General features: G+C 62.5%; 41 protein-coding genes and 1 tRNA gene (1 of these 42 running past the window's edge). 23 read left to right on the forward strand and 19 right to left on the reverse strand.

The features are described from left to right. Positions 1-759: 759 nt before the first annotated feature. The 9 genes from LBW87_RS04985 to LBW87_RS05025 are packed head-to-tail and all read left to right on the forward strand — an operon-like array spanning position 760 to position 18,066. A complete protein-coding gene (locus tag LBW87_RS04985; RefSeq protein ID WP_225200346.1) occupies positions 760-8,460 on the forward strand; it encodes a cadherin-like domain-containing protein in 7,701 nt (2,566 codons plus the stop codon). 7 nt (positions 8,461-8,467) lie between these two features. Continuing rightward, a complete protein-coding gene (locus LBW87_RS04990) occupies positions 8,468-8,941 on the forward strand; it encodes a GNAT family N-acetyltransferase (protein ID WP_225200347.1) in 474 nt (157 codons plus the stop codon). 53 nt (positions 8,942-8,994) lie between these two features. Beyond that, complete coding sequence (locus LBW87_RS04995; RefSeq protein WP_225200348.1) at positions 8,995-11,232, forward strand: type I secretion system permease/ATPase; 2,238 nt, start codon at positions 8,995-8,997, stop codon at positions 11,230-11,232. After that, the gene (locus tag LBW87_RS05000) at positions 11,225-12,574 is read left to right on the forward strand and encodes an HlyD family type I secretion periplasmic adaptor subunit (RefSeq protein WP_225200349.1); all 1,350 of its coding nucleotides are present in this window, start codon (positions 11,225-11,227) and stop codon (positions 12,572-12,574) included. Before LBW87_RS04995 ends, LBW87_RS05000 begins: the two co-directional genes overlap by 8 nt. Further along, positions 12,564-13,973, forward strand: a complete 1,410-nt coding sequence (locus LBW87_RS05005; RefSeq protein ID WP_225200350.1) for a TolC family outer membrane protein — start codon at positions 12,564-12,566, stop codon at positions 13,971-13,973. Before LBW87_RS05000 ends, LBW87_RS05005 begins: the two co-directional genes overlap by 11 nt. Before the next feature lie 51 nt (positions 13,974-14,024). After that, entirely contained in the window at positions 14,025-14,525 is a 501-nt protein-coding gene (locus LBW87_RS05010; RefSeq protein ID WP_225200351.1) for a toxin-activating lysine-acyltransferase, read from the forward strand. Positions 14,526-14,544: 19 nt separating this feature from the next. Next, on the forward strand, positions 14,545-15,291 hold the full coding sequence (locus LBW87_RS05015) for a hypothetical protein (RefSeq protein WP_225200352.1): 747 nt from the start codon (positions 14,545-14,547) through the stop codon (positions 15,289-15,291). A 14-nt stretch (positions 15,292-15,305) separates the two neighbouring features. Continuing rightward, entirely contained in the window at positions 15,306-15,860 is a 555-nt protein-coding gene (locus LBW87_RS05020) for a hypothetical protein (protein WP_225200353.1), read from the forward strand. A 4-nt stretch (positions 15,861-15,864) separates the two neighbouring features. Further along, on the forward strand, positions 15,865-18,066 hold the full coding sequence (locus tag LBW87_RS05025; protein WP_225200354.1) for a YcaO-like family protein: 2,202 nt from the start codon (positions 15,865-15,867) through the stop codon (positions 18,064-18,066). Positions 18,067-18,091: 25 nt separating this feature from the next. Here the strand turns inward: LBW87_RS05025 and LBW87_RS05030 are convergent, their stop codons facing one another. The 4 genes from LBW87_RS05030 to LBW87_RS05045 all read right to left on the reverse strand — a co-directional run bounded on the left by LBW87_RS05030 (position 18,092) and on the right by LBW87_RS05045 (position 21,282). Further along, positions 18,092-19,045, reverse strand: coding sequence for a hypothetical protein (locus LBW87_RS05030; protein ID WP_225200355.1), 954 nt, complete (start codon positions 19,043-19,045; stop codon positions 18,092-18,094). A 127-nt stretch (positions 19,046-19,172) separates the two neighbouring features. After that, positions 19,173-19,266 (reverse strand) — tRNA-Ser (locus LBW87_RS05035). A gap of 116 nt (positions 19,267-19,382) precedes the next feature. Continuing rightward, the gene (locus LBW87_RS05040) at positions 19,383-20,636 is read right to left on the reverse strand and encodes an aspartate kinase (protein ID WP_225200356.1); all 1,254 of its coding nucleotides are present in this window, start codon (positions 20,634-20,636) and stop codon (positions 19,383-19,385) included. A 364-nt stretch (positions 20,637-21,000) separates the two neighbouring features. Further along, positions 21,001-21,282, reverse strand: a complete 282-nt coding sequence (locus LBW87_RS05045; protein ID WP_225200357.1) for a DUF4148 domain-containing protein — start codon at positions 21,280-21,282, stop codon at positions 21,001-21,003. Between the two features lie 200 nt (positions 21,283-21,482). Here LBW87_RS05045 and LBW87_RS05050 point away from each other — a divergent pair, with 200 nt between their 5' ends. Continuing rightward, a complete protein-coding gene (locus LBW87_RS05050; RefSeq protein ID WP_225200358.1) occupies positions 21,483-22,394 on the forward strand; it encodes a LysR family transcriptional regulator in 912 nt (303 codons plus the stop codon). A 16-nt stretch (positions 22,395-22,410) separates the two neighbouring features. Here the strand turns inward: LBW87_RS05050 and LBW87_RS05055 are convergent, their stop codons facing one another. Next, on the reverse strand, positions 22,411-22,836 hold the full coding sequence (locus LBW87_RS05055) for a thioredoxin family protein (RefSeq protein ID WP_225200359.1): 426 nt from the start codon (positions 22,834-22,836) through the stop codon (positions 22,411-22,413). A 91-nt stretch (positions 22,837-22,927) separates the two neighbouring features. Here LBW87_RS05055 and tsaB point away from each other — a divergent pair, with 91 nt between their 5' ends. Genes tsaB through LBW87_RS05075 form a run of 4 tightly spaced genes read left to right on the forward strand, consistent with a single transcriptional unit; the run spans position 22,928 to position 26,147 of the window. Further along, positions 22,928-23,644, forward strand: a complete 717-nt coding sequence (gene tsaB, locus LBW87_RS05060; RefSeq protein WP_225200360.1) for a tRNA (adenosine(37)-N6)-threonylcarbamoyltransferase complex dimerization subunit type 1 TsaB — start codon at positions 22,928-22,930, stop codon at positions 23,642-23,644. Continuing rightward, positions 23,641-24,141 carry a ribosomal protein S18-alanine N-acetyltransferase gene (gene rimI / locus LBW87_RS05065; RefSeq protein ID WP_225200361.1) on the forward strand — a complete coding sequence of 167 codons (501 nt, stop codon included), beginning with the start codon at positions 23,641-23,643 and terminating at the stop codon, positions 24,139-24,141. Before tsaB ends, rimI begins: the two co-directional genes overlap by 4 nt. Next, a complete protein-coding gene (locus LBW87_RS05070) occupies positions 24,138-25,118 on the forward strand; it encodes a uracil-DNA glycosylase (RefSeq protein WP_225200362.1) in 981 nt (326 codons plus the stop codon). Before rimI ends, LBW87_RS05070 begins: the two co-directional genes overlap by 4 nt. After that, positions 25,119-26,147, forward strand: coding sequence for a DUF1853 family protein (locus LBW87_RS05075; RefSeq protein ID WP_225200363.1), 1,029 nt, complete (start codon positions 25,119-25,121; stop codon positions 26,145-26,147). Between the two features lie 54 nt (positions 26,148-26,201). Here LBW87_RS05075 and lplT read toward each other — a convergent pair whose 3' ends face one another. After that, on the reverse strand, positions 26,202-27,470 hold the full coding sequence (lplT, locus tag LBW87_RS05080; RefSeq protein WP_225200364.1) for a lysophospholipid transporter LplT: 1,269 nt from the start codon (positions 27,468-27,470) through the stop codon (positions 26,202-26,204). Positions 27,471-27,740: 270 nt separating this feature from the next. Here lplT and alr point away from each other — a divergent pair, with 270 nt between their 5' ends. Beyond that, on the forward strand, positions 27,741-28,820 hold the full coding sequence (gene alr / locus LBW87_RS05085; RefSeq protein WP_225200365.1) for an alanine racemase: 1,080 nt from the start codon (positions 27,741-27,743) through the stop codon (positions 28,818-28,820). A 20-nt stretch (positions 28,821-28,840) separates the two neighbouring features. Then, positions 28,841-30,226 carry a DNA repair protein RadA gene (radA, locus tag LBW87_RS05090; RefSeq protein ID WP_225200366.1) on the forward strand — a complete coding sequence of 462 codons (1,386 nt, stop codon included), beginning with the start codon at positions 28,841-28,843 and terminating at the stop codon, positions 30,224-30,226. 29 nt (positions 30,227-30,255) lie between these two features. Here the strand turns inward: radA and LBW87_RS05095 are convergent, their stop codons facing one another. The 3 genes from LBW87_RS05095 to ompR are packed head-to-tail and all read right to left on the reverse strand — an operon-like array spanning position 30,256 to position 32,954. Then, complete coding sequence (locus tag LBW87_RS05095) at positions 30,256-30,804, reverse strand: flagellar protein FlhE (protein ID WP_225200367.1); 549 nt, start codon at positions 30,802-30,804, stop codon at positions 30,256-30,258. Next, positions 30,797-32,158, reverse strand: coding sequence for a sensor histidine kinase (locus LBW87_RS05100; protein WP_225200368.1), 1,362 nt, complete (start codon positions 32,156-32,158; stop codon positions 30,797-30,799). The genes LBW87_RS05095 and LBW87_RS05100 overlap by 8 nt, the downstream gene beginning before the upstream one ends. A gap of 34 nt (positions 32,159-32,192) precedes the next feature. After that, positions 32,193-32,954, reverse strand: a complete 762-nt coding sequence (gene ompR / locus LBW87_RS05105) for a two-component system response regulator OmpR (protein WP_225200369.1) — start codon at positions 32,952-32,954, stop codon at positions 32,193-32,195. 170 nt (positions 32,955-33,124) lie between these two features. On the opposite strand from ompR, the gene LBW87_RS05110 reads away from it, so the two are divergent. Further along, the gene (locus tag LBW87_RS05110; RefSeq protein WP_225200370.1) at positions 33,125-33,406 is read left to right on the forward strand and encodes a hypothetical protein; all 282 of its coding nucleotides are present in this window, start codon (positions 33,125-33,127) and stop codon (positions 33,404-33,406) included. Between the two features lie 170 nt (positions 33,407-33,576). On the opposite strand, the gene LBW87_RS05115 is transcribed toward LBW87_RS05110, so the two are convergent. The 8 genes from LBW87_RS05115 to dapC all read right to left on the reverse strand — a co-directional run bounded on the left by LBW87_RS05115 (position 33,577) and on the right by dapC (position 41,950). Then, positions 33,577-34,236 (reverse strand): amino acid ABC transporter permease, encoded by a 660-nt coding sequence (locus LBW87_RS05115; RefSeq protein WP_225200371.1) that lies wholly within the window; start codon positions 34,234-34,236, stop codon positions 33,577-33,579. 111 nt (positions 34,237-34,347) lie between these two features. Then, complete coding sequence (locus LBW87_RS05120; protein WP_225200372.1) at positions 34,348-35,151, reverse strand: cystine ABC transporter substrate-binding protein; 804 nt, start codon at positions 35,149-35,151, stop codon at positions 34,348-34,350. Between the two features lie 144 nt (positions 35,152-35,295). Further along, positions 35,296-37,290, reverse strand: a complete 1,995-nt coding sequence (locus tag LBW87_RS05125; protein ID WP_225200373.1) for an ATP-binding cassette domain-containing protein — start codon at positions 37,288-37,290, stop codon at positions 35,296-35,298. A gap of 24 nt (positions 37,291-37,314) precedes the next feature. Further along, complete coding sequence (gene prmB / locus LBW87_RS05130) at positions 37,315-38,205, reverse strand: 50S ribosomal protein L3 N(5)-glutamine methyltransferase (RefSeq protein WP_225200374.1); 891 nt, start codon at positions 38,203-38,205, stop codon at positions 37,315-37,317. Between the two features lie 74 nt (positions 38,206-38,279). Further along, positions 38,280-39,407, reverse strand: a complete 1,128-nt coding sequence (dapE, locus tag LBW87_RS05135) for a succinyl-diaminopimelate desuccinylase (RefSeq protein ID WP_225200375.1) — start codon at positions 39,405-39,407, stop codon at positions 38,280-38,282. Positions 39,408-39,410: 3 nt separating this feature from the next. Continuing rightward, positions 39,411-39,764 carry an ArsC family reductase gene (locus tag LBW87_RS05140; RefSeq protein WP_225200376.1) on the reverse strand — a complete coding sequence of 118 codons (354 nt, stop codon included), beginning with the start codon at positions 39,762-39,764 and terminating at the stop codon, positions 39,411-39,413. Between the two features lie 96 nt (positions 39,765-39,860). Beyond that, the gene (gene dapD / locus LBW87_RS05145; RefSeq protein ID WP_225200377.1) at positions 39,861-40,694 is read right to left on the reverse strand and encodes a 2,3,4,5-tetrahydropyridine-2,6-dicarboxylate N-succinyltransferase; all 834 of its coding nucleotides are present in this window, start codon (positions 40,692-40,694) and stop codon (positions 39,861-39,863) included. Positions 40,695-40,738: 44 nt separating this feature from the next. Further along, positions 40,739-41,950 carry a succinyldiaminopimelate transaminase gene (dapC, locus tag LBW87_RS05150; RefSeq protein WP_225200378.1) on the reverse strand — a complete coding sequence of 404 codons (1,212 nt, stop codon included), beginning with the start codon at positions 41,948-41,950 and terminating at the stop codon, positions 40,739-40,741. Positions 41,951-42,311: 361 nt separating this feature from the next. On the opposite strand from dapC, the gene LBW87_RS05155 reads away from it, so the two are divergent. The 6 genes from LBW87_RS05155 to def all read left to right on the forward strand — a co-directional run bounded on the left by LBW87_RS05155 (position 42,312) and on the right by def (position 53,292). Then, positions 42,312-44,093, forward strand: a complete 1,782-nt coding sequence (locus tag LBW87_RS05155) for a methyl-accepting chemotaxis protein (RefSeq protein WP_225200379.1) — start codon at positions 42,312-42,314, stop codon at positions 44,091-44,093. A 202-nt stretch (positions 44,094-44,295) separates the two neighbouring features. After that, positions 44,296-47,823, forward strand: a complete 3,528-nt coding sequence (gene smc, locus LBW87_RS05160) for a chromosome segregation protein SMC (protein WP_225200380.1) — start codon at positions 44,296-44,298, stop codon at positions 47,821-47,823. 430 nt (positions 47,824-48,253) lie between these two features. Then, complete coding sequence (locus LBW87_RS05165) at positions 48,254-49,567, forward strand: cell division protein ZipA C-terminal FtsZ-binding domain-containing protein (protein ID WP_225200381.1); 1,314 nt, start codon at positions 48,254-48,256, stop codon at positions 49,565-49,567. Between the two features lie 30 nt (positions 49,568-49,597). Then, positions 49,598-51,658: an NAD-dependent DNA ligase LigA gene (ligA, locus tag LBW87_RS05170; protein WP_225200382.1), complete on the forward strand. Its 2,061-nt coding sequence runs from the start codon at positions 49,598-49,600 to the stop codon at positions 51,656-51,658. Between the two features lie 111 nt (positions 51,659-51,769). Then, the gene (galU, locus tag LBW87_RS05175; RefSeq protein WP_225200383.1) at positions 51,770-52,660 is read left to right on the forward strand and encodes a UTP--glucose-1-phosphate uridylyltransferase GalU; all 891 of its coding nucleotides are present in this window, start codon (positions 51,770-51,772) and stop codon (positions 52,658-52,660) included. A 95-nt stretch (positions 52,661-52,755) separates the two neighbouring features. Further along, positions 52,756-53,292 carry a peptide deformylase gene (gene def, locus LBW87_RS05180; protein ID WP_225200384.1) on the forward strand — a complete coding sequence of 179 codons (537 nt, stop codon included), beginning with the start codon at positions 52,756-52,758 and terminating at the stop codon, positions 53,290-53,292. Between the two features lie 167 nt (positions 53,293-53,459). Here def and cphA (LBW87_RS05185) read toward each other — a convergent pair whose 3' ends face one another. Together cphA (LBW87_RS05185) and cphA (LBW87_RS05190) are read right to left on the reverse strand one after the other, a co-directional pair. After that, complete coding sequence (cphA, locus tag LBW87_RS05185) at positions 53,460-56,033, reverse strand: cyanophycin synthetase (protein WP_225200385.1); 2,574 nt, start codon at positions 56,031-56,033, stop codon at positions 53,460-53,462. A gap of 45 nt (positions 56,034-56,078) precedes the next feature. Further along, positions 56,079-57,671 carry the 3' portion of a cyanophycin synthetase gene (cphA, locus tag LBW87_RS05190; protein ID WP_225200386.1) on the reverse strand. 606 nt of this gene lie beyond the right edge of the window, so 1,593 of the gene's 2,199 nt are visible here — the last part of the coding sequence; its start codon lies beyond the right edge, outside the window; its stop codon occupies positions 56,079-56,081.

Consider the following 57,671-nt stretch of genomic DNA (forward strand, 5'->3'; position numbering starts at 1 on the left):
TGCTAATGAGAGCAACCTCAATAAGGCAATTTCCAAATTTCCTTACGTCATCGAGATCCCTGAGTGGTATTCGGACAAGATAGCGGAGATTGATCGCAATAAAGGCTTCAATGCTTCGCAGACGGTCAGGGAAGCATTTGGCGTCGATGAGAAAAAATAAGAAATAGAAGATAGAACATGCCAATCACTAGCCCAAGTGAAGTTCTTAAATATATCCCCTATGCTATTGGAACCTATGGGAAGGATGCGGGAGCGCCACCTTTTCAGGTAGGTGCCGCGGTTCCTACTGGAGTTACAAGTTTTGTTCAAACGTCTCCATTTTTTCAGGCGACGTTGTACAAAGATCCCACAACAGGAAAGTATACGATAGCAATTGCAGGGAGTAATCAAGCCGGAGACTGGCCGAACGCCAACGCGGCGCTAGCCACCCAAGATTTTTTAAAGGCCGTGGGATCCGATACTTGGGATCCTCAGCTAAGCGATGCGGCCAATTTCGCATTTGAGGCATTCAAGCAGATCCGAAAGGAGACGTTTCTAGAAACTGGGCAAGAGCCTACTCTTGATCAGATCCGTGGAATGGTGAGTGTTGCTGGGCATTCACTTGGGGGCGCTTTAGCTGAGTTGATCGGAGTCATGTTCGGGTTGCCAGGAGCGAACATCGATGGGCCCGGAATTCAAGGTTTTGTCGGCACGCCTATATACACTGAACTGCAAACTAGGTTTCGGCAGGATTTTCCGGACTTGGCCAGTGCATATTCTATGGCTGATTCGGGTTTTGGGGCTTACGCATATACCTTGGTGGGGGTGGCGGGCACCCACGCGGCGGGGGTTGATTATCAACAATCACCAGCTGCGGCGTTTGCTGACCTAGCGCAGAAAGCGGCCTTAGTCGGGGCAATAACAGGCAACTTGCCTGAAGCGGCCATTAGTGCTATCGCTGCAGCAGCAACAGCAATCGGTCATGGGTCTGCGACGATTCTCGGTGACGCGGAGAATGTGGCCGGTCTTAACGCGTCTCCGGTAAAGCTTGAGAGCATCTACGATGCTCCCGGGATGCCTCGCAATAATTTTGAATCTCTTGTTACATTGCTGGAGCAAAAGGCGCCGAATTCTGCAGCGCTTTCTTATTTCAAAGCAGTTCAACTGCAATTAGATGAAGATGTAGTAAAAGCCTATACGGCCAAAGGACTTTCTCCATCGGGGATTCCGCTTGATGGAAATGAATATGCCCTCGAAAAATCCGTTTATACAGTATCTGCATTCAAGGATCCTGAAACCGGACGCATAAGTGAAAAGTACACTTCGATCTCGGGGGAGCCGCGAGAGGTATTCACCAAAGAGTATGTCGTAGATGCAAAAGGTATTGTGGGTGTCTACGACCCCGTTGGGAAAACTACGACGTTTCCAGTCCACCAATTTGACGATGCCGGCAACCCTAGTGGTAGCTTGGTGGGTAATGTAATTATCAATGACAGTGGTGCGTTGACGTTGCAGAAGCTCGACGGAACAGCACAGCCTTTCGCTGGACTGTCGCCGGACGTAGTAGACGCAATCTTACAAGGTAAGGCTGATATCTCATCCGAGTTAGTTAAGCTGGTTGAGAAGATAAGCGAGACCATTACGGGGGGGGAGGGAGACAGTAATGAGAATAATCAGAATTCAACAGAAGCACCTGTTCGTCAGCCTATATCTGATGAAATAAAAGTTATTGATGGTCGCACGTATCGTCTGGACGAAAAGGGTGACTATGTTATTCGACTGGGCGACGGCCAATGGGACGTTGTCGATAAAGAGACTGGTGAGCGCTATCTCGAAGATAGCCATGGAAAGAGAACACCTATTGCCGACGATGCGATAGTGTCCATTTCGGCAGATACCGGGTTGGCCACTGTTGTCCCCAAGAGCAGCGTTGCGCTGCCATTAGAGGATCCGGTCGAGCCGACACTTCCAAGCGGGATGGATGTCGCAGGTGATCAATATGCTGTTATTCATCAGTCAATTGTTGAGCAACTACAAAATACATCTTTAGCTCTCGCAGGAAACCAGCAGACCACGCTAACCCAACAGCTAGGGCAGCTCGGGCTGAGCGATGTCGACTTCCACGAGATGTCTGATGGCACGATCACCATCGCCAATAGCGAGGGCACTGCTATCGGTCATCTGGAGAAGAATCAAGATGGCTCCGTTCGCTACGTCGACAGCAATGACAACGGGTTCGAAATTGACGCTCAGGGCAGATCACAGATCGTCGTCAAAGGCTACAGCGAGGCCGAGCGTCAACAAGCCCAGCAAGTTCAAGCCGGCTTCGGCGCAGTCCAAAGCGCTCTATCCTTGATCCAGGCGCTGGAAAACGGCAATACCTTTGCCGCGTCCGTTGCTGGCGTGTCGATGATCAACCAGATGTTCGCGGCCAGTGGTTCGGTTCCGCCTGAACTGGCTTCATTTGCCGAGACGTTAGGCAAGGTCGGTGCTGGTCTGGGCGCAATTTCGTCGGCGATAAACCTTGCGGACGCACTTAAGTCAGGCGATGCCTTGGCGATTTTGCAGTCGTCGGCGACCTTGGGTGCACAGGGCATCAACCTGTATGCCTCCATGGAGGGCCTCAAACTCTTCGACACGGCTGGCAATGCGACCGGTACCCTCGGAACCGTTGCTCAAGACCTGGGCGCAGTGGGCGCTGGCATAGGTCTTGTCATGGCGATCCAGTCCGGCAATCCTTTGTCGATGGCGACATCGATGATGAGCCTGATGTCCACACTGGGCGTTATCGGCCCATGGGGCGCGGTAGCGGCAGTGGTCATCTCCATCATCAGCAGCATGTTCGAGTCCGACGAACCAATGCTGGAAGGGCAGGCCCAGGCCGTCTGGGATGCAGAGGGGCATACCCATGTCGTCACGACCCAGGATGCGGAAGGTGGCGGCGCCACGGCCACCCGCTGGATGCAAAATCTGGTGGACGGTCTGCAATCGCAGCTCAATGGCATGGTCGATGCCAGCGGCCAGCCGCTGTATGGGTTGATTGCATCCAGGCTGCCATCGATCGGCTATCAGTACGATCCGGATGGGTTCAATCTCGCCAACGGCGCCCAGGGCCACCTGTACCTCAAATGGACCGATGACAACGGCCAGGTCCAGACGCGCTATTACGATGGTGCGGGCAGCCGCGGCGACGGCACGGGCGATACGCTGCTCACCGACTTCATGCAGCATGCGATGGATGCTGTCGTTCCCGCATGGGAAGCCGAGACCGTCCGTCAGCACTATCTCCAGGAAGGTGTCGCCGCCACTGCGAAGCCAGGCGAGCGCGCCGGCATGCCGGTGGAAGATGCACAGCATCTGACGCAAAGTTTCACGGCGCTGACTTTTCCAGCCGCCGCGGCGGTCGCCGGCGCAACCAACGATCCGGTTTATGCCGACATCGACGGCGACGGCTACCTGGAAAAGGTAGACTGGATTTCGGCCAACCAGGGCATCCTGTCCATCGACCTGAACGGCGACGGCAAGATCACCGCAGGCGAACTGCTGAACCTTGATCCGGCCGCTTCGCTGGAACGCAACAGCGTGCGCTGGCTCGACGCCAACGGCGACGGCATTCTCGATGCACGCGACCCTGCGTTCTCGGTGCTGAAGGTGTGGATCGACGCCAATCACGATGGCGTTTCGCAAACGGCGACGTCGACTTCCCCGGGCGAATTGCAGTCTTTATCTTCGGCAGGGATCGCGGCGATCGATTTCTCGAAGAATCCTCCTTTACTGCTCAAGGCAGACGGCAGCACGGTCGCGATCAACGCCGAGCAACTTACCGGCGATGTCAAGGGCGTGGCCTATCTGATGACGCCAGGCGGACTGCTGGAGTCGCAGGAAGGTGGCGAGACTGTCCTGCACGCCGTCAACACCCGTGAGTTCGATGGCCAGGCAGCGCATACGCATGGCGGCGATGCCGATACCGATGGTGGTGAGGTGCTGGTCGATGCCGGCAACCCGGGCCTGACGTCGACCACCAGCAAGACCGTTGCCAATACCAGTCAGCGCACCGATACGACGATTGGCGCCAATGATGCTCGCCTCGGCTCGGGTGCGGCGGGAACGGCCATTACAGGCCAGGGCACCGGCGCACAGGCCGTCAACAACATGGCCGCTAACCAGGTGCGTTCCAATCCGTTGGCCTTCGTGCCTAATGGCGCGGCCACGGCCGGCCAGGAATTGCGGCAAGTCACCGACGACATGATCCGCAATGCCGACAACAGCCTGTTTGGCCTCAGCAGTGCAGGTACGCCGCTGGTCGCCGTAGGCGTGGCGGCAGCGGCCGTGCAGTGGCCGACCGTTGCCGCCGCCGCCAATCTGGATGCGGGCGCCATGGGCGGTTCGCGCACACAGCAGGGTGGCGCGGCGCAGGCCAGCGAATTCATCGCCTCCGATCTCGGCTCGACCTTGACCGCCAGCACCTCGACGGCTTCCGGCACGCAGCAGTCCGCCGTCAACGTGCCGTTGGAGCAGTTGCACCAGCCGACCTCGGTGAGCAGCTCGGGACCGGGGATCGTAGGCACCTTGCTGCCACCTGGTGCCGCCGCGGTCGTCGACCCCGCGTTTCTATTGCAGGGATCGGGCACTGGTCAGCAGGGAGCCGGCGGGCAGGTCCGCACCGGCGCGCCGGCAGCCGTGGTGTCGCCAGACGATGTTGCCGACGCAGCAAATGGGCAGGGTTTCGTGCTGCCTGCGGCAGCCGAAGTCGTGTTGGACTATCCGACCGTAACCGGCGAATTCATCACGGGCATCGAAGACATCGGCCTGCGGCTGCCGGAGTCGATGCTCCTTGCCAACGATTCGACCATCAACTTTCCGGCTTTCCCGGACCAGCAGATGCTGCGCATCACGGCCGTCTTCAGTCCGACGCACGGACAGGTGGCACTGCGAACCAATGATGAAGGCAAGACCGAGGTCGTCTTCATTCCCGAGGCTAATTATCACGGCCAGGCCAGCTTCAGCTATTCGGTGACCGACCAGTACGGATTGTCGAGCGTGGCCTCGGCGACCATCGAACTGGCGCCGGTCAATGACGCGCCGTTGGTACGCGACGATGCCGCCGCGGGCGACGAAGACAATGTCTTGATGTTCCACGCCGCCGACCTGCTGGCCAACGATGTCGATGTGGACACCGCGGTTGATGGCGATGTCATGCGCATCACCCGTGTCGGTCAGGCGCAGCATGGCCAGGTCTTCCTGGATAGCGATGGCACCATCCGCTTCGTACCCGACCAGGATTACAACGGCCCGGCGCAATTCACGTATTGGGTGGCCGATCGCGACAATGCGGAGCTGGCCGTGAATGGCGGCGTGGGGTACGAGATTGCCGGAACGATGCACCTCACGGTGATTCCGGTCAACGACCTGCCGGTGGTCACGGGCGAGCAGATCGATAGCGACGAAGACATCGTTCTGGATATACCGCAGTCCTTCCTCCTGGCCAATGACACCGACGTCGATATCGCTACCAACGGCCAGGTGCTGTCCATCACGGCAGTGAGCAATGCCCAGCATGGCACTGTCCAGTTGCTGGCCGATGGCACGATCAGATTCACCCCGGAGCTGAATTACTTCGGTCCGGCGGCGTTCTCTTATACCGTTGACGATGGCAATGGCGGCCAGGTCATCGGCACTACGGTGGTCAACCTGGCTCCCGTCAATGACGCACCGGATGTGGTGGGCGAGACGCTGACGTTTGATGAGGACAATATCCAGACGATCGACCAGGCACTGCTCCTGGCCAACGATTCCGATGTCGATAATCCTCATAGCGACCTGAAGATCATCGCCGTCGATAACGCCAGCCATGGCGTGGTGAGCCTGAATCAGGACGGCTCGATTCGGTTTGTGCCCGATCCGGATTACTTCGGCGCAGCCAGCTTCACCTATACCGTTTCCGACGGCGTGGGTGGCTTCACCGTCGGCACCGCCAGCCTGGACATCCTTCCGGTCAACGATGCGCCGCGTCTGCAGGGAGAAACGGCGAGCACAGACGAAGACCAGATCATTCATTTCTCCGTCGACGGCCTGTTGTCCAACGATGTCGACGTGGACAACGACCACAGCGAGTTGCGCCTGACATCGGTGGGCAACGCTACCCATGGCACGGTGCGCCTGGAGAATGGCGAGATCATCTTCACTCCCGATCTCAATTATTTCGGCGCAGCCAGCTTCACCTATGTCGTCGACGATGGCGTCGGCGGGCAAAGCCAGGCGCGGGTGGACATCAACTTCAATTCGGTCAACGACATTCCGGTCGTGAACGACGAGCTGTTCAACGGCAAGCGCAACGTCACTTACACGCTGACCCAGGCGGCACTGCTGGCCAACGACACCGACGTCGAGGATCCGAACGCGCTGACCATCGTGGCGGTGCGCAATGCCGATCACGGCACGGTGGTGTTGAACGCCAATGGCACCATCACCTTCGTGCCGGAATCAGGATACGGCGGCGTCGGCAGTTTTGAGTACGTGGTGCGTGATACCGATGGCGCGGAGGTGGTGGGCACGACCCAGATCGACTTCTCGCGCGTGAACGTCAATCCGATAGCGGTCGATGACAGCTTTGTGGGGTTTGAGGATACTGCCTTCATTATTTCGGCGGCACAGCTCACGGTCAACGATACGGATCCTGACCCTTCGTCGCTGTCGCATCTGAGTATTTCCGCCGTGGGCAACGCTTCTCACGGCACGGTGACCCTGCAAGCGGACGGCAGCGTGAGGTTCATGCCCGTGCAGGACTTCAACGGCGCGGCTAGCTTCCAGTATCAGGTTTCGGATGGCGAAGGCGGTAGCACATGGGCGACGGCATACCTGAACGTTCAATCCGTCAATGATGCACCGGTTATTGAAGATATCTGGTATGGCAGGCCTATCTATGGATATCGCTGGCAGGCAATGGATACCGTAGAAGAGAGCGGATGGACGCATACGACCGGTTGGGCCCTGGTCCCGGTGACCAGCGAGTCGGCAGCGATCGCATTGGCCGCTAATCCAAGCGATCGCACCTACGGCGCCACCGACTCTCGCTCCAACGATTTGGTGGATGCGAACGGCAATGTGATGGGACTAAGCTACTACCGTAGCGGTCAGTTGAGGCCTATCGGTTTTGATTATCAGGATGCCACCGATACGTATGGGGAAAACGGGACCATCTCGGTGGATGACGGCTATCGCCAGAACGGCAAGGTCATTGCCTATGACGTCGATGGCAGTGTGGCCGATCTTACCTTCTCCGTGGGCACGGGGCCTCAGCACGGACATGCCTGGGCCGACCAATACACCACTGCGTCGGCGCCGTCGGGGCTGGACCATACGCAGGCGTCGTATTATGCCGTCTATGAAAAGGGCGCCTGGCAGTACTACAGCCATCAGGGAGACCCCTATTCAGGCTCCGACCCGTTTGCGATTCGCGTAACCGATGCGCAAGGCGCTAGCGTCGACGCAATGATCTACACGGCGCACAAGGGAAGCAGCGCCGGCGGTGGCGGCAAGTGTCCGATCGTCGTGGATCTGGACGGTGATGGTATTGAACTTGTAAAGCCTCAAGACTCGCATATCTTCGCGGACTTGAATGGAAATGGATGGCGCGAGCATATCGGCTGGGCATCCACGGACGACGGTATCCTGGCATTCGACGTCGATCACGACGGGCGCATCACGGACAACAACGAAATCTCCTTCGTTGGTTACAAGGAGGGCGCCAAGACGGATATGGACGGACTGGCCGCGTTCGATACCGACGGTGACGGCAAGCTGACCGCCCAAGATGCTCAATGGGCATCGTTCGGTATCTTGCGGGACATGAACAAGAATGGTGTGCAGGACGCGGGCGAGTTCATCTCGCTGGATCAGATGGGCATCACTTCCATCAGCCTCCAGCGAGAGGGTAGCCCCGAACTGAACAACGGTAACGTCGTGTTCGGCACCAGTGAGGTGACATTCACGGATGGGCATACGTCGCGCGCGGGCGACGTCATGTTCGGAGGCGAAATATCGCCGCTGCCAGATGCCGCCAAGGCTGCGCTGGAAGCCGCCAGCGCCAGTTCTGCGGCAGATCCCGGCGCGCATGCCCAGAGCGCATCCACCACCGATTCCAGCGCCCGATCCACGCCGGCTTCTAACGATGGCGCCGCTGCCGCGCCTGTCGCTGCCAACGATATCGCATCGGCGCCAGTCGATGCCGCCGTAGCGGCACTTCAGAATCCGTCTCCGGCAGCAGCCGCGTCAATGGATGACCTGGCCGCTATCAGACAGATGGCGCTCTTGTTCAATCAAGTCGTGGCGACCAGCCAGAGTCCTCCCGATGATCCCTTGGCCTTCATTCCCGCGCCGGACTACTCCGTAGCGATTCTGGGTGGGGATTTGCTTGCGTCCCCTGATGCAAGTGCAACAGACCATTCTAAATATGCAGCCGCCAACGCGGGCACAGGTTAGGACGTAAATGAAGATCTACTTGTCGGAATTGAAGGATGTCGATGATTTGATGGCGCTCGGGATACGAATGCATGCGGAATCGCGTTTCAGTGTATATCCGATGAATGCCGCAAAAACCCGGGCGTCCATGGAGAAATTGATCAGCAATCCGCTGGCCGGTTGCATCCTGCTGGCCAGGAACGAGGGAGGCGAAGCGGTGGGCATGCTGGCGGGGTATGTCGTCGATTATTTTTTCAGCGACGCATTGGTGGCCCAGGATAGTTACTTTTTTGTTGCGCCGGAGCATCGTGGGAGCTCTGCGGCATTAAAGCTGTTGATCGCTTTTCGCCGCTGGGCGGAAAACCGGAACGCGTCCGAGCTGTGCATCAACATGAGTGTCGATGTGGACCAGGAGCGGTTCAATCGTTTCATGGCGCATTTGGGATTCAAGAATTGCGGTTCCAACTTCATGACGCCATTGGCTGCGCGTCAATCGGCTTGAATTACTGAGAAAGTCTTTACCCCGGGGGCGGGGCAACGAGGAATAAGAAAAGAATGAACACCGTCAATGATGGGCTCAACAGCCCGGCTGCGGCATTGGACGACAGGCAGCGTAACCCTGCCGATACGGCCAATCTGGATTTGATCCGGCTGTATGCCCAGCTCAATGGAATGAGCCTGGATGCGCAACAGCTGGCGCACTATTTCTCGGTGCCGGGAAAGATCCTTGGCATGGCCGACATGATCCAGGCGCTCCAGGGACTGGAGTTCGATGCCTCGCTGCAGAGCGGTCGCATCGAGCAATTGAGCGCGGGGCTGCTGCCCTTGCTGGCGGAAGGCCACGATGGCCGCTTCATGCTGCTGGGGCGCATCGAAGCGGACACCGTTGTGGTACAGGTTGCCGGTGAGCGTCAGCCGCGTCAGCTGGCACTTTCGCAGTTTGGCGAGCTGTGGACTGGCCGCTGGATCAAGGCGGCGCGCCGCGTCGGCATTCACGAACAGAACCGCACGGAGGTGCACAAGTTTGGCGTCAGCTGGTTCTGGCAAGCCCTGCGCAAGTATCGCGGTTTGATGGGCGAGGTGCTGCTGGCGTCGTTCTTCGTCCAGGTATTCGCCCTGATCACGCCGCTGTTCTTCCAGGTCGTGATCGACAAGGTGCTGACGCACCGTTCGCTGTCGACGCTGGATGTGATGGTGGTCGCCATGGTCGGGGTCGCCATCTTCGAGGTGGTGCTCTCGGGCATGCGCCATTATCTGTTCTCCCATACCACCAACCGCATCGATGTCGAACTGGGCTCGAAGCTCTTCAGGCATCTGATGCACTTGCCGCTGTCCTTCTTCGAGTCGCGTCGCAGCGGCGATACCGTGGCGCGCATGCGCGAGCTGGAGAATGCGCGCAATTTCCTGACCGGCCAGGCGCTCACGAGTTGGCTGGATCTGTTCTTCGCGATCGTTTTCCTGGGCGTCATGTTCTACTACAGCGCCACGTTGACCTTCATCGTGCTGGCAGCCTTGCCGATCTTCTTCGGTGCTTCGTGGCTCATCACGCCGCTGCTGCGCAAGAAGCTGGAAGACAAGTTCGCCCTGGGCGCGGAAAACCAGACCTTCCTGGTCGAGACGATCACTGCCATGGAAACCCTGAAGGGCCAGGCGGTCGAACCACAATGGCAGCGCGAATGGGATCGCCGCCTGGGAGACTATGTCAATGTGGCATTCCAAAGTGGTCATCTCGGTAGCGCGACCAACCAGTTCATTTCGCTCACCAGCAAGTTGCTGACGGTCCTGCTGCTCTGGTTCGGTGCGCGCCTGGTGATCGACGGCGACCTGACCGTCGGCGGGCTGATCGCCTTCAACATGCTGTCTGGACGCGTGAATGCACCCATCCTGAAACTTGCTTCGCTGTGGCAGGACTTCACGCAGATGAAGGTGTCGATCAAGCGCCTGGCCGACATCATGGATGCTCCGGCCGAACCCGCATTCCAGCCGGCGCGCGCGACGCCGCCGAGCATCCAGGGCAATGTGAGCTTTCGCGACGTCTGTTTCCGCTATCGCCAGGACGGGCCGGATGTGCTGGACGAGGTCTCGTTCGATGTCACCGCTGGTGAAATCATCGGCTTGGTGGGTGTCTCCGGCGCTGGCAAGACCACGCTGGTGCGCTTGATACAGCGCCTATATACGCCGCAACGCGGACGCATCCTGGTGGACGGGATTGACCTGAATCTGGTCGATACCAGCTGGCTGCGCAGACAGATCGGGGTGGTCGGCCAGGACAATATCCTGTTCAACCGCTCGGTACGGGACAACATTGCGTTGGCCAATTCGCAACTGTCGATGGAAGAAATCATGAACGCTGCCAAGCTGGCGGGCGCCCATGAATTCATCCTGGAACTGCCGGAGGGCTACGACACCGTGATCGGTGAGCGCGGCAGCAAGCTTTCCGGTGGGCAGCGCGCGCGCATTTCCATCGCCCGGGCGCTGGCCACCAATCCGCGGCTATTGCTGCTGGACGAGGCCACTGCGGCGCTCGACTACGAATCTGAACGTGTCATCCACGACAACATGGCGGAGATCTGCCGTGGGCGAACGGTATTCATCGTGGCCCACCGGCTGTCGACGTTGCGCCTGGCCAACCGGATTCTTGTGCTGGAGCGCGGCAAGGTGATCGAAACCGGACACCATCAGGAACTGGTTTCTCGGCGTGGTCGCTATTTCGACCTGTACAACGCGCATCAGGTGCTGGAGTCCAGCGCACAGGCGGTGACGCTCAAGCAAGTGGAGGTAGTCCATGTCTGATCTGCAACTGGCGTCTGCCAATCCGGTGGAGAAGGAATTCGGCCACGCGTTCTCGTCGGCTGCCATCAGTATCCAGGCTCGGCCGCCAGCCTATATCGCGCGCATGGTGACGCTGGCCATTTGCGCCATGGCCTTCATGGCAGCAATCTACGCCTTCTTGGCAAATATCGATATCGTGGTGTCGGCACAGGGACGTGTCATCCCTTCAGGCAAAAGCAAGGTGATTCAATCGCTGGAGAGCGGGGTGGTCAAGGAAATATTCGTCAAGGATGGCCAGAAGGTCGCTGCCGGCACGATCCTGTTGACGCTTGACCAGACCACGACCGACGCCGACCGTCGCCGTCTGCAATACGAATACTGGGAAAGCGAGGCAGATGTTGCGCGTCTGAATGCGCTATTGCAGGGAAAATCGACCTTCAGTACGCCCGGCGATGCGCCCAAGGAGATCGTGGTGAACCAGCAGGCGATCCTGACCAGTCGCCTGCTCGAACAACAGTCGAAGATGGCGTCGCTGGATGCCGATGTCGCTCGTCGCCAGGCCGATTACGATGCGGTCGCCTCCAATGTGCAGCAGATCCGGGTCAGCCTGCCGCTGGTCGGGAAGAAGCATCAGATGCGCGAGGAGCTGGCCAAGACCGGGCATATTGCGGAAACCGGCCTGATCGAGACCAAGCTGGAACTGATCAACCTGCAGAAGGAAGAAGCTATCCAGCAGAATCGATTGAAGGAGTCAGGCGCCGGCATGCGTGCCGCCGTTCAGCAGAAGGCGCAGGCGCTGGCGGAATTTCGTGCCCGGGCATCGTCGGAGCTGGTCGAAGCCATCAAGAAGGGCAACGTAGCGAAGCAGGAATTGGTCAAGGCCACGCAGCGTCGCGACCTGCAGGTGCTGAAGGCGCCCATTGATGGCGTTGTCCAGCAATTGGCCGTTACTACCGTAGGTGGCGTGGTGACGCCGGCGCAGCCGCTGATGAGCATCGTCCCTGAAAATTCACCGCTAGAGGTCGAAGCGCAGGTCAACAATCGCGATATCGGCCACGTCCATGTCGGGCAGCGGGTGATCGCGAAGATCGAAACGTTCGACTTCACGCGCTATGGTTATATCGAGGGGACGGTCCAGTGGCTGGGAACCGACGCAGTAATGGACCAGAAGCTGGGGCCTATCTATCCGGTGCGCATCCAGCTCAAGGATACGCATACGCCCAACACGGTGCATGGCAACCAGGGACGAATCGTCGCGGGGATGAACGTGACCGCCGACATCAAGACCGACGAACGCCGCATGATCGAGTACTTCCTCGCCCCAATGCTGCGCTACAAAGAGGAGTCTCTGCGTGAGCGCTGATCGTTGGAAGAAACGCCAGTCGGCTAAGGTTCTCCGCAATACTGCGACGCGGTGTCATGTGATTGGGTTGGTTGGAGTTGCGCTGGTGGCGGCGTTCCTCCCGTCGCATGCAGAGACCCTGGGTGAGGCCTATCGGCGCGCGTTGAAACAAGACCCGGTGTTCGACGCGGCGCGTTATGCATTGGAGGCAGCCCAGGAGAAGTTGCCGCAAGCCAGGGCCGGATTGCTGCCCAATCTCAATGCGGGGTTCAATGCCAGCTCGCAAAAGGGCGACGCTTCATTCAGTGACGCGCCCTATATGGCGAGAGACGCGCGCACACGGGGATGGTCATTGCAGTTGAATCAGCCGCTATTCAGGTTGGCGAACTGGATTGCCTACGATCAGGCAGATGCACAAATCCGGCAAGCGGATGCCCAGTTTTCGCAAGCACAACAGGATGCGGTGCTGCGGGTGGCCCAGGTGTACTTCGATGTCCTGGTGGCCGAGGAAAGCCTGTCGGTTGCACAGACGCAGCTAAATGCAGTCGAGCAGCAGCTTGGTTTGGCCAAACGTAATTTTGATGTCGGCGTATCGACGATTACAGACACCTACGAAGCCAAATCACGCTTTGATCTGGCCACCTCCCAGCGGATTGCAGCAATGAATGACCTGGTCAACAAACGCGCCGAATATGAGCGCGTGACCGGTGACGAGCCAAATGAGCTTCTCGAGCTTCGCCAAGATGTCTCGCTGCCCAAGCCCAGTCCGGCGGACCTGCCTTCCTGGCTGGTGGCCGCGCGCGAGCAAAATCCCTTGGTGCGGGTACAGTTGGCCATGCAAGAGGTCGCAAAGAAGGAGATCGCGAAAAATCGGGCAGGGCATGCGCCGACACTGGATATGACCGCTTCATACGGGCGCAATTACTCGTCGGGCAGCCTGACCTCGCCAGCGGATATCGATACTCGGGCGCGCTCGACCCAGGTTGGCGTGCAGCTGAACATTCCGATCTATTCGGGCGGCGCGACAGAGTCCAGGGTCCGCGAAGCCGCATCCAATTACTACAAGGCGCGGGCAGACTGGGAGGCGGCAACGCGACAAGCGGCGACGTCGGCCAAGCAGGCATTTACTGCCTTTGACAACGGGCAGTCGCAGATCGATGCGTTGCAGTCGGCGGTGGAGTCCAGCCGGAGCTCGGTGGAAGCCAATAAAGTTGGCTATCGTATCGGAACGCGCATTAATATCGACGTTCTGAACGCCGAGCAGCAATTGGCCGCTGCCCAGCGCGATCTGGTCAAGACCAGGTACGAGACCTTGATGCAAGGCCTTCGTCTCAAGGCATCGGCCGGCTTGCTGGTGGAGCAGGATGTCTACCAGATCGATGCCTTGATGGTGCGCAAGCCGTCGTCCTCCGCCCAATAGCGTGTGACGTCGTTTGAATCCAGGACACAAATTGACAATGAAGGATGATTGATGAGCGAAGCAAAGAATGAATTTTCCGGCAAGGAACTGCATGATTTGGCCGAGATCGCGATGGAGCAGGCCAAGCGCGTCAGCCAGAAAATTCCAGTGCTCGGACCGGTCACATGGCTGATGATGCAGCAGGGCGCTACCCGGCATACGCTGCTAAGCGATCTGGAGTGGCGCATCATGCCGCCGCTGGTGCTGGACCAGGCCAAGTTGTACATGCGCGAGCAAATGCCGTTGGCTTTCGTCACCTGGGCGACGTTGTCTGACGATGTCGTGAGTCGATATCGCAAGGCGCCACACCATCTGACCGCGTCCGACTGGCGTTCCGGAGAGCAGGTCTGGATCATTGACCTGATCGCCCCGTATGGCGGCGTGCAGGACATCCTGACCGAACTGCGCACCACTATTTTTCCGGGCCAGGTCATCCACCAATTGGCGCCGATGCCGCAAGGCGAGGCAAAGGTAATCAAATGGGAAGCCGTCGCTTCTCCGGTCAAACACTAACTATTCAGGGAGCAAGGCAATGTCCGAACAAAAAATGCAGTCGCCGTCGGCCGATACCGAAAAGCCCACCGATTTAAACATCTTCTACCGGCCGTCGGCGCAGACCGTGGCCGGCTGGAGCGTCACACGCTTGCCGGTCGAGCGCTCATTTGATGCTTCCGTTGCCAGCCTTGGCTGCGACTCAGGATCTTGCGTCCTGGCCGGCACGCCCGTCTTGCTGGCCGATGGCACGACCAAAACCATCGAGACATTCACCGGCGGCGAGATGGTTCGCACCCTCAGCGGCGTATCGCGGGTGCGAGCGCTGGAGAACCCACGGCTGGGCATGACGCGCCGGATCATCGAGCTGCGCACCGGAAGCGGAGCGCCGTTAATGATCTCTGACGAGCATGCGATGTGGATGCGCTTTGAACAGGATGGCGTGCAGACTGAATGGTGGGGGGTCTACAACTTCAATCATTACCTGGTCGAGAAGGAAAACGGTGTCGGTGTCAGGCTCCAGCGTGACGCCCGGCCGTTGCGCTTCGATGTGCCGCAGACGCATGCCCATGTCGACGGCTGGAAGCATGTACAACCGATCTATCACATGATGCATCCTGACACGCCGCTCTATCACCTGGATGTTGAAGAGGGCGGCAGCTACATTGCCGGCGGCTTCGTGATCAGCAGCCATGCGGCCGACCTCGACGGCGAGGGGGTTCGTTGGACCGGCACCGGCATCCAGGTCGCGGCGGACGAATTCGTTGCCTCGTTGGCCAGCACCTGACGAGGATGACGGGCATGACCATACCGGCACTGTACGGCGACGAAAACGATGCGACAGGTTCTGCGCGCCGTTACTTGTCCCGCTTCGGCGCGCAGCAGACCCCGGGGCGCTTGCGCCAGGAGATCATGCGGCAACTGGAGGGTGCTGCCGGAGATGTCATGTGGGACGTCGGTGCAGGATCGGGAGCCATCGCCATCGAATGGAAGATGTCGCGGCCCGGCTCCCGCGTGTTCGCCATCGAGCGTCGCGAAGACCGCTGCGAGGACATCGCCTACAACGCCTTCGCACACGGTGTCCATGTCGACATTCTGTGTTCAGAGCTGGACGGCGTGCCGGCGATGTTGCCTGCCCCTGACATGATTTGGTTGGGCTGTCCTGGAGAAAGCGAGGTCGACCTGTTCGCCCCCCTCTGGTCGCATCTGCTTTCGGGGGGCTGGATGGCGTGCAACGCCGTCAGCGCCCGGGGCGTGCAGCGACTGCGCCGCGCGCATGAGCGCTTTGGCGGCAAGCTGGCGCTGCATGGCGACTACGATCTGCCGCGCGAGCTGTGGATCGCCTGCAAGGACTGAGTGCATGATGGCGTCCTCATTGATGCTACAGGATCGACTGAACGATCCTGCCAGGCTATGTCCGATACTGGCTGGAATCGGCAAGATCAGCGGCGATCGGTTGAAGCTCAGGCTTGCAGAAGAGGTCCTTGAGGTAGCGGCCCCCGCGCGCTACCTGGACAAGCTGTTTGACTGGTGCCAGGGCGAGCTCTCGCTGGAGCAGATCGGCGAACGGGCGCTGGCGCATTTCGGCGATCGGGAGTTCTCCGCTTTCATCGCTGACATGCTGTCTGCGGGTGTATTGGTCGATGCATCGCTCGGCCTGCCGCATTTTGCGAGGATGCTGGAGAAGAGTGGCAAGCGCTTGCCATCCTCCAGTTTGCCGCCCGCGGTCGCTGCTGCGGCCGCGTCATTGCCGCCGCCCGGCGGCTTGATCGGACTTGGCGTGCCGCCTGTCGGCGGCTTGCTGTCGTTGGCCTCGGCGCGCTCGTCGGCATCCGGTTTCGGCGGCGGTGCCGTGTCGAAGGCCTGCCTGAATGCACTCCTGTTCGCCGCCTATGGATGTGGGGAGAGCGGACGGCGGGTGGTTGCGTCAGCGGGCGGGCTCTATCCGTTGACGCTGTACCTGGTCCTGTTGAGCAGGATCGAGGATATTTCGGCCGGCAGCTACAAGGTGCACTTCAATGACGGCGCAGTCCAGCTTGAGGCCTTGCCATCGTCCGACGTCGCCCAGGTGCCCAGGGCGCTGTCCAATCCGGCCATCATGCGCGGCGCTGCGGGATGGCTGCTTATTACGGCGGACATCCGGGCCGGCGCCCTGAAATACGGCAGCCGCGCGTTCTCCCACGTCATGATCGAAGCTGGTTCGGTCGTGCAGAACGTCGCCCTGGCGGCAACCGAACAAGCTTGCGCATGGAGCGCCATGGGCGTCATCGATACGCCCCATGCGAGCGCCTTGTTCGGTTGCGATCCGGCGCTATCCCTGCCGATCATCGGCGGTCTGTTCGGTAACGTCGACGCGGGTGGGGCGGACGATGCCGCAAAGCCGCTTCGTTCGCCGCAGATTCATTTCGAGTGGATGGACAAGCACGACGCCTTGCCGTTTCACACCGGGCAGGCATTCATCGCGGGCCCTTCGCCGGGGGCGCTGGTGCGCGGCCACGGGCGTGATGCGGACCCCGCGCGTGCCTATGATAAGGCGATCGCCGAAGCCGTCGAGCGATATGCCTATCGGCAACCGCGCGACTGTCATGCGGCGCAGTGGGGCGAGCTGCCCGGCATGCTCCTGCCGCAATCATTGGTTGGCTACTCGCCATCCCAGCATCGTTCGACGAATTTTCCTTACCATCCATTTGAGCCGGCGCGCCAATATCTTTGGCGTGAGGCGGTGGAGATCGCGACCGGAACAAAGCATTGGGTACCTGCGGAGTGCGTCTATGCCTTGTCGTCGCTTCCCGCCCGGTACCGCGTGCATCCGCTGACGTCGGCCAATTCGTCAGGGTGCGCGAGCGGCAGGAGTGAGCAAGCCGCGCAGAAGGCGGCTTTGTTTGAAGTGGTCGAACGGGATGCCTTCATGCGTCACTGGTTCGCCCAGCGTGGTGGCAAGGGGGTAAGGCTAGCCTCATTGCCCATTCAATGGGCGTCGAGAATAAACGAACTGTCGCGCAAAGGGTGTCGCGTCAGCTTGCAGATGCTGGACCTCGGACTGTTTCCGGTCTGGTTCTTCTTCGTCCAGAATGCCGAACGTCACTTCACGGCCGTGTCTGCCGCTGCTGCGGCGGATGGCGAACATGCACTCGAATCCGCGTTTTCTGAAATCGAGACCGCTGTCAGCGCACGGATGGGACAAGCCTCAGGAACGGGCCAGGACCCGCAACGAGTGGAAAGCACTGACGATCACGCCGAGCTGTACACGCATCCTAGCTATTTCAGGCGCGCCGACGCGCTCGGGAAGCCTGTTGCTGAAATCGATTACGGCGCCGCCCTCGATTGCTTTGCACGCCATGCCACCGATATTGCCCTCCGCCTGCGTGATGCAGGTACGTTCGCCGTATGGGTGGATATGACACTGCCGGACACGCCCGTGACGATTGACGGGACTCCCTTGATATCGGGCCGAATCCTGGTGCCGCATGCCATCCCGATCAGTTTCGGTTACGGCAGGATGCCGTTAGCGATGGACATGTTCTCGACACCGCAAGCGCGTTTTCCTCACCCGTTCCCCTGAATCGGTCCTGAGGCCGGGTGATATGTCAGGTCGCGTGGCGGCAGACGTCGGGCAGCATCAGTGGGTAGATATTGGGATGCACCATCGGATGGCTGTTCATCTCAAGCAGCCACACCCGATCTTCGTGGTCGACTACGGCATCAAGGGTAAACAGCAGATTCTGGTGCTGAGCCGAGAGGTGCTGGTACAGGCATGCAGCAGCATGCGCCACCTGATGCCGCACCGAAGCTGAACATGCGCTCCAACCGTCCCGGTCGAGGAAGGTGACGTTGTCAAACGGCGTGACGTATTTGAAATCGATCCAGACCCGTTCGCCGGCTTCGGGCACCGAGCCGGGACTTCTTCCTTGCCATGCCAGGACGTCCGCCGAGCTGTCCAGGGACAGGACCTTATCGACGCTGCTGCGCCGATAGTCGGCAAGTTCCTGGATGCTTCTTTCACCATCCCCAATCAGGTAAGGCGGCTCGATTACTTCGGCCGCCGCCACGTGTTGATTCCAGCACCATATCTTCATGCTGCGTCCGGGAATGAACTGTTCGTAGAAGTGCTCCTGCCCGTCGAGTGGTCGCTTTACCCGGCTTGCCTTGTACGGGCCGGCAATGTTCGCGCCGAACGATCCACTCCTGGGCTTGATCAGGTAGTCCTCGACCAGGAATTCGCCACTATTCCATCCGGCGGGTACACGTAGCTTCAGTTTGTTGGCGCTCAGCTTGAAGCGTGCCTTATCGAGCGATTCAGGCCATGTTGGTGATGCCTCGGGCACCCAGCCGATAAAGGCCCCTTTGCCGTCGAACAAGCGCGTATAGCCTATTTTTCCGGAAACCTTTGTGGAAAATCTGGGATGAAGCCGTATGGTGCGCCCACCTAAATGGATGGAAAGAGCGAATGTGTCTGCGGATAGGTGAACCTGCCCCCCGTGATCCTTGACCCATTGGGAAATGCGGTTGAGGTGGTGAAGCGGTTGGAAGATGTAGAACATATTTCGAAAGGAGAGGTTCTCGAAACAGCTTGAGCAGCAGCTGAGGCGCTACGTTTTAGATGTCGGCCAGTATGACATTGGGTAGAAATGAAAAACGGGCCGCAAGGGCCCGTTTTATCAATGTTTCTGGCGGAGACGGAGGGATTCGAACCCTCGATACAGGTTTAAGCCCATATGCTTCCTTAGCAGGGAAGTGCCTTCGACCACTCGGCCACGTCTCCCACACTTAAGACAATTAATTTCTGCCTGAAGCGAAGTCACGCATAATAGCTTCTGACAGGCGTTTGGTCAACCAAAGTCTTGCAAAAAATCATTAATCGACCGCCGCCAGCTTCTCTTACTTTGCGCTTTCCAGATCGAAGGCTTTGTGCAACGCGCGCACGGCCAGTTCCATGTACTTTTCGTCGATCAGGACCGAGATCTTGATTTCGGAAGTCGAGATCATCTGGATGTTCACGCCTTCTTCCGACAGGGTGCGGAACATCTGCGAAGCGATGCCCACGTGGCTGCGCATGCCGACGCCGACCACCGATACCTTCGAGACCTTGGTGTCGCCATTGATCGAGGCCGCGCCGATGTGGGCCTTGACGCTGCTGTTGAGCACTTCCACGGCCTTGGCGTATTCGGCGCGCGGCACGGTGAAGGTGAAGTCGGTCTTGCCTTCGACCGACTGGTTCTGGATGATCATGTCGACTTCGATGTTGGCGTCGGCGACCGGGCCCAGGATCTGATATGCAATGCCCGGACGATCAGGTACGCCCAGTACGGTGATCTTGGCCTCGTCGCGGCTGAAGGCGATGCCGGTGATGGTGGCTTGTTCCATTTTCTTGTCTTCCTCAAACGAAATCAGGGTGCCGGAGATGGTCTCTTCGGACAACGGCATTAAAGGGTCAGTCAGCGACGACAGCACGCGCGTGGGCATCTTGTAGTTGCCGGCGAATTCGACCGAACGGATCTGCAGGACCTTCGAACCCAGCGACGCCATCTCGAGCATTTCCTCGAACGTCACGGTGTTGAGACGACGCGCTTCACTGACCACGCGCGGGTCGGTGGTGTAGACGCCGTCGACGTCGGTGTAGATCAGGCATTCAGCTGCCTTGATGGCCGCCGCCACGGCAACCGCCGAGGTGTCCGAGCCGCCACGGCCGAGCGTGGTGATGTTGCCGTCGGCATCCACGCCCTGGAAGCCGGTGATGATCACGATCTTGCCGGCGTTGAGGTCGCGCCGCACCTTGGTGTCGTCGATCGAGCGAATGCGCGCCTTGGTGAAGGACGAATCGGTCTTGATCGGCACCTGCCAGCCGGCGTACGACACGGCTTGCTTGCCCAGTGCCTGCAGCGCAATGGCCAGTAGCGCCACCGATGCCTGTTCGCCGGTGGAGGCCAGCATGTCGAGCTCGCGACCTTCGGGCTGTGCCATGATTTCCTTGGCCAGACCGAGCAAACGGTTGGTTTCACCAGACATCGCGGACGGCACGACAACGATCTGATGGCCTGCGTCGTGCCACTTGGCAACGCGCTTTGCGACATTCTTGATGCGCTCGGTTGAGCCCATCGATGTGCCGCCGTATTTGTGAACGTATAAAGCCATAGAGATAAAGGAAGGTGGCCGACTTTGACGAACAATCGCTAGCTAGGCCGGAGGGAACAAACCCTTGACTTTACATCTGCAATGCCGAAATCTCAAGAAAAAACTGGCCGCACACAGTCTCGCCATGCGGGATTTGCATGTCGCACTGCAGCAGAAACGGGCGGGAGCGTGAAACTGGAGGGAGGGGGGACACCAGCTGTCATGCGCTGCAAGTGGTGCAGGCGGCATGGCAGTTGGTGTTGCGGTACGGATCTTGCTGGATCAGCTGTGTTGCCTTGAAGTACACGAACCGGTGGTTCAGACGCCAGGGGCGGATCGCGGCCGGAACGATTGAGCCTGGAGCAGGCTGCCAGACATCAGGCGATCAGGCGCCGCTGTACAGGTTCTGTGTGCGGTTGTTGCCGGCTTGTTGCACTTGCGACTGGACTTGCTGACGCGACAGCTGCGAGGCAGGTTGCTGGATCACCGGATATTCGTTGCGCACGGTGATCTCGCCATTGGCGCGGGCACGTTGCAGTTCGGCCTTCACGTCAGCGCGGGTATGGGTCGAGACGAATGGGGTTTCTGGTGGATAGGGTGCTTCAGCCATGGCGGTACCGGCAGCAATCATCAGGGCGGCGGCGAGGGTAATGTTCTTGATGTTCATGATGTCCTTCTTTCTTTATTAGTTGATTAAGTTTTGGTGGTCGAGCAACTGGCCACCTGGTGCCTATCGGGTGGTGGGTGCCTGTTGCTTTTTGCAATCACCCAACCGATGCATGCAGTGTAGTTATTGCCTGTCCAAAGAAAAATGGGTCTAATCGGAATTGACTATTTCCTAATCCGGAACAATCGAGGGCTTGAAAAATGGATCGGCTGCAATCAATGCGTGTGTTCGCCAAGGTGGTGGAGCAGGGCAGCTTCGTGCGGGCGGCAGAAATAATGGAGATATCCAACGCCGTGGCGACCCGCTTCATCGCCGATCTGGAGGCGCACCTGGGCACGCGTCTGCTCAATCGCTCGACCCGGCGCTTGTCGCTGACCGAAGCCGGCCAGGCGTATCTCGAGCGGGTGCGGCTGATCCTGGCCGAGATCGATGATGCCGAGGCGCTGGTCTCGCTCGACACCAAGAAGCCGACCGGCACCCTGGCCGTGTATTCGCATGCCGGCTTCGGCCAGTCGCAGGTGGGCGGGCTGCTGGCGGGCTATTCGCAGCTCTATCCCGAGGTGGTGCTGGACGTGACGCTGTCGGACCGGGCGGTCGACATCGTCGAGGAAGCCATCGATGTCGGCTTCTTCAGCAGCCTGCAAAAGGTCGACGCCAGCATGATCGTGCGCCAGCTGGGGGTGGCCCAGGTGGTGTTGTGCGCGGCACCGGCCTATCTGGAAAAACATGGTGTGCCTTCCGAGCCGGGTGACCTGTCGCAGCATCATTGCCTTAACTTCTCACACGAATATCTGCGTCATCACTGGCATATCAATACCGACGACGGCGTGGTGGATGTGCCCATCATCAGCAAGGTGGTGTCCAATAGCGGGGTGCTGCTGCGCGAATTTGCGTTGGCAGGCATGGGGATCGCGCTGCGGCCGTCGTTCTCGCTGGGCGACGACTTGCGCAGCGGGCGCCTGGTGCGTGTGCTGTCGGACTACGATATCGGGCGGGTAGGCATATCGATGGCGTATCCCAGCCGGCGGCTGTTGTCGGCCAAGGTGCGCAGCTTCGTGGAGTATGTCAGCCACCGCTATCCGCATCCGGAGAGCGATCCCTGGCTGGCTTGAGCTTGCAGGTTCAGGCTTAGATAACGTCGGCCAGTTTACCCAGCAGGCTGCATTCTTCCTGCCAGGTGCGGCGTTCCTTGGTGCTGATGGCTTCGCGTTGCAGGTCGGCGTCGGATTTGTCGACCTGGGCGGCCAGGATGCGCTCGGCCAGGCGGGTGTCGGGTTCCATCGGGCCGAAGAAGGTGACCGTGGCGCCGCGTTCGATCAGCAGCGTGGGAAAGTTGTCGACATCGATGTCGCCCAGCAGGTCGGCCTGGTCTTCGATGTCGATCCAGACGAAATGATATTGCGGCGAGCGTGCTGCCCACGCGCTGAAGGCGGTCTCATACTCGCGGCAGCTGCCGCACCACGCGGCGCACAGGCAGGCCACCACCCAGGTATCGTTGCGCAGGGCGTCGGCCAGTTGGCGGCGGTTGGTATGGTCAAGTTTCTGGTAGGACATGGCGCCGCTATTTTACCCGCTTCGGACCGAGGCGCTTTGCGCCGCCGCAAAGCGCCGCGAAATTGCGCCTTCGCCACGGTAGAATAGCGGGATGTCCACGATTCTAGCCATTGAAACATCCACCGAGATCGCCTCGGCAGCACTGCTCTACAAAGGCGAGCTGATCGCCCGCGAATCCGCCGGCACCCAGACCCATTCCGATTCGATCCTGCCGATGATCCGCCAGTTGCTGGCCGATGCCGGCATTGCGCTGGCCCAGTGCGATGCGCTGGCCTTCGGCGTCGGCCCCGGCTCATTTACCGGCGTGCGCACCGCCTGCGGCGTGGTGCAGGGCCTGGCCTTCGGTTGCGACCGGCCGGTGGTGCCGGTGGTGACGCTGGAAGCGGCGGCCCAGGCCTGTCGGAGCGCCCATCCCGAGGTGACCGAGGTGCTGTCGATTCTCGACGCCCGCATGGGCGAGGTGTATTGGGCGCGTTATCGCGCCACCCCGACCGGATGGGAGACCCTGGTCGAGCCGACCCTGTCGACGGCAGTTGACGTCGTCACCGAGGGGCGTCCGTTTGCTTGCGGCAATGGGCTGCAGGCTTATGCGGCGCACTTCACCGTTGAATTCTGCCAGCAGCATTTTGCGCAGGCGCAGCCGCAGTTCATGCCGCACGCGCGTGCCGTGGCGGCATTGGGGCAACTGCAGTTTGCCCAGCATGGCGGCTTGCCGGCGCAGCAGGCGCAACCCTTGTATTTGCGTAACAAGGTGGCCTTGACCACGGCCGAGCGCGCCGTGCGCGATGCGGCCAAGGGGCAGGCATGACGCCTGCCGAGGCTGCCGCGCTCGAGGCCGGGCTGCAGGCCCGGTTCGGCGTGCTGGAACTGGCGCCGATGACGGTCGATGAGGTAGACGCGGTGGTCGCGATCGAAAACGCGGTCTATTCGCATCCCTGGACCCGTGGCAATTTTCTCGATTCGCTCTACAGCGGCTATCAGGCCTATACGCTGCGCGATGGCCAGGGTAGCCTGCTGGGTTATTTTCTGGTGATGCAGGCGGTCGACGAGGCCCACCTGCTCAATATCAGCGTGGCGCAGGCCCATCAGCATCAGGGACTGGGGCGCTTGCTGCTGTGGCGTGCCGGCATCGTGGCGCGTCAGCTGGGCATGCAGCGCATGCTGCTTGAGGTGAGAGAGTCCAATGGCCATGCGTTCAAGGTTTACCAGCGTTATGGATTCACAGAGATCGGTCGGCGCAAGAATTACTACCCGGCCGTCAACAATGCCCGAGAAGGGGCGATCGTCATGAGCTTGCCGTTATGAGCGAAGAACTGAAGCGCGAGGAGGGTGTTGGCTCCTCGCTGGAATTGCTGGATGCGCTGGGCATCGGCCCGGTATGGGTACGACGCGAACTGGCCCACGAAGAAGCGGCACAGGCCCTGGCGCCCGATCTGCCGGTGGCTGTCGCGCCCGCAGTGATCGCGGCGGCGCCTGTTGTAGCGGCTCCGGCCCCGCGCCCGGTTGTAGCGGCGCCGGCGGCGCCCGCGATCAAGCCGGCGCAACCGGTGCAACCGGCGACTGCCCCTCAGGTCGACGATGGCGTGCCATCGTGGCTGCACGAGATGGATTTTGCGGCATCGGCCGAGCCGCTGCTGATTCCCGACCAGGATGACGATGAAGCCGCGCCGGCGCTCGACCCGATGGTGGCCAAAATCGCTGCCATGGACTGGAGCCAGGTCAGGCAGACCGTATCCGATTGCCGTCGCTGCGGGTTGTGCAATGGCCGCAAGAACACCGTCTTCGGCGTCGGCGACGAAAAAGCCCGTTGGTTGTTCATCGGTGAAGGCCCGGGCCGCAACGAGGATTTGCAGGGCGAGCCCTTCATCGGCCCGGCCGGCAAGCTGCTCGACAACATGCTGCTATCGATGGGCGTGCGGCGCGGCGAGAATGCCTACATCGCCAATATCGTCAAATGCCGTCCTACCGATGACAACGGGCGCGACCGTCCGCCGTCGCCGCAAGAAGTGGCGGCCTGCATGCCGTACCTGCAGCGCCAGATCGCATTGATCCAGCCGACCGTGCTGGTGGCGCTGGGCAAGACCGCTGCGCTGTCGCTGCTGGGGCTGGATCCGTCGACGCCGGTATCGAAGCTGCGCGGCACCGTGCACCGCTACCAGGACCTGCCGCTGGTGGTGACCTATCACCCGGCCTACCTGTTGCGTACGCTGGCAGACAAGAGCCGCGCCTGGGCCGACTTGTGCCTGGCCATGAGCACCTACCAACAAAACGAAAAGGCCTGAATGCCCAGCACTCGCCCGCCTGGCGTGGCGATGCTCCACCAGGAGCGCTTTCATCGCCGCTGGCCCACCTTGCGCGACCCGCATGTGCGCACCCTGGCCTGGCTGCTGGATGCGCCCGATCTGCTGGCCATCGATGCGCCATGCTGGGACGGGCGTGTCGCGACCCTGGGGCCGCCGGCGCCCGAGGTGGTGGCCTGGCTCGACGCGCTGCAGCAGCCCGCTGCATTGGCCGGACTTCACGATGAACTGCAACGCCATCCTACGGCGCGCCTGGGGCGCTATGCCGAGCAGTTGCTCGGCTTTTACCTGCACTGGCGGCAGCAGCTGGTGGCTGCCAACCTGCAGGTGCGTGACGATGGACCGTCGCGCGTGACCATCGGCGAATTCGATTTCCTGGTGCGTCGGCCCGATGTGAACGCCGGCCATGGCCTGGAGCACTGGGAGTTCGCCACCAAGTTCTACCTGTTGCAGCACGACCCGGCGCAGGATGGCACGGGCGCCGATGCCTTCGTCGGCCCCAATCTGGCCGATTCGCTCGGCCGCAAGATGCGCAAGATCATGACCCGGCAACTGCTGCTGTCGCAGCATCGCGCCGCCGCGCTGGTCTTGCCCGAGCCGGTCACCTCGGCCCAGGCTCTGGTGCGGGGCTGGTTGTTCTACGCGCAGCCGATGCGTCTGCCAGCGGTGCTCGGCATTGCCGAAGACCATTGCCGTGGCTTCTGGGCCGACGCCGATGGCTGGCAAAGCCGCTATGCGTCGTCGCCGGAATTGATGTTCGTGCCGCTGCGTCGATTGGAATGGCTGGCGCCGGCACGGGTGCCGATGGCCCGGGCGATCTCGTTGGCCGCGTTGTTGGAGGAGCTGGCAGGCATTGAAGAGCCGGTATTGGTGGCGGTGTGCCGTGCGCCGCAGGCCGATGACCAGGGCGACGCTGTCGAAATCGAACGTGGCTTTGCCGTGCCGCAGGACTGGCAACGACGGGCCGGCGAACAGGTTCGCCAGGCGGTGGTGTCGACGGGATCGCGCTGAGCGCTGATGGTCAGGCGCAAGGGGCGGGCCGTAGCGGCCACCGCCCGATGACGCTCAATGTGGATGCTTGTCTTCGCCGATCAGCGACAGCGAGTCGTATTCGCGCTGGTTGGCCGCATGGCGGCGCATGATCAGGTACATGATGCCGGCCACGAACGAGCCGAAGATGATGATGACCGTGTTGACGTCCAGGTTCATGCGCACCATGAAGGCATACAGCACCAGCATGGTCAGCACCGACAGGTTCTCGTTGAAGTTCTGGACCGCGATCGAATGTCCGGCGCTCATCAGCACATGGCCCCGATGTTGCAGCAACGCATTCATCGGCACCACGAAGTAACCCGACAGCGCGCCGATGATCACCAGCAACGGATAGGCCACCCACACCGAGGTGGTGGTGGTCATCAGCATCACCACGATACCCATGATGATGCCCAGCGGCATCACCGACAGCGATTTCTTGAGGGGCACGAAACGGGCCGCAGCCACCGCGCCCAGTGCCACGCCTACAGCCACGATGCCCTGCAGGATGGCGGCCTTGTCGAGCGGCATGTGCAGTGATTTCTCGGCCCACTTCAAGACGATGAACTGCAACGTCGCGCCGGCACCCCAGAACAGCGTGGTCACTGCCAGCGAGATCTGGCCCAGGCGGTCGTTCCAGAGCGTGGTGAAGCAGCCGGCGAAGTCGACGATGAGTCGGATCGGGTTGCGCTGCTGGTTCGGATAACGGGCGCCGGTCTCGGGGATGCTCAGGTTGAACAGGGCGGCGACGATGTAGATGACGGAGATGATGCACAGCGCCGCTTCGGTGGGCGTGTCGATCGGGAAGTCGAAGAAGGGGAAGTCGAAGCCAAGGATGATCTTGGAAACATGGGGGTTGACCAGTGCGCCCCCCAATACCGTGCCGAGAATGATGGAGCCAACGGTGAGGCCCTCGATCCAGCCATTGGCAGCGACCAGTTTCTCAGGCGGTAGCAGTTCGGTCAGGATGCCGTACTTGGCCGGCGAATAGGCTGCGGCGCCAAAGCCGACGACGGCATAGGCCAGCAGGGGGTGTACGGTGAAAAACATCAGGCTGCAGCCGAAGATCTTGATCATGTTGGTGATCAACATGACCTTGCCCTTTGGGAAGGCATCGGCGAAGGCGCCCACGAAGGCTGCCAGCAACACATAGGACAGCACGAAGAACAGCTTGAGCAGCGGCGTCATCCATGCGGGTGAATGCATTTCGGCAAGGAGCGCGATAGCGGCGATCAGCAGCGCATTATCGGCGAGCGACGAAAAAAATTGCGCCGCCATGATGGTATAGAAACCGCGATTCATCCCTGTCCAAAATGTAACAAATTAGGTCCGGCTAGCTTTATACCATGAAACCATGGCGGCCAATGAAAGAAGTCACCCGGCTGTCAGGTTACAAGATGACCTGCTTTCCTGACTGCCTCCCGTTCGTCCGGTAAAATGCCCGCTTGTTCCCCGACCGGGCAAACTAACCGGCGCGCGGCGCCGGGAAAACAGCGGCCACCCGCGCCACCAGGCCGGGTTGGCGCCGTTACTGCCTGGCGCCAGACTTCCGACAAGAATTGCCAATTCATCATGCCCAGACCGATTGTCGCTTCCATTAGTATTTCCGCACTTCAACATAATCTTGCCGTGGCCCGCGCCAAGGCACCCGGCGCCCGGGCCTGGGGCGTGGTCAAGGCCAATGCCTACGGCCATGGCCTGGAGCGTGCCATGCGCGCCTTCGCCGACGCCGACGGACTGGCACTGATCGAGCCCGACTACGCGGTGCGGCTGCGTGAACTGGGGTGGAACAAGCCGATCCTGCTGCTGGAAGGCTTTTTCGATGCCGCCGACCTGCCGCAGCTGGCGGCACACGATATCCAGTTCGCCGTGCATTGCGACGAGCAGATCGCCCATCTGGAAGCCTTTGCCACCGATGCCGTGCTGCATGCCCACCTCAAGATGAACAGCGGCATGAACCGCCTGGGCTTTCGTCCCGAGGCCTATCGCGCCGCCCACGCGCGGCTGGCGAAGATTGCCGCCATCGGCAGCATCACGATGATGACCCACTTCGCCAATGCCGACGACGAGGGCAACCCCGATCTGCCGCTGGCCGAGCAGATCAAGCGCTTCACGGACGGCACCGCCGGCCTGGCCGGCGCCCGTAGCGTGTGCAACTCGGCCGCCGACCTGCTGCATCCGGAACTGGCCTTCGACTGGGTACGCCCGGGCGTGATGCTGTACGGCGGCACGCCCGGCGGCGGCACCGCGGCCGATTTCGGCTTGCGTCCGGCGATGACCCTGCGCAGCGAAATCATCGGCATGCAACAGGTGGCGCCGGGCGAGGCCATCGGTTACGGCAGCCGCTTCGTGGCCGACCGCCAGATGACCATCGGCGTGGTGGCCTGCGGCTATGCCGACGGTTATCCCCGGCATGCGCCCAACGGCACGCCGGTGCTGGTCGATGGCATCCGCACGGCGACCGTGGGCCGGGTATCGATGGACATGCTGGCGGTCGACCTGTCGCAGGTGCCCGGCGCCCATGTCGGGAGCAGCGTGGTGCTGTGGGGCGAGGGCCTGCCGATCGATGAGGTGGCGTTTGCCGCCGGCACCATCGGCTATGAATTGATGTGCGCGCTGGCGCCGCGCGTGGCCGTTCGCGAAGTCCAATAACCCCCGGGGAATAATCAAGCATGGCCAAGGCAAAAACCAATTACACCTGTACCGAGTGCGGCGGCGTCACCACGCGCTGGGCCGGGCAATGCCCGGCGTGCGGCCAGTGGAACACGCTGGTCGAGACGGTGGTCGAGGCCTCCGGCGGCAACCGTTACTCGGCGCAGCCGCAAAGCCTGGCGCAGACGGCGCCGGTGCTGACCCTGGCCGATATCGATGCCATCGACGTGCCGCGCTTTACCACCGGCATCGACGAATTCGATCGGGTGCTGGGCGGTGGCCTGGTGCCGGGCGGGGTGGCGCTGATCGGCGGCGATCCGGGTATCGGCAAGTCGACCTTGCTGCTGCAGGCGCTGGCCAACATTTCGCGGCACAAGAAGACCCTCTACGTCAGCGGCGAAGAGTCGGGCGCCCAGATTGCGCTACGCGCCAAGCGCCTGGCGGTGGATGCGGGCGAGCTGCAGTTGCAGGCCGAGATCCAGCTCGAAAAGATCCTCGCCACGCTGGCCACCCACAAGCCCGAGGTGGCGGTGATCGACTCGATCCAGACCATCTACTCGGATGCGCTGACCTCGGCCCCCGGTTCGGTGGCGCAGGTGCGCGAATGCGCGGCGCAACTCACGCGCGCGGCCAAGACCTCGGGCGTGACCATCATCATGGTCGGCCACGTCACCAAGGAAGGCGCGCTGGCCGGGCCGCGCGTACTGGAACACATCGTCGATACGGTGTTGTACTTCGAAGGCGACACGCATTCCAGCTTCCGCCTGGTGCGCGCCTTCAAGAACCGTTTCGGCGCGGTCAACGAGCTGGGCGTGTTCGCCATGACCGACAAGGGCTTGAAGGGGGTGTCGAACCCGTCGGCGCTGTTCCTGTCGCAGCACGACACGCAGGTGCCGGGTTCCTGCGTGATGGTGACCCAGGAGGGCACGCGTCCCTTGCTGGTCGAAATCCAGGCGCTAGTCGATACCTCGCACGTGCCCAATGCGCGCCGCTTGTCGGTCGGCCTGGAGCAGAACCGGCTGGCGATGCTGCTGGCCGTGTTGCACCGGCACGCGGGCATTGCCGCGTTCGATCAGGATGTCTTCATCAATGCCGTGGGCGGCGTCAAGATCACCGAACCGGCTGCCGACCTGGCCGTGCTGATGGCGATCAACTCATCGATGCGCAACAAGCCGTTGCCACGGGGGCTGGTGGTGTTTGGCGAAGTCGGCCTGGCCGGTGAGATCCGTCCCGCGCCGCGTGGCCAGGAACGCTTGCGCGAAGCCGCCAAGCTGGGCTTTTCGATCGCCGTGATCCCCAAGGCCAATGCGCCCAAGCAGCCGATCGAAGGCCTCAAGGTGATCCCGGTGGAGCGCATCGACGACGCCTTGCAGCGCGCCCGCGAAATCGATGAACTGGGTGATTGAGCAGAATAGGGGGGTAGCGTACTGCGCCCTCAGCGCGGCACGTCGTAGGTCACGATGACCTGGTTCATCTCGCCCTTGAGCGGCGCCAGCGCACCGCTGCCGCGTACCCGGTACAGCAGGGTAAAGGCCTGGTTGGCGTCGCGCCCGTTGAAGAAGCGGGTGTTGCCATTGCTGGCGTCGCTTACGGTCCAGCAGGTGGCGGCATCCTTCCAGCACAGAACCGCTTCGAAGCCGGGTGGCTTGCCGGCGATGGCGTAGCGCCAGGCGACCTGGTTGATGGTAGCGCCGGCCGGCACGCGTTCGATCACGGGAAAGACGGTGGCGTAGTCGACATTCCTGGCGCGGATGTCAGGCCCCGGCGCCTCTGCCGCATAGGAGCCGATGGCGCCGGTATGCGGCGCGGCCGGTGCGCTCACCACAGGGGGCGCCGGTTGTACCGGGCCGATGATGACCAGCGGACGCGTGGCGCGGGCATTGGGCGTCACACTGAGATTGCGCTCGACCGTCTGCGCCCAGGCGTGCGCCGACCAGCCTGCCAGCAGCAATCCCCACCAGAGCAGTGCGCGTCGATCAGGCATGACGGCGGTGATGGATCAGTGGCAGCGTGATCTGCACCAGCAGGCCGCCGTGCTTGTCGTCATGTCCCTTGAGCAGCAGCTTGCCGTTATGGCGCAGCACGATGCGATTGACGATGGCCAGCCCCAGTCCCGAACCGTTGGCCTGGCCGCGCGCGTCATCGAGCCGCGTGAACGGTCGCAGCAGGCGCTCGCACTCGCTCTCGGGCACGCCGGGACCGTGATCGCTCACTTCGATGATGACGTTGTGTCCTTCGTTGCGGGTGCGCAGTTCGATATCGGCGCAGTCGGTGTCGGGTGTCTTGCCGTAGCGCCGGGCGTTTTCCACCAGGTTGTTGAATACCCGCGCAAGTTCGGTGGCGTTGCCGGCAACTTCGCTGGTGGGGGCGATCTGGCTGGTAATTTTGACGTCGGGCAGGCGGGCGGCGCTGGCGATGACGTCCAGCAACAGCGACGACAGGTCGACGCTGTCGAGGTTGCTGGCGTCGAACGGCTTGGCGTAGTCGAGGAACTGGCCGATGATGCTGTCCATCTGCGCCAGATCGGAATGCATGCCGTCGCGCGCTTCGTCGGACAGCGTCGCCATCTCGACTTCAAGCTGCATGCGCGCCAGCGGCGTGCGCAGGTCGTGCGAGATGCCGGCCAGAATCAGGGCGCGATCGGATTCGACGCGATTGATGTCGGCCACCATCTGGTTGAAGCTGCGATTGGCTTCTTCGATCTCGGTCGGTCCGGCCTCGGGCAGCGGTTCGGGCTGGCGGCCCTTGCCGATGGCGCGGGCCGCCGCCGTCAGGCGCGCCAGCGGCTGGTTGATCAGGGTCGAGATGAAGCCGGCCCCGATCAGCGACAGGAACAGCGCAATCGAGCCCCAGCCCAGCCATTGCAGGCCCGAGGTGCGGTCCAGCCGGCCGCGATCGAGCATCAGCCAGTAGCGGTCATCGTCGATATTGAAACTGATCCAGAAGCCGTCGACATCGTTGACGCTGGACGCGAACAGGGTGTTCTCGTCCAGCGACTGGCGCACGTAGTATTCGAGCTCGGGCACGATGGGCGAGTCTTCGGGCGGCATCACGCGGTCGCTCTTCTCGAGCGGATAGATGCGGATGCCCTCGTTGCTGGCCAGGTCGAACAGCAGTTCGCGCCGCATCTCGGGCGCCGAGTGGGTCAGGGCTGCACGCGTGATGGTGACCACCGAGACGATCTGCGCGGCCAGCTGTTCGGCGCGCGGGCCGCGTTCGACCATGCGAAAGCTGGCCACCCAGGCCACCATGCTGGCGGTGATCAGGAAGGTCAGCAGAAAGAAGGTACGCCAGAACAGTCCATTGCTGAACCATCCCGACTGGGAGCGTGCTTTCATCGAATGGCCTGCTGCGGCGCGCTGGCAGCGGGGATCAGCGCGGTTTTCCTTCAGGGATGAAGACGTAACCCAGGCCCCACACGGTCTGGATATAGAGCGGATTGGCCGGATCGGGCTCGATCAGCTTGCGCAGGCGCGAGATCTGCACGTCCAGGCTGCGATCGAACACTTCATATTCGCGACCGCGCGCCATTTCCATCAACTTCTCGCGTGACAGCGGCTGGCGCGCATTGCGGGCAAATACCTTCAGCACCGAGAATTCGCCGGTGGTCAGCGAAATGGTTTCGCCATTCTTTTTCAGGGTGCGGGTGCCGAGGTCCAGCAGGAAGTCACCGAACTCGAACGTCTCGGGCGTCTCGGAAGGCGCGCCGGGCAACTCGTCCGGCCCCTTGCGGCGCAGCACCGCGTTGATGCGGGCCACCAGTTCACGGGGATTGAATGGCTTGGGCAGGTAGTCGTCGGCGCCCATCTCGAGCCCGATGATGCGATCGACGTCCTCGCCCTTGGCGGTGAGCATGATGATCGGGGTCTGATCGCCGGCGCCACGCAGGCGGCGGCAGATGGCCAGCCCGTCTTCGCCCGGCAGCATCAGGTCCAGCACCAGCAGGTCGTAGCGCTCGCGGATCCAAAGCTTGTTCATGGCCTGGGCGTTTTCGGCCGTGACCACGTTGAAACCCTGTTCGGTGAGGTAGCGACGCAGCAAGTCGCGCAGACGAATGTCATCGTCGACCACCAAGACTTTGAATTGATTGGCGGGTGTTGTCGTATTAGTATTGTTGCTGAGGGTAGAGTTCATGGTGCCTATGGTAGCGTCTTCGCAATTTAGAGCAATATGCCGCCGAGGAATCGATACAAAGTGTTACATCCCTTACGTTAATCATCTTATACCATCGCGCCCGGCGACCTACACTGGAATCATCTCGAAAATCATCGTTTCGATTCTCGGAACATGTGGAAAAACGCGTTATGAAGATTGATGTCATCAACAAGCTCTGTCTGGCTGCGGCGCTGGCGATAGGTGCCTCCGGCACTGCGCTGGCGGGTCCGCCGCAGGGAGGGCGACCGATGCAAGGTCCGCCCGGTGACTTCAGGCAACCCCATGGCGAATTCAGCCAGGCCGATCACCGCAACCAGATGGCAGCCGAACAGGAACAACGTCGCACCGGCAAATTGAGCGCTGACGAACGCCGCGAATTGCGTCGTCAGATTAACGAAGTGGGGCAGGATATCTACCGCGTCAAGCGCTGATTCCCACCCTCAAAAGTCGGCTCGCTGTCGCACAGAGCCACGCTTGGACGTCAACAATCGTCGCTAATTCCCCACGAATAATTGTTTTATTGCAGTAAATTAATGAAAAGAAACAGCCCGGATGATCGATGTCATCCGGGCTGTTTTTTATGCGGCGCAAAGCGAGAAGCTTACGGTTGATGCGCACGCCCCAGCTTGCGTTCAAGACGATGCTGCAGCGCTTCGAAGGCCAGGCTCAGCACCCAGTAGATGGCGGCGGCTGCCAGGTACAGCGGCAGGGGGCGGAAGGTGACCGCGATGATTTCCTTGGTGGCCAGCATCAGTTCGGTGACGGTGATGACCGACACCAGCGACGAATCCTTGATCAGGCTGATGAGCGTATTGCTCATGGCCGGCACCGCCACCCGGATGGCTTGCGGCACGATCACCAGGCGCAGCGTCTGGAACCAGGTCAGGCCGACGCTGTAGGCGGCATTCCACTGACCATGGGTCACGCCCAGGATGGCGCCGCGCAGGCTCTCAGACAGATAGGCGCCGGCATTCAGGCTGAGCGTCAATACGCCCGCCGTCAGCGGCGAAAATTCGATGCCGATGCTGGGCAGCCCGTAGTACACCACGAAGATCTGCACCAGCAGCGGCGTGCCGCGCATCAGGCTGACGTAGATCGCGGCCGGCCAGTGGACCACGCGCCAGGGCACGATGCGGGCTACCGCCAGCGTGAAACCCAGCACCAGGCCGCCCAGCATCGACGATAGCGCGAACAGCAGGGTGTAGCCCAGGCCGCGCGCCAGGGTCGGCGCGGCCATTTGCAGCAACTCAAGGATCTCCATCAGGCTCTCTCAAAAAAATATCCCCGCCGGGCGGGGATAGTCTGCACCCGCGCATCCAGTGGGATGGCGGGCTGGCGCATCAATTGGCCGCGCCGGGCGCGACCAGGTGCGTCATTGTGCTTTCGGCGGCTGGCTTACGTCAATGCCGAACCACTTTTCGGAAGCCTGCTTGAAACTGCCGTCGGCCTTGATGTCGGCCAGCGCCTTGTTCAGGGCCGCCAGGAACCTGGGATTGCCCTTGTGCAGCGGGATGCCGATCTTGTCGATCGCACCGACCGGGTTGCCACCCTTGAGCGGCAACTTGGTCGACTTCAGGATGTAGCTCGCCAGCAGGCTGTCATTGAGTGCGGCATCGATGCGGCCGGCCGCCAGGTCGGCCAGGTACTCGGTCGAACCGGGGTAGGTGCGTACATCGATGCCTTGCACGCTCTTGGCCTTCTGTTCGAAATTGGTGCCCTGGCCCAGACCGAGCTTCTTGCCCTTGAGGTCTTCCAGGCTGTTGAACTGACGGGTTTCATCCTTGCGCACGATCAGTTGCGCGCTCGACAGCGTGTACGGATCGCTGAAGTCGAAGGCCTTCTGGCGTTCGTCGGTGATGCCCACCTGGTTGATGATGACGTCGTACTTGCCAGCGCCCAGGCCGGCCAGGATGCCGCTCCACTCGGTGGTGGTGAATTCGGGCTTGACGCCCAGCTTGGCGGCCAGCAGATTGGCCACGTCGACCTCGAAGCCGGTCAGTTGGCCGGTCTTCGGATCCTTGAAATTGAATGGCGGGTAGTTGCCTTCCAGCGCCACCTTGAGGGTGCCGCGGCTCTTGATTGTCTCCAGCAGATCGGCGGCCGAGGCCGACAGGCTCGATGCCAGCAGCGCCACGCCAGCGGCGGCCAGCAGCCATTTATTGAAGTTCTTGTTCATTGCATGCTTCCTTTCAGGATAAAGACTGCGGCAAAAAATGCAGCCAGGCCGCAATGATGCCTTCGATTCCGCTAGACGCAAGGGCTCGCTTAAGACAATGATGTAAGTTGCTTATGCGAGCCCGGCTGCATCGGCTGGTTCCCCTTATCCCAGCTGTTCCAGCGCCTCCTGCTGCGCCAGCCATTCGTTTTCGAGCGTGTCCAGTTCACGGGCGCAATAGGCCTGGTCGGTGATCAGGGTCTTGAGCTCTTCCTTGTTGGCGGCGTCATAGATGTCGGGGCTGGCCAGTCGGGTCTCGATGCCGGCGCGGCGCGCATTGAGCTTGGCGATCTGCTCGTCGAGGCGCTTGATGCGGGTCTCGATCGGCTTCTTCTGGGCCGACGCCTGCTGGCGCTGTTGCGCGTCCAGGCGTTTCTGTTCCTTGCGGTCTCCCGCCGGCACTGCCGCCTCGACCTGCACCTGCACCTTGACCGGCGCCGGGGCGGCCACGGCGGCGGCAGCCACTGGCTTGGCTTCCTTGCTGGCGGCCAGCTTGGTCTTGAACAGCCAGTCCTTGTAGTCGTCGAGGTCGCCGTCGAACGGTTGCAGGCGGCCTTCGGCCACGATCAGGAACTGGTCGGTGGTGGCGCGCAGCAGGTGTCGATCGTGCGACACCAGCATCAGCGTGCCTTCGAACTGGGCCAGCGCCATCGTCAGCGCTTCGCGGGTTTCGAGGTCGAGGTGGTTGGTCGGTTCATCCAGCAGCAGCAGGTTGGGGCGCTGCCAGACGATCAGCGCCAGCGCCAGGCGCGCCTTTTCGCCACCCGAGAAGGGTTTGATGGGCGCCGTCACCATGGTGCCGTCGAAGTTGAAGCTGCCCAGGAAGTTGCGCAGTTCCTGTTCGCGCACAGTGGGCGCCAGCTTCACCATGTGCCACAGCGGCGATTCGTCATGGCGCAGCATCTCGACCTGGTGCTGCGCGAAGTAACCGATCACCAGACCCTTGCCCAGGCGGGCGGTGCCGTTGACCGGATCGATCTCGCCGGCGATGGTCTTGATCAGGGTCGACTTGCCGGCGCCGTTGACGCCCAGCAGGCCGATGCGTTGCCCGGTCTGCAGCGAAAAGTCGATGCCCTTGACGATCACCTTGGCAATCGTGTTGTCGTCGCCGTCGGGAATGCGATAACCGGCGTCGACCGCGTCCATCACCAGCAGCGGATTGGGCGCCGCCAGCGGTTCGCGAAACTCGAACGAGAACTCGGCCGCGGCCCGCAGCGGCGCCAGTTCTTCCATCCGCGAGAGCGCCTTCATGCGGCTTTGCGCCTGGCGTGCCTTGGTCGCTTGCGCCTTGAAGCGGTCGATGAACGATTGCAGGTGCGCGCGCTGGCGCTGCTGCTTTTCGATCATGCCCGCCATCAGTTCCAGTTGCGCGGCGCGCTGGCGTTCGAACGACGAGTAATTACCCGAATAACGCTTCAGCTTGCGGTCGTCGATATGCACGATCACGTTGACCACGCCGTCGAGGAAGTCGCGATCGTGGGAAATGATGATCAGCGTGCCCGGGTAACGCTTGAGCCAGTCTTCCAGCCAGATGATGGCGTCCAGGTCCAGGTGGTTGGTCGGTTCATCCAGCAGCAGCAGGTCGGACGGGCACATCAGCGCCTGCGCCAGGTTCAGGCGCATGCGCCAGCCGCCCGAGAAGCTGGCCACCGGCAGCTCCATCTGTTCCAGCGAAAAGCCCAGGCCCAGCAGCAACTGCTCGCCGCGCGAACGCACGGTGTAGGCGTCGGCGTCGGCCAGCGCGCCATGCAATTCGCCGATGCGGATGCCGATCTCGGCGCTGTCGGGTTGCGCTTCGGTGTGCGCCAGTTCAGCTTCCAGCTGGCGCAGGTGGACGTCGCCGTCGATGGCGTATTCGATCGCCGCGCGATCGAGGGCCGGCGTTTCCTGGGCCACGTAGGCCATGCGCCAGCGGGACGGGAAATCGATATCGCCGCCGTCGGGATGGAGCTCATTGCGCAGCATGGCAAACAGGCTGGACTTGCCGGCGCCGTTGGCGCCGATCAGGCCGATCTTGTCGCCCGGGTTGAGCGTCAGGTCGGCACGGTCGAGCAACGGCTTGATGCCGCGCATGAGGGAAACTTGCTGGAAACGAATCATGGGTCGCGAATCTTCAGTAGGGCATCAAGCCAGTTGCAATTGTTCGGCCGTCAGCAAGAACACCATGTCGTCGCCGGCGCTGGTGGTCAGCCAGGTCAGTTCCAGCTCGGGGAAGGCGGCTTCGGCAAAGGCGCGCTCGTTGCCGATCTCGACCACCAGGATGCCTTCCGGCGTCAGTCGTTCGGCCGCGCCGGCGACGATGGTGCGCACCAGGTCCATGCCGTCTTCGCCACCGGCCAGCGCCAGTTGCGGCTCGCGCAGGTATTCGGCTGGCAGCCTGGCCATCGAGCCCGAATTCACATACGGCGGATTGCTGATGATCAGGTCGTACTTGCGCGGCGCCAGTCGGGTGTACAGGTCGGACTCGACCAGGTTGATGCGCTCCTGCAACTGGTAGCCGTCGACGTTCTTGCGGGCCACCTGCAGCGCATCGGCCGAGATATCGACGGCGTCGATCTGCGCCTGCGGGAAGGCATCCGCCAGCAGCACCGGCAGGCAACCGGAACCGGTGCACAGGTCCAGCGCATTGACGATCGCGTCGGGGTCGTCGATCCAGGGCGCGAAGTGATGCGGGATCAATTCGGCGATGAAGGAACGCGGCACGATCACGCGTTCGTCGACATAGAAGCGATAGGCGCCCAGCCAGGCTTCGTTGGTGATGTAGGCGGCCGGCACGCGGTCCTTGCTGCGGCGTTCGATGACGGCCAGCACGGCGGCGATCTCGTCGCTCAGCAGGCGCGCATCGAGAAACGGTTCGAGCTGGTCCAGCGGCAGCTTGAGCGTATGCAGGATCAGGTAGGCCGCCTCGTCCAGCGCATTGCTGCTGCCGTGGCCGAAGAACAGCTGCTCGGTATTGAAACGGGTCACGGCGTAGCGCAGCAGGTCGCGCACGGTAGAGAAATGTTGGGTGCTCATGTGGTTCTTTCGAGGGTGACGTCTACTGCAGGCAACTTGCGCGCCATGGCCCCGGCATCGGCCGGGACCATGGATCAGCCCAGCAGGTTTTCCAGCGTCTTGCGGTAAATGTTCTTGAGCGGATCGATGTAGCGCAATTCGATGTGCTCGTCGATCTTGTGGATGCTGTCGTTGGGCGGTCCGAACTCGATGACTTGCGGGCAGATCTGGGCAATGAAGCGCCCGTCCGAAGTGCCGCCGGTGGTCGAGAGCTCGGTCTCCAGCCCGGTTTCGTCGCGAATGGCCTGCGCCAGCGCATCGCTGAGCCCGCCGCGTGGCGTCAGGAAGGGGCGGCCGCCCACGGTCCATTTCAGATCGTAGTCGAGGCCGTGTTTGTCGAGGATGGCGTGCACCCGTTGCTGCAGGCCTTCGACCGTGCTGGCAGTCGAAAAGCGGAAGTTGAAGTCGATCACGACTTCGCCCGGAATCACATTCGAGGCGCCGGTGCCGCCATGGATGTTGGACACCTGCCAGGACGTCGGCAGATAGTATTCATTGCCCGCATCCCATTGCTCGGCCACCAGTTCGGCCAGCGCCGGCGCGGCCTGGTGAATCGGGTTGCGCGCCAGTTGTGGATAGGCGATATGGCCCTGGATGCCCTTGACCGTCAGCTTGCCCGACATCGTGCCGCGACGACCATTCTTGATCATGTCGCCCAGGGTCTTGGCCGACGTCGGCTCGCCCACGATGCAGTAGTCCAGCTGTTCGCCACGCGCCTTCAAGGCATTGCAGACCACCACGGTGCCATCGGTGGCGGGGCCTTCTTCGTCGCTGGTGATCAGGAAACCGATCGAGCCCTTGTGGTCAGGATGGGCCGCGGTGAATTCTTCGCAGGCCACCACCATGGCGGCGATCGAGGTCTTCATGTCGGACGCGCCGCGACCGTACAGGCGACCATCGCGCACGGTCGGCGCGAACGGGTGCGATTGCCATTGGTCCACCGGGCCGGTCGGCACCACGTCGGTGTGGCCGGCAAACACCAGCAGCGGCTGGGCGGTGCCGCGGCGCGCCCACAGGTTGGTGACCTCGCCCGACTGGATGGTTTCGCACACGAAGCCCAGCGGCGCGAGCAGTTCGGCCAGCCTGGCCTGGCAGCCTTTGTCGTCGGGGGTTACCGAAGAGAGGGAGATCAGTTCCTGGGTCAGGGCCAGCGTCTTGCTCATGATTTATTTGCCAAAGAGTTGTTGATACTGGTCGGCCTTGAAGCCGACGTGATATTGCTTGCCGTCGAACAGCACCGGCCGTTTCACCACCGACGGGTTTTCCACCATCAGCGCCACGGCGGCGGCGTCATCGGTGATCGATGCACGGCGTTCATCCGACAACGCGCGCCAGGTGGTGCCTTTGCGGTTGACCAGCACGTCGCGCTCGACATCCTTGAGCCAGGCCTGTGCCTGTGCGGCGTCGAGTCCGGCTTTCTTGAAGTCGTGGAAGGTGTATTCGATGCCTTGCTCGCTGAGCCAGGTACGGGCCTTCTTGACGGTGTCGCAGTTGGGAATGCCGTAGAGGGTAATGGTCATGCTTGTCTCGTCTAACAATGCGACGCCGCGCCGGTGTGCAACACATCCGGCGCGGCGTCGGGAACGGTCCGTTGCAAACGGCCCGTCGCGGGCGATTTACTCGCCGCGCAGCAGTTCGTTGATCGACGTCTTCGAACGGGTCTGGGCATCGACCTTCTTGACGATGATCGCAGCGTACAGGCTGTACTTGCCATCCTTGGACGGCAGGTTGCCCGGCACCACCACCGAACCGGCCGGCACGCGACCGTAATGCACTTCACCGGTTTCGCGATCGTAGATCTTGGTCGACTGGCCGATGTACACGCCCATCGACAGCACCGAGTTCTCTTCGACGATCACGCCTTCGACGACTTCCGAACGGGCGCCGATGAAGCAGTTGTCTTCGATGATGACCGGGCCGGCCTGGACTGGCTCGAGCACGCCGCCGATGCCGACGCCGCCCGACAGGTGGACGTTCTTGCCGATCTGAGCGGCCGAACCGACGGTGGCCCAGGTGTCGACCATGGTGCCTTCATCGACGTAGGCGCCGATGTTGACGTAGGACGGCATCAGCACCACGTTGCGACCGATGAAGGAACCGTGGCGGGCGACTGCCGGCGGCACCACGCGGAAACCGCCGCGGGCGAAGTCTTCAGCGGTGTAGTTGGCGAACTTGGTCGGGACCTTGTCGTAGAACTGCGGGTAGCCGGTGCCGGCCGACATCGGCGCATTGTCTTCCAGGCGGAACGACAGCAGGATCGCCTTCTTGACCCACTGGTTGACTTCCCATTGGCCCACGGCCTGGCGGTTGGCAACACGCAGGGTGCCATCGTTGAGGCCAGCGATCACTTCTGCCACCGCGCTGCGGATGTCGGCAGGCGCGGACTTGGGGGACAGGCTGGCGCGGTCTTCCCACGCCTGATCGATGATTTGCTGAATGGACTGTGTCATGTTGATTTCTATGAACGGTTGGGTAAAAAAGAGTTGGTGTGCGCTCAGCGCACGGCCAGTTGGTTGACGAAGGCGACGATCCGTTGCGCCGCTTCCAGGCATTCCTCGACCTCGGCCACCAGCGCCATGCGGATGCGCCCGGCGCCGGGGTTGACCCCATGCGCCTCGCGCGCCAGATAGCTGCCCGGCAGGACGGTGACATTATATTCGGCGTACAGGCGACGGGCGAATTCGACGTCGTCGATGTCCAGGCGCTTGCCGACATGGGCCCACAGGTAGAAGCCGGCGTCGGGCAAGGCCACGTCCAGCACTTCCTGCAGCAAGGGCGTGACCTGCGAGAACTTGGTCACGTACTTGGCGATATTGTCGGCCACATGCTGTTCATCCTTCCACGCCACGGCAGAGGCGGCCTGGATCGAAGGGCTCATGGCGGCGCCATGGTAGGTGCGATACAACAGGAATTTCTTGAGGATATCGGCGTCGCCGGCGACGAAGCCCGACCGCATGCCCGGCACATTGGAGCGCTTGGACAGGCTGGAGAACGAGATCAGTCGCGGATAGCCGCTGCGACCCAGCAACTGGGCCGCCTGCATGCCGCCCAGCGGCGGATCGTTCTTGAAATAGATTTCCGAATAGCACTCGTCGGAGGCGATCACGAAGCCGTGGCGGTCGGACAGCGCGAACAGCTCTTTCCAGTCCTCCAGCGACAGCACCGCGCCGGTCGGATTACCGGGCGAGCAGACGAACAGCAGTTGCACCCGCGACCAGACTTCGTCCGGCACCTGGCTGAAGTCCGGCGCGAAATTGCGCGCCGGGTCCGAATTGACGAAGTAAGGCTGGGCCCCGGCCAGGTAGGCCGCGCCTTCGTAGATCTGGTAGAACGGGTTGGGGCACATCACCAGCGCGCCCGGACGGCTGGCGTCGACCACCGTCTGGGCCAGCGCGAACAAGGCTTCGCGGGAACCGATGACGGGCAGGATCTGGGTCGCCGGATCGGGGCGCGGGATCGCATAACGCTGTTCGAGCCAGTCGGCGATAGCGCCGCGCAGCGCCTCGCTGCCCAACGTGGCAGGGTAGTTGGCCAGGCCGCCCAGATTGTCTGCCAGCGCCTGCTGGATGAATGCCGGGGTCGGATGCTTCGGTTCGCCGATGCCCAGGCTGATGGGGCGATAGGCGGCCGACGGCGTGACGCCGGCAAACAGCTTCTTGAGCTTTTCGAAGGGGTAGGGCTGTAACTGGTCGAGTAAGGGATTCACGGAGTTAGCGATTCGCGACGCGCAAAGGGAAAAGCCCCGGGGCGACAGGTCGGGCGCGTGCGACGTGTGCAAAGGGGCTGGAAAAGCTTGCGATTATACCGTCATTGGCGCTTTTCATGAGCGCCCGCGGTGCGATGGTGTTGGCGCAATGACATGGCCGAACATTGCTCCGGAGGCAACGAATCGCCGCGCAGGCAGCATGCGGCGCTGCTGCAACCGCAAAAACAGGGGGCGCCAGGCCGTGTATTCGACGGATCGGCGGGCTCGCCTTGGGCGTAATGTGGCGACTCGCCAAAAACTGCATGCAGCAGCCCATTGCCTGATTGCATGCGGGCAAGTTTCCCCCCCGGAGAATAAAACAATGAAAAGTCTCAAAGCACAACTGCTGTCCGCCCTGGTCGTGATGTGGGTCGGTCTGCTATTGCTGGCCGCCTGGTCCGCCTTCAGCGCCCGTGGCAACATGATCGAGGAGCGCAAGGATGGCTTGCGCCGGGTGGTCGAGGCCGCCAACGGCGTCGTCGCCAGCTATGTGGCTGACGTCGCCGCCGGGCGTGTCTCCAAGGAAGACGCCCAGAAGCAGGCGCTGGAGCGCATCGCCGCCATGCGCTACGACGGCGACAATTACCTGTTCGTGTTCGACTCGCAGCCGGTGGTGCTGATGCACCCCACCAACAAGAGCGTGGTCGGCAAGAACGTGGCCGATCGCAAGGACTCCGACGGCAAGCAGTATTACGTCGAGATGGTCAAGGTCGGTAAGGAGCAGAAGCAGGGCTTCGTCGAATACATGGGCCGCCTGCCCGGCGCCGACGACAGCAACCGCACCCGCAAGCTGAGCTACCTGGTGCGCAACGAAGCCTGGGACTGGTATCTGGTCACCGGGGTCTTCCTCAACGACGTCGAGGCCCAGTTCCGTGCCGACCTGTCCAAGTTGCTGGCGATCCTGCTGGTGGTGGGCGGGGTGGTGTCGGCCATGATGTTGGCCATCATCCGCCGCATCACGCGCAGCCTCGGCGGCGAGCCCGCCTATGCGGTCGATATCGCCACCCGCATCGCCGCCGGCGACCTCACCGTGAAGGTCAATACCCGGCCTGGCGACACCAAGAGCCTGTTGTTCGAAATGGCATCGATGCGTGAGCGCCTGGCGTCCGTGATCAAGGGTATCCACCTCGGCACCGACGCCATCGATGTCGGCGCGCGCGAGATCGCCGCCGGCAACCTCGATCTGTCGTCCCGCACCGAACAGCAGGCCGGTTCCCTGGCCAGCACCGCATCCAACATGGATTCGCTGACGTCGACCGTCAAGCAGAATGCCGATAATGCCCGCCAGGCCGGCCAGTTGGCCAATAGCGCCTCCGACATCGCCAGCCGGGGCGGTGACGTGGTGGGGCAGGTGGTGCAGACCATGGAAGGCATCACCGAGAGCTCGCGCAAGATCTCGGACATCATCGGCGTCATCGATGGCATCGCCTTCCAGACCAACATCCTGGCGCTGAACGCGGCAGTAGAGGCGGCGCGTGCTGGTGAACAGGGCCGTGGCTTTGCGGTGGTGGCCTCCGAAGTGCGTAGCCTGGCCCAGCGCAGTGCGCAGGCCGCCAAGGAAATCAAGGAGCTGATCGAAGTGTCGGTGCAGCGCGTGGGCAGCGGCTCCGAACAGGTGGCGCGCGCCGGTGAAACCATGGGCGAAGTGGTGGACGCGGTGCGTCGCCTGACCGATATCGTCGGCGAGATCTCGTCGGCGTCGGAAGAGCAGCGCCACGGGATCGAACAGGTCAACCAGGCCATCGGCCAGATGGACCAGGTCACCCAGCAGAATGCGGCGCTGGTCGAGCAGGCTGCGGCGGCAGCCGGTTCGCTGGAAGAGCAGGCGCGTCGCCTGAAACAGGCCGTCTCGACCTTCCGCGTCGATGAGCAGGCCGAGGTCGTGGCGCCAGCGAGGGCCTCGGCGCCCAAGCCGGCGCCGGTCAAGTCGTCGGCGCCGGTGTCGGCATCGGTCAAGGCGCCAGTGAAGTCGGCGGCCAAGCCGCTGGCCCAGCCGGCGAGCCGTCCGGCAGGAGCGGCCAAGCCATTGCCTGCACCGACGGCGGCCACGGCCAAGCCGCGCGGCAAGCCGGCCGGCGACGACGATGAGTGGGAAACCTTCTAAGGTTTTGCGCCGAACGCCCCGCCTGGTCGGGGCGTTTTTGCATCAGCGGCAATAGCGCTTGGCCGCTGGCTGCGATCGGGACCTCGGCATGGCCCTGGGCGGGCCGATTTTCCGGGAAAGCGCAGACGCGCGATGTTATGATACCGGCCTTTGCGCAAGCGACCGCGTCGCTTCCACTCACTTAATTACATCTGTCGATAACGTGCGTCTAACCTCCCTTAAATTGTCGGGATTCAAATCCTTCGTCGAGCCCACGCAGTTCCAGGTTCCGGGGCAGCTGGTCGGCGTGGTCGGGCCTAACGGCTGCGGCAAGTCCAACATCATCGATGCCGTGCGCTGGGTCCTGGGCGAATCCAAGGCTTCCGAGCTGCGCGGCGAATCGATGCAGGACGTCATCTTCAACGGTTCCACCCACCGCAAGCCGGCCGGGCGCGCCTCGGTCGAACTGGTGTTCGACAACGCCATGGGCAAGGCCGCCGGCCAGTGGGGCCAGTATGCCGAGATCGCCGTCAAGCGCACGCTCACCCGCGACGGCACCTCGTCTTATTACATCAACAACCAGTCGGTGCGCCGGCGCGACATCCAGGACATCTTCCTGGGCACCGGCCTGGGGCCGCGCGCCTACGCCATCATCGGCCAGGGCATGATCTCGCGCATCATCGAGGCGCGTCCGGAAGAGCTGCGGATCTTCCTGGAAGAGGCCGCCGGGGTGTCCAAGTACAAAGAGCGTCGTCGTGAAACCGAAAACCGCTTGCACGACACCGCCGAAAACCTGACCCGCCTGGAAGATATCCTGCGCGAGCTCAACGCCAACCTCGAGAAGCTCGAGGCGCAGGCCGCCGTGGCCAAGAAATTCCACGAGCTGCAGAACGACCAGGAAGAAAAGCAGAAGCTGTTGTGGCTGTTGCGCAAGAACGAAGCGAAGGCCGAGCAGGAAAAGCATTTCAAGGAGATCGAACGGGCCCAGATCGACCTCGAAGAGCAGACCGCCAAGTTGCGTCATGTCGAGACTGAGCTGGAGCACATGCGCCAGGCGCACTATGGCGCCGGCGACCGCCTGCACCAGGCCCAGGGCCACCTGTACCAGACCAATTCCGAGATCGGCAGCCTCGAGGCGCAGATCAAGTTCGTCATCGAATCGCGCAATCGCCTGCAGACCCAGCTTAATTCGCTCACCGTCCAGCGCGACCAATGGCAGCGCCAGGGTTCGCAGCAACAGGACGAACTGGCCGAGGCCGAGATCGCGCTCGAAGAATTCGGCATGCGCGTCGAGCAGACCCAGCAGTCGGTGCAGGACGCCAACGAGCGCCTGCCGGCGCTGGAACTGGCCTGGCGCGATTCGCAGCAGAAGACCACCGAGTCGCGCGGCAAGATCATGCAGGTCCAGCAGCAGATCGAACTGCAGTCGACGCACCAGCGCAATGCCTCCAACATCCTGTCCGGCCTGGCATCGCGTCGCGAGCGCCTGATGCAGGAAAAGACCGGCCTGGCCATGCCGGACGACATGCATTTGTCCAACCTGCGCCTGCAACTCGAAGAAAAGCAGGCCTCGCTGGAAGAAGCGGGCATGTTCCTGGAAGAGGCGCAAGAGAACCAGCCGCGCCTGGAAGAAGAACGCCGCGCCGCGCAAGAGCTGGTCAGTCGCGAGACCTCGGCCAATGCCCAGCTGGAGGCGCGCCTGTCGGCCTTGAAGCAACTGCAGGAAAGCGTGCAGGCGCAAGGCAAGGTCCAGCCCTGGCTCGAAAAGCACGGCCTGGCCGAATTGCCGCGCCTGTGGCAGAAGCTGCACGTGGAGCAGGGCTGGGAAACCGCGCTCGAAGCGGTCTTGCGCGAACGCATGTCGGCGCTGGAAATGTCCAACCTGGACTGGGCCAAGGCCTTCTTCTCGGACGCGCCGCCGGCCAAGCTGGCGCTGTACGCCCCCAACACCGTGGTGGCCGCGCCGGAAGCGCCGGTCAACGGGCTCAAGCCGTTCATCGGCCTGCTGCAATTGAACGATCCGGGCCTGCGCGCGTTGATGCAGGACTGGCTGAACCAGATCTATGTCGCCGATGATACGGCGACCGCCTTTGCCGAACGCGGGCGGCTGCCGCTGGGCGGTTTGTTCGTCACCCGTGGCGGCCATGTGGTGAGCCAGTCCAGCGTGCGCTTCTATGCCTCCGATTCGGAGCAGGACGGCATGCTGGCGCGCCAGCAGGAAATCGAGAACATCACCAAGCAGCAGCGCGCCCAGTACATGCTGGCCGAAGAAGCCAAGGGCCGCGCGGTGCGCGCCGAGGCAGCGCTGTCGGCGGCATCGGGCCGCCTGCAGGAGCTGCGCCAGCGCGTCACTGGCCTGACGCAGTCGACCCACAGCCTGCAGATCGAAGTCATGAAACTGGCCGAGGTGCAGGAGCGCTTCAACCAGCGCAGCACCCAGATCTCGACCGACCTCGAGGAAATCGGCATGCAGGAAGCCGAACAGCAGCAGGTGCAGGCCGAGTCCGAGGCGCGTTTCGAGCAACTCGATATCGAACTGGCCGAGCTGCAGGAGCAGCACGAGAACGGCCAGACCGATTACCTGGGCCGCGAGCAGCAGCTCAACGACGCCCGCAATCGCCTGCGCGAACTCGAGCGTGCCGCCCAGGAAACCGAATTTGCCGAAAAGTCCCATCGCAGCAAGATCGAGGAATTGAAGCGCGGCATCGCCACCGCCCTGGAGCAGGCGGCGCAACTGTTCGCCAGCATGCAGCAGGGCAGCCTGGAGCTGGAAAGCCTGGACGACCAGGCGGCCCAGGCCGGCCTGCAGGAACTGCTGGATCGCCGCACCGACCAGGAGCGCGCACTGGCCGACGCCCGCCACGAGCTCGACCAGCTGTCGCAGCAATTGCGCCAGCACGACGAAAGCCGCCTGCAGGCCGAACGCAGCCTGCAGCCGCAGCGCGACCGCATCACCGAACTGCAATTGAAGGAACAGGCCGCGCGCCTGAACCAGGAGCAGTTCGCCGAAGCGCTGGCGCAGACGCAAGCCGACGAGGCCGCGCTGTCCGAGAAGCTGACCGCCGACATGCGGCCGTCCTACCTGCAAGGCGAAGTCACGCGCCTGACCAACGCCATCGCCGCGCTGGGCGCGGTCAACCTGGCCGCGCTCGACGAGCTGGCCACGGCGTCCGAGCGCAAGCACTTCCTGGATGCCCAGCACGCCGACCTGAACGAAGCCATCACCACGCTGCAGGATGCGATCCACAAGATCGACATCGAGACCCGCGGCCTGCTGCAAGACACCTTCGACAAGGTCAATCATCACTTCTCGGAGCTGTTCCCGGTGCTGTTCGGCGGCGGCCAGGCCCGACTGACGATGACGGGCGACGAAATCCTCGATTCTGGGGTGCAGGTGATGGCACAGCCGCCCGGCAAGAAGAACGCCACCATCCACCTGCTGTCGGGTGGCGAGAAGGCGCTGACGGCGACGGCGCTGGTGTTTTCGATGTTCCAGCTCAATCCGGCGCCATTCTGTCTGCTCGATGAGGTCGACGCGCCCCTGGACGACGCCAACACCGAGCGCTTCGCCAACATGGTCAAGCGCATGTCCGAGCACACCCAGTTCCTGTTCATCTCGCACAACAAGATCGCCATGGAAATGGCGCAGCAACTGATCGGGGTGACCATGCAGGAGCAGGGCGTGTCGCGCATCGTGGCCGTGGACATGGAGTCGGCCTCCAATTTCGCCAGCGCCGAGCAAGCCGCGTAAGCGGCTTTGCGGTGGCCGGTGTTGCCGCTGCGGCAATCCCGGCGAGGTGCTTGCGCCCGTCCTTTGTCGGCTTGACAATGGCGGGGCGGAACACTACCCTGAGGACCTTGTCATACATCCGTCCTGACAGGTTTGACGTCAGGCCAGACATGCTTTTGCGGCCTTCGGGCCATCAACAATAACAACATCTTGACCGCAATATTGCCGCTCGCCCGTTTGCCGATTCCAGCCTTGCCTGCGCCGCCCCGTGTCGCGCAGGCGACGTGCCGTGGGAACGCGGGCGTCGGCCGCCCGGTGTGGCTGCGGTCTGCCCCCCAGACTCTAGGATTCGGATTGTTCCAATGAACCGCTTTATCGAGCCGAACATGCCACGCTGCATCGACGTACGCGTCGCCCCCTCCCTGCCTGCCGGTGCGAAAGGTCGTGCCGCATGATCGATCTCCAGACCAGCCTGATCGTGATCGGCGGCGTCTTCGTCGTCGGCGTCATCTCCTATAACAAATGGCAGGAGCACAAGGCCCGCAAGACCGTCGAGCGCGCCTTTTCTTCCTCGCACGACGATGTGCTGATGTCGCCCGACGAGCAGGGCGAGCCGCAGCATGCGCCGGTGGCCGGCGGTGAACGGGCTGAATTTGCCGCCAGCGGCGACGATGGTGGCCGGGTCGAACCCGGCTTCTACGACCTGCCCGAGCGCAAGCCCGTGTCGGCGCCGGTCAAGGCCTATCTCGACCAGGCCGTGGAAGAGTCGCGCGAGCCCTACCTGGGTGACGTGGCGCCCGTGACCGAGGCTGGCCGTGAAGCGGTCGACGCTGCCATCGCCGGGTCGCTGGCGCAGGCGCCACAGTCCACCGTGGCCCAGGTCATCGCCGGCGCCGAAGACCCGATCGAGCAGGCCCCCGGGTTCGCGCCGCCGCCAGAGATGCAGGCGCAACTGCAGCCACGCGTGCGCCGCGAGTTGCCGGTCGACGAGTTGATCGATTGCAACATTCCGATTGCCCTCGAAGCACCGCTGCGGGGCGACAAGTTGCTGCCCGCGCTGCAAGGCCTGCGTCACGTCGGCAACAAGCCGGTGCATTTCATCGGCCGCAGCCTCGACGGCGAATGGGAAGCCGTGGCCCATGGCGGCGTCTACAACGCCTTGCTGGCGGGCGCGCAACTGGCCAATCGCAGCAATGCCATGAACGAAATCGAGTATTCGGAACTGGTCATGCGCCTGCGCGACCTGACCGATTCCCTCAATGGCGAGCCGGAACTGCCCGACATGCCCGACGTCATCCGCACCGCCCAGGCGCTGCACCAGTTCATCGCCGACCACGACGTGCAATTGTCGGTCAACGTGCGCTCCAGCGGCGCGCCCTGGAGCCTGTCGACGCTGTTGGCGGCGCTGGGTCGGCAGGGCTTCGATCGTCGCACCGAGGGTTACCTGGTGATGCAGGACGGCGAGGGCGAGATCCTGTTCGCGCTGTCGACCAATGCCAGCCAGGCCGATGAAACCACCGAACGCCTGACGCTGTTGCTGGACGTGCCGCGCGTGGCGCCCGCCCGCGACGGCTACGGCGCGCTGGTGGCCTGCGCCCGTTCCCTGGCCGCACGCCTGGGTGGCGCCATGGTCGACGACAGCGACCAGCCCTTGTCGGATGTCGCACTGGCCGATATCGCCGAACAGGTCGCCGCCTTCTACAGCGCCATGGAATCGGCCGATATCCCGGCTGGCTCGACGCGCGCCCTGCGCCTGTTCAGCTAAGTCACGCGCCCGCGCTTTTACTTCTTCAAGATGCAACCAGACATGTTTTCCGACGGTCCGCTGCCCCCCGGGGCGCCGGACTGGCTGGCCCGTGCGCGCACCCTGCGCGGCGAGCTCAATGGCCACAACCACGCCTACTATGTGCTGGACCAGCCCAGCATTCCCGATGCCGAGTACGACCGCCTGTTCCAGGAGTTGCAGGCGCTCGAGACCGCCCATCCCGAACTGGTGAGTCCGGATTCGCCCACCCAGCGCGTGGGCGGCGCGCCGCTGCCGCAGTTCGACCCGGTGCGGCACGACGTGCCGATGCTTTCGCTGGGCAACGGCTTTGCCGACGACGATATCGTCGCCTTCGACAAGCGCGTGCAGGATGGGCTGGAAAGCCTGCAGCAGGTGCGCTACGCCGCCGAGCTCAAGTTCGACGGCCTGGCCATCAGCCTGCGTTATGTGGATGGCGTGCTGGTGCAGGCCGCTACCCGGGGTGACGGCACCACCGGCGAAAACGTCACCGCCAACATCCGTACCGTGCGCGCCATCCCGTTGCGCCTGCACGGCGACCAGATCCCGGCGGTGCTCGACGTGCGCGGCGAAGTCCTGATGTACAAGGAAGATTTCGCCCGCCTCAACCAGCGCCAGCGCGACGCCGGCCAGAAAGAATTCGCCAACCCCCGCAACGCCGCCGCCGGCAGCTTGCGCCAGCTCGATTCACGCATCACGGCGCAGCGCACGCTGCGCTTCTTCGCCTATGGCATCGGCGTGCTCGAAGGCGCCGACATGCCGGCCTCGCACTCGGCGTTGCTCGATTGGTACGGGCAGCTGGGCTTGCCGGTCTGCCGCGAGCGGGCGGTGGTGACCGGTGCCGACGGCTTGCTGGCGTTCTACCGCGGCATCGGCGACAAGCGCGATGGCCTGCCGTACGAAATCGATGGCGTGGTCTACAAGGTCGACCGGCTCGACCAGCAAAAGCACCTGGGTTTCGTCTCGCGCGCGCCGCGTTTTGCGCTGGCCCATAAATTCCCGGCCCAGGAAGCCCTGACCCAGGTACTGGACATCGAAGTGCAGGTGGGCCGTACCGGCGCCATCACCCCGGTGGCCAGGCTCAATCCGGTCTTTGTGGGCGGCGTCACCGTCACTAACGCCACCTTGCACAACGAGGACGAGGTACGGCGCAAGGATGTGCGCATCGGCGACACCGTCATCGTGCGGCGCGCCGGCGATGTGATTCCCGAGGTGGTGGCGCACGTGCCCGAAAAGCGTCCGCAAGACGCCCGTCAATTCGTCATGCCCAAGACCTGCCCGGTCTGCGATTCGCCGATCGTGCGGCTGGAGGACGAGGCCATCGCCCGTTGCTCCGGCGGCTGGCTCAAGTGCACCGCCCAGCGCAAGGGCGGGCTGCAGCATTTTGCGTCGCGCCGCGCCATGGATATTGAAGGCCTCGGTGAACAATTGGTCGAACAGCTGGTCGATAGGCATGTCGTCAATACGCCGGCCGATCTGTATCGCCTGGGCTTGTCGGCGCTATCCGAACTCGATCGCATGGCCGACAAATCGGCCCAGAACGTGCTCGATGCACTGCAGAAGTCCAAGCAGACCACCCTGGCGCGCTTCATCTATGCATTAGGCATCCGCCATGTCGGCGAAGCCACCGCCAAGGAGCTGGCGCGACACTTCGGCAGCCTCGACAAGGTGCTGGCGGCCGATGAGGCGCAATTGCTGGACGTGGCCGATATCGGCCCGGTAGTGGCGGCGTCGATTCGCGCTTTCTTCGACGATGCGCTCAATGTCGAACTGGTCGAGCAGTTGCGCGCCGTCGGCCTGCAGTGGAGCGAAGACGCCGGCAGCGACAGCCAGCCCAAGCACCTGGCCGGCAAGACCTTCGTGCTGACCGGGACGTTGCCCAACCTGTCGCGCGATGAGGCTTCGCAGATGATCGAGGCGGCCGGTGGCAAGGTCGCCGGTTCGGTGTCGAAGAAGACCAGTTACGTGGTGGCTGGGGCCGAGGCGGGCAGCAAGCTGGCCAAGGCCGAGGAGCTGGGCCTGGCGATTCTGGACGAGGATGGGTTGAAGGCACTTTGTAACAGCGGCACGTAAGTTGCGTGTCACGAAACGAACATAATTTGTTATCGGCATTGCATTACACTTTGCGCACTCGCACGGTATCAGGCCGGACGCAATCACTAAGATTTATCTAAGGGAGCAATAATGATCAAGAAGATCAAGAAAGCCGTATTTCCCGTGGCCGGCCTTGGTAGCCGCTTTCTGCCTGCGACCAAGGCGCAGCCGAAGGAAATGCTGCCCATCGTCGACAAGCCGCTGATTCACTACGCGGTCGAGGAAGCGGTTGCCGCCGGCATCACCGAAATGGTGTTCATCACCGGTCGCAACAAGCGCGCCATCGAAGATCACTTCGACAAGGCCTACGAGCTCGAAAGCGAACTCGAAGCCGCCGGCAAGAAGCAACTGCTGGACATCGTGCGCAACGTGATCCCGAAGAACGTCAATTGCATCTTCATTCGCCAGTCGACTCCGCTGGGCCTGGGCCACGCGGTGCTGTGCGCGCGCCCGGTGATCGGCGAAGAGCCGTTTGCCGTGCTGCTGGCGGACGACTTCATGGATGTCGATGCCGGCCAGCGTCCGGTGCTGGCGCAGATGACCGACATCTACCAGCGCGAAGGCATGAGCATGCTGGCGGTGCAGGATGTGCCGCGCGCCGATACCAAGCAATACGGTATCGTCAGCGCCACGTCGTACCAGCCCGACCTGGAGCGGGTCAACGCCATCGTCGAAAAGCCTGCGCCCGATGATGCGCCGTCGACCCTGGCCGTGGTCGGTCGCTATGTGCTGAACAACCGTATCTTCGACTACCTGGAGAACATCGAGCGTGGCGCCGGCGGCGAAATCCAGCTCACCGATGGCATCGCCAAGCTGATGCAGGCCGAGTCGGTGCTGGCGTATCGCTACCAGGGCCAGCGTTATGACTGCGGCTCCAAGCTGGGTTACCTCAAGGCAATGGTCGCCATGGGCATGAAGCACCACGAGACCGGTCCTGCCTTTACCGAGTACCTGAAGGAAATCGGCAACAAGCAGGGTTGATCCGCGGCGGCGCAACGCGCCGCAATCTGCGACAATCGAAGACGCCCGGTGCATGCCGGGCGTTTTTTTGTTAATCGATCCTGCTGGAGAATACGATGGCGCTGCGCGACATACTAAAGATGGGGGACCCGCGCCTGCTACGCCAGGCGCAGCCGGTGGCCGAATTCGGCACCCCTGCACTGAAGGCCCTGGTGGACGATATGTTCGAGACCATGCGCGCCGTCAACGGCGCCGGCCTGGCGGCGCCCCAGATCGGCGTCGACCTGCAACTGGTGATCTTCGGCTTCGGCCAGAACCAGCGTTATCCGGATGCCCCTGCGGTGCCCGAGACGGTACTGATCAATCCGGTGCTGACGCCGTTGTCGGATGAAGAGGAGGATGGCTGGGAAGGGTGCCTGTCGGTGCCCGGCCTGCGCGGCGTGGTGCCGCGCTGGAGCCGTCTGCGTTACCAGGGGTTTGACCTCGATGGCGAGCCCATCGACCGCACGGTGGATGGTTTTCATGCGCGGGTGGTGCAGCACGAGTGCGACCACCTGTTAGGGATTCTGTACCCGATGCGGATCCGTGATTTCAGCCAGTTCGGGTTTACGGAGATTTTGTTTCCGGAGCTTGATCCCAATCAGGACGATTAGGGTGACGACGGGGGTAGGGATATAACCAATCCGTCGTCCCGGCGCATGCCGGGACCCAGTGGCTTTAGCAGCACCACATGAACGTCGAAAGACGCTGGGTCCTGACTTTCGTCAGGACGACGGCGGGTGGAATATAACCAATCCGTCGCCCCTGCGGTCGATCGCGATCAACCCACCTCGGCTACCCGCGCATTGATATGCGCCAGCGCCTCGTCGATCTGGTCGATCAGGATCAGGCACAGGTCGCCGTCATTAAGCGCCGCCAGCGCCGTATCGATGGCCAGGAATTCGCCATGGATTTCCTTGACCTCGGCTGTGCGGGTAGCTTTTTCCAGGCCCTGGCGCAGCAGTGCGATCACTTCGCCGTCGCTGCGACCGCGCTGGCATTGGTCCTGATACAGCACCACCTCGTCAAAGGCATCGCCCAACATTTCGGTCTGACGCGTGATATCGATGTCGCGGCGGTCGCCGGCGCCACTGATGACCACCGAGCGACGCTTGGCCGGCATGCTGTCGACGGCCTTGATCAGGGCCGAGATGGCGTCCGGATTGTGACCGTAGTCGGCGATCAGGGTCGCGCCCTTGTAGTCGAACAGGTTGAAGCGGCCAGGCGCCGTGTCGCTGTCGCTGATGAAGCTGTTCAGGGCCGCGGTGACATGCGCCCAGTCCAGGTCCAGCGCCCAGGCCGCACCCACCGATGCCATCACGTTCTCGACCTGGAAGCCGATGCCGCCATTGCGGGTCAGCGGGATGCCCGACAACTTCAGACGCTTCTCGAAGTCGCCCTGGGCCACCACGATGGCGTCGCCGTCGCGGTAGATCACGCGTTGACCCTGGGCCCGATGGGTCGCCATGATCGGATGTTGCGCATCCAGCGCGAAAAAGGTCACCGAGCCGGGGCAGCTCAAGGCCATCTTCGACACCATCGGGTCGGCCGCATTGAGCACCGCCATGCCGGTCGGTGCGACGTTCTCGACGATCACGCGCTTGACCACCGCCAGGTCTTCGACCGTGCTGATGTAGGACAGGCCCAGGTGATCGCCCATGCCAATGTTGGTGACCACCGCCACCTGGCAGCGGTCGAAGCCCAGGCCTTCGCGCAGCACGCCGCCACGCGCGGTCTCCAGCACGGCGGCATCGACGTCGGGGTGGAACAGCACGTTGCGGGCGCTGCGCGGGCCGCTGCAGTCGCCAGTGTCGATGCGTTGCTTGTCGATATAGACGCCATCGGTATTGGTCATGCCCACGCGCAGGCCGGTTTCTGCCAGCAGGTGGGTGATCAGGCGCACCGTGGTGGTCTTGCCGTTGGTGCCGGCCACCGCCACTACCGGAATGCGACCGTCGTCACCATCCTGGTACATGGTCGAGACGATCGCTTCGCCCACGTCGCGGCTCTTGCCGTAGGACGGCGAGAGGTGCATGCGCAGGCCGGGAGCGGCGTTGACCTCGACGATGCCGCCGCCTTGTTCTTCCATCGACGAATGTACCGAGTTGCACACCACGTCGACGCCGCAGATATCCAGTCCCACCATCTGGGCCGCCGCAATGGCGCGCGCGGCCATGTCGGGATGCACATCCTCGGTCACGTCGGTGGCGGTGCCGCCGGTGGACAGGTTGGCATTGTTGCGCAGGACCACCCGCACGCCTTGCGCGGGGATGGCTTCCGGGTCCAGGTTCTGGCCGGCCAGCACGCCCAGGGCGATGTCGTCCAGGCGGATCTTGGTCAGCGAAGTGGCATGACCGTCGCCACGCAGCGGGTCGGCATTGACCTGTTCGATCAGTTGCCGGATCGTGTGCACGCCGTCACCGATGACCTGCGGCGGGTCGCGGCGGGCGGCTGCCACCAGCTTGTTGCCGATCACCAGCAGGCGATAGTCGTGGCCGTGCAGGTAGCGTTCGACGATCACTTCGTCGCTGATGCGCGCGGCCGTGGCAAAGGCCGCCTCGACTTGTTCGCGGCTGCTGATGTTGACCGCCACGCCTTTGCCCTGGTTGCCGTCGAGCGGCTTGATCACCACGGCCGAGCCGATTTCCTGGGTTGCGGCCCAGGCGTCTTCCACGGTGGTGACCACGCGGCCGTTGGGCACCGGCACCCCGGCTGCGTGCAGCAGCATCTTGGTCAGGTCCTTGTCCTGGGCGATCGATTCGGCAATCGCGCTGGTGTTGCTGGTCTCGGCGGCCTGGATGCGCTTTTGGCGGCTGCCCCAGCCGAACTGCACCATGCTGCCCTGGGTCAGGCGGCGAAACGGGATGCCGCGCTTGATCGCCGCATTGACGATGGAGGCGGTGCTGGGTCCCAGGCGCACGTCTTCGTCGAGTTCGCGAATGCGGGCCAATGCCACGGTCAGGTCGAAGGGCGTATCGTCCTGGGCGGCGCGGCACAGCTGCAGCGCCAGGTCCAGCGCCAGGCGGCCGACTTCTTCCTCGCTGTACTCCACCACCACCTGGTAGACCCCGGTCTCGATGGTCGATACGGTGCGGCTGAAGGTCACCGGGCAACCGGCTTGCGATTGCAGCGCCAGGGCGGCGGCCGCCAGCCCGTGGGCCATCGACACCACTTGCGTGCCGCCATCCGGCTGCAGGAAGCCGATCTGCGGGAAGCGGGCGCGCAGGCGGATTTCGAAGCCCGGCATGTCATCGATGACGCGTTCGGTTTCCGAACACGAGACGATGGCTTCAATGGCGGTGTGCCTGCACCAGAGGTTTGGGCCGCGCAGGGCGCGTATGCGTGAAACGTCCATGGACAGTTTTCCTGTTCTCTTCAGTCTTGATTCTTCCGGGTGGCCTCAGGCCGCCTGGGTCTTGAATGTGAAACCTTGCTCTTCGGCCTGTTCGGTGCCGAACAACTCGATGCCGGCGCGGATCAGGTCGGGCGTGATACCGAGCGCCCAGGCCGCACCGACTGCGGCCAGCACGTTCTCGACCTGATAGGCGACCGCGCCTTTTTCGGTCAACGGAATCGCGTCGACCGAGCTGACGCGGGTTTCGCTGGCACCTTCAACCTGGATCACGTCGCCGCCGCGCAGCAGCACGGCGCGCTTGCCCTGGCTGCGATGCTCGGCTACCAGCGGGGAAGCCGGGTCGACGCTGAAGAAGATCACCTCGCCGTCGCACAACTGGGCCATGTCGGCCACCAGCGGATCGTCGGCATTCAGAACCGCCGCGCCATCCGGCAGGACCAGGTCGACCTGGGTGCGCTTGACCTTGGTGGCCAGTTGTTCGGCGTTCTCGATGTAGTACTCCGGCAGGCTGTCGGTCGGGTCGATGTTGGCCACCACGCCCACCAGGCAGCGGTCGTACGCCAGCCCTTCGGACAGGATCGCCACGCTGCTGTTCTCGAACACGGCAGCTTCGACGGCACGGTTGAGCAGGACCCGATGGGCGGCCGCCCAGTTGGCCCGATTGCCGCGTTCGACCAGGCGCTCACCGAAATACAGGCCATCGCCACAGGCCAGGCCGACGTGCTTGCCCGACAGGTGGATGATGCGCGCCACCAGGCGCGCAATGGTGGTCTTGCCGTGGGTGCCGGTGATGCCGACGATGGGAATGCGACCATTTTCGTCGTCGCGGAACAGGTTGTCGACGATGGCCTCGCCCACCGGACGCGCCGCGCCTTCGGACGGTTTCAGGTGCATCAGCAGGCCGGGGCCGGCATTGACCTCGACGATGGCGCCGCCCTGGTCGGCCAGCGGGCGCGAGATGTCTTCGGCCACGATGTCGACGCCGGCGATGTCGAGCCCGACGATGCGGGCCGCCAGCGAGGCCGCCGCCGCCACGCTCGGATGGACCTGGTCGGTGACGTCGGCCGATACATTGCCATTGCGCAACAGCAGCACGCGGCGGCCGGAGGCGGGGACCGACTCGGTGGTCAGGTTCTGGCGCTGCAGCTCAAGCACGGCTGCCGGTTCGCGTTCCAGCAGGACCGGGTCCAGCAGGTGTTCTTCGAGCAGGCCGCGACGCGGGTCGCGGTTGAGTTCATCCAGCAGTTGCTGGACGGTGGACTTGCCGTCGCCGACGATGAAGATCGGCTCGCCCCGGGCGGCCGCGGCCAGCTTGCCGCCGACGATCAGCAGCCGGTGTTCGAGGCCGCTGACATAGCGTTCGACCAGCACGCCGCTACCTTCGTCCAGCGCCACCTTGTAGGCGGTCTCGATTTCTTCGCGGGTATTGAGATCGATGAAGACGCCACGGCCGTGGTTGGCGTCACACGGCTTGACCACCACCGGCAGGCCGATGTCTTCGGCTGCGTTCCAGGCGTCTTCGGGGCTGTCGACCAGGCGACCTTCGGGCACCCGCAGGCCGCAGTTCTCCAGCAGGGTCTTGGTCAGGTCCTTGTCGCGCGAGATGCTTTCGGCGATGGCGCCGGTCTGGTCCGACTC

It is taken from the genome of Herbaspirillum sp. alder98 (genome assembly GCF_020179755.1).
Classification (GTDB): Bacteria; Pseudomonadota; Gammaproteobacteria; order Burkholderiales; family Burkholderiaceae_D; genus Herbaspirillum.

Bases quoted from the DNA above. Each gene is read 5' to 3' on its own strand.
- LBW87_RS05115 (WP_225200371.1), bottom strand. From the start codon at position 34,236: ATGGAGATCCTTGAGTTGCTGCAAATGGCCGCGCCGACCCTGGCGCGC.
- LBW87_RS05045 (WP_225200357.1), bottom strand. From the start codon at position 21,282: ATGAACATCAAGAACATTACCCTCGCCGCCGCCCTGATGATTGCTGCC.
- LBW87_RS05015 (WP_225200352.1), top strand. From the start codon at position 14,545: ATGTCCGAACAAAAAATGCAGTCGCCGTCGGCCGATACCGAAAAGCCC.
- alr (WP_225200365.1), top strand. From the start codon at position 27,741: ATGCCCAGACCGATTGTCGCTTCCATTAGTATTTCCGCACTTCAACAT.
- ompR (WP_225200369.1), bottom strand. From the start codon at position 32,954: ATGAACTCTACCCTCAGCAACAATACTAATACGACAACACCCGCCAAT.
- LBW87_RS05075 (WP_225200363.1), top strand. From the start codon at position 25,119: ATGCCCAGCACTCGCCCGCCTGGCGTGGCGATGCTCCACCAGGAGCGC.
- LBW87_RS05010 (WP_225200351.1), top strand. From the start codon at position 14,025: ATGAGCGAAGCAAAGAATGAATTTTCCGGCAAGGAACTGCATGATTTG.
- def (WP_225200384.1), top strand. From the start codon at position 52,756: ATGGCGCTGCGCGACATACTAAAGATGGGGGACCCGCGCCTGCTACGC.
- rimI (WP_225200361.1), top strand. From the start codon at position 23,641: ATGACGCCTGCCGAGGCTGCCGCGCTCGAGGCCGGGCTGCAGGCCCGG.
- LBW87_RS05030 (WP_225200355.1), bottom strand. From the start codon at position 19,045: ATGTTCTACATCTTCCAACCGCTTCACCACCTCAACCGCATTTCCCAA.
- LBW87_RS05000 (WP_225200349.1), top strand. From the start codon at position 11,225: ATGTCTGATCTGCAACTGGCGTCTGCCAATCCGGTGGAGAAGGAATTC.
- ligA (WP_225200382.1), top strand. From the start codon at position 49,598: ATGCAACCAGACATGTTTTCCGACGGTCCGCTGCCCCCCGGGGCGCCG.
- LBW87_RS05120 (WP_225200372.1), bottom strand. From the start codon at position 35,151: ATGAACAAGAACTTCAATAAATGGCTGCTGGCCGCCGCTGGCGTGGCG.
- LBW87_RS05100 (WP_225200368.1), bottom strand. From the start codon at position 32,158: ATGAAAGCACGCTCCCAGTCGGGATGGTTCAGCAATGGACTGTTCTGG.
- LBW87_RS05055 (WP_225200359.1), bottom strand. From the start codon at position 22,836: ATGTCCTACCAGAAACTTGACCATACCAACCGCCGCCAACTGGCCGAC.
- LBW87_RS04995 (WP_225200348.1), top strand. From the start codon at position 8,995: ATGAACACCGTCAATGATGGGCTCAACAGCCCGGCTGCGGCATTGGAC.
- tsaB (WP_225200360.1), top strand. From the start codon at position 22,928: ATGTCCACGATTCTAGCCATTGAAACATCCACCGAGATCGCCTCGGCA.
- LBW87_RS05040 (WP_225200356.1), bottom strand. From the start codon at position 20,636: ATGGCTTTATACGTTCACAAATACGGCGGCACATCGATGGGCTCAACC.
- LBW87_RS04985 (WP_225200346.1), top strand. From the start codon at position 760: ATGGCTGATTCGGGTTTTGGGGCTTACGCATATACCTTGGTGGGGGTG.
- lplT (WP_225200364.1), bottom strand. From the start codon at position 27,470: ATGAATCGCGGTTTCTATACCATCATGGCGGCGCAATTTTTTTCGTCG.
- LBW87_RS05095 (WP_225200367.1), bottom strand. From the start codon at position 30,804: ATGCCTGATCGACGCGCACTGCTCTGGTGGGGATTGCTGCTGGCAGGC.
- LBW87_RS05155 (WP_225200379.1), top strand. From the start codon at position 42,312: ATGAAAAGTCTCAAAGCACAACTGCTGTCCGCCCTGGTCGTGATGTGG.
- radA (WP_225200366.1), top strand. From the start codon at position 28,841: ATGGCCAAGGCAAAAACCAATTACACCTGTACCGAGTGCGGCGGCGTC.
- LBW87_RS05140 (WP_225200376.1), bottom strand. From the start codon at position 39,764: ATGACCATTACCCTCTACGGCATTCCCAACTGCGACACCGTCAAGAAG.
- dapE (WP_225200375.1), bottom strand. From the start codon at position 39,407: ATGAGCAAGACGCTGGCCCTGACCCAGGAACTGATCTCCCTCTCTTCG.
- LBW87_RS04990 (WP_225200347.1), top strand. From the start codon at position 8,468: ATGAAGATCTACTTGTCGGAATTGAAGGATGTCGATGATTTGATGGCG.
- LBW87_RS05070 (WP_225200362.1), top strand. From the start codon at position 24,138: ATGAGCGAAGAACTGAAGCGCGAGGAGGGTGTTGGCTCCTCGCTGGAA.
- cphA (WP_225200385.1), bottom strand. From the start codon at position 56,033: ATGGACGTTTCACGCATACGCGCCCTGCGCGGCCCAAACCTCTGGTGC.
- LBW87_RS05025 (WP_225200354.1), top strand. From the start codon at position 15,865: ATGATGGCGTCCTCATTGATGCTACAGGATCGACTGAACGATCCTGCC.
- dapD (WP_225200377.1), bottom strand. From the start codon at position 40,694: ATGACACAGTCCATTCAGCAAATCATCGATCAGGCGTGGGAAGACCGC.
- LBW87_RS05050 (WP_225200358.1), top strand. From the start codon at position 21,483: ATGGATCGGCTGCAATCAATGCGTGTGTTCGCCAAGGTGGTGGAGCAG.
- LBW87_RS05020 (WP_225200353.1), top strand. From the start codon at position 15,306: ATGACCATACCGGCACTGTACGGCGACGAAAACGATGCGACAGGTTCT.
- galU (WP_225200383.1), top strand. From the start codon at position 51,770: ATGATCAAGAAGATCAAGAAAGCCGTATTTCCCGTGGCCGGCCTTGGT.
- LBW87_RS05110 (WP_225200370.1), top strand. From the start codon at position 33,125: ATGAAGATTGATGTCATCAACAAGCTCTGTCTGGCTGCGGCGCTGGCG.
- LBW87_RS05125 (WP_225200373.1), bottom strand. From the start codon at position 37,290: ATGATTCGTTTCCAGCAAGTTTCCCTCATGCGCGGCATCAAGCCGTTG.
- LBW87_RS05165 (WP_225200381.1), top strand. From the start codon at position 48,254: ATGATCGATCTCCAGACCAGCCTGATCGTGATCGGCGGCGTCTTCGTC.
- prmB (WP_225200374.1), bottom strand. From the start codon at position 38,205: ATGAGCACCCAACATTTCTCTACCGTGCGCGACCTGCTGCGCTACGCC.